This is a genomic window from Brevibacterium sp. LS14 (assembly GCF_012027885.1).
GTDB classification, from domain to species: Bacteria; Actinomycetota; Actinomycetes; order Actinomycetales; family Brevibacteriaceae; genus Brevibacterium; species Brevibacterium casei.
On the sequence record NZ_SJXG01000049.1, the window covers coordinates 112,083 to 169,033 of the forward strand.

General features: G+C 68.0%; 48 protein-coding genes and 1 riboswitch (1 of these 49 only partly in view). Of the genes, 19 read left to right on the forward strand and 29 right to left on the reverse strand.

The window, feature by feature from the left end; genetic code table 11:
• Window positions 1-249 precede the first annotated feature (249 nt).
• The 3 genes from EZE58_RS09955 to panB form a co-directional block, all read right to left on the reverse strand.
• A complete protein-coding gene (locus EZE58_RS09955) occupies window positions 250-1,872 on the reverse strand; it encodes a mechanosensitive ion channel (protein ID WP_144588694.1) in 1,623 nt (540 codons plus the stop codon).
• A gap of 216 nt (window positions 1,873-2,088) precedes the next feature.
• Window positions 2,089-2,916 carry a pantoate--beta-alanine ligase gene (gene panC / locus EZE58_RS09960; protein WP_095376422.1) on the reverse strand — a complete coding sequence of 276 codons (828 nt, stop codon included), beginning with the start codon at window positions 2,914-2,916 and terminating at the stop codon, window positions 2,089-2,091.
• Window positions 2,916-3,842: a 3-methyl-2-oxobutanoate hydroxymethyltransferase gene (panB, locus tag EZE58_RS09965; RefSeq protein ID WP_095376421.1), complete on the reverse strand. Its 927-nt coding sequence runs from the start codon at window positions 3,840-3,842 to the stop codon at window positions 2,916-2,918. Before panB ends, panC begins: the two co-directional genes overlap by 1 nt.
• Window positions 3,843-4,189: 347 nt before the next feature.
• On the opposite strand from panB, the gene nadA reads away from it, so the two are divergent.
• From nadA to EZE58_RS09990, 5 genes are all read left to right on the forward strand, one after another.
• Window positions 4,190-5,473: a quinolinate synthase NadA gene (nadA, locus tag EZE58_RS09970; protein ID WP_167560443.1), complete on the forward strand. Its 1,284-nt coding sequence runs from the start codon at window positions 4,190-4,192 to the stop codon at window positions 5,471-5,473.
• 2 nt (window positions 5,474-5,475) lie between these two features.
• Window positions 5,476-7,140 carry an L-aspartate oxidase gene (gene nadB, locus EZE58_RS09975; protein WP_167560445.1) on the forward strand — a complete coding sequence of 555 codons (1,665 nt, stop codon included), beginning with the start codon at window positions 5,476-5,478 and terminating at the stop codon, window positions 7,138-7,140.
• Complete coding sequence (gene nadC, locus EZE58_RS09980; protein WP_131248029.1) at window positions 7,134-8,117, forward strand: carboxylating nicotinate-nucleotide diphosphorylase; 984 nt, start codon at window positions 7,134-7,136, stop codon at window positions 8,115-8,117. Before nadB ends, nadC begins: the two co-directional genes overlap by 7 nt.
• 1 nt (window position 8,118) lies before the next feature.
• Complete coding sequence (locus tag EZE58_RS09985; protein WP_009376190.1) at window positions 8,119-9,294, forward strand: cysteine desulfurase family protein; 1,176 nt, start codon at window positions 8,119-8,121, stop codon at window positions 9,292-9,294.
• 152 nt (window positions 9,295-9,446) lie between these two features.
• Window positions 9,447-9,659, forward strand: coding sequence for a hypothetical protein (locus tag EZE58_RS09990; RefSeq protein ID WP_009376194.1), 213 nt, complete (start codon window positions 9,447-9,449; stop codon window positions 9,657-9,659).
• A gap of 96 nt (window positions 9,660-9,755) precedes the next feature.
• Here EZE58_RS09990 and EZE58_RS09995 read toward each other — a convergent pair whose 3' ends face one another.
• The 11 genes from EZE58_RS09995 to guaB all read right to left on the reverse strand — a co-directional run bounded on the left by EZE58_RS09995 (window position 9,756) and on the right by guaB (window position 24,122).
• Complete coding sequence (locus EZE58_RS09995; protein WP_009376196.1) at window positions 9,756-10,499, reverse strand: TenA family protein; 744 nt, start codon at window positions 10,497-10,499, stop codon at window positions 9,756-9,758.
• Between the two features lie 98 nt (window positions 10,500-10,597).
• Entirely contained in the window at window positions 10,598-11,464 is an 867-nt protein-coding gene (gene thiD, locus EZE58_RS10000; RefSeq protein WP_009376197.1) for a bifunctional hydroxymethylpyrimidine kinase/phosphomethylpyrimidine kinase, read from the reverse strand.
• A complete protein-coding gene (gene thiE, locus EZE58_RS10005) occupies window positions 11,461-12,168 on the reverse strand; it encodes a thiamine phosphate synthase (RefSeq protein ID WP_063249374.1) in 708 nt (235 codons plus the stop codon). The genes thiD and thiE overlap by 4 nt, the downstream gene beginning before the upstream one ends.
• Window positions 12,165-13,025 carry a hydroxyethylthiazole kinase gene (thiM, locus tag EZE58_RS10010; RefSeq protein WP_063249375.1) on the reverse strand — a complete coding sequence of 287 codons (861 nt, stop codon included), beginning with the start codon at window positions 13,023-13,025 and terminating at the stop codon, window positions 12,165-12,167. The genes thiE and thiM overlap by 4 nt, the downstream gene beginning before the upstream one ends.
• Window positions 13,013-13,116, reverse strand: a riboswitch (TPP riboswitch). Its footprint overlaps the gene before it by 13 nt.
• A gap of 235 nt (window positions 13,117-13,351) precedes the next feature.
• On the reverse strand, window positions 13,352-14,563 hold the full coding sequence (locus EZE58_RS10015) for an ABC transporter permease (RefSeq protein ID WP_063249376.1): 1,212 nt from the start codon (window positions 14,561-14,563) through the stop codon (window positions 13,352-13,354).
• Entirely contained in the window at window positions 14,560-15,381 is an 822-nt protein-coding gene (locus EZE58_RS10020; RefSeq protein ID WP_063249377.1) for an ATP-binding cassette domain-containing protein, read from the reverse strand. Before EZE58_RS10020 ends, EZE58_RS10015 begins: the two co-directional genes overlap by 4 nt.
• Before the next feature lie 20 nt (window positions 15,382-15,401).
• Window positions 15,402-16,520, reverse strand: a complete 1,119-nt coding sequence (locus EZE58_RS10025; protein ID WP_009376209.1) for a substrate-binding domain-containing protein — start codon at window positions 16,518-16,520, stop codon at window positions 15,402-15,404.
• Window positions 16,521-16,638: 118 nt separating this feature from the next.
• The gene (locus EZE58_RS10030) at window positions 16,639-17,706 is read right to left on the reverse strand and encodes a LacI family DNA-binding transcriptional regulator (protein WP_095376412.1); all 1,068 of its coding nucleotides are present in this window, start codon (window positions 17,704-17,706) and stop codon (window positions 16,639-16,641) included.
• Between the two features lie 126 nt (window positions 17,707-17,832).
• Window positions 17,833-20,427, reverse strand: coding sequence for a GNAT family N-acetyltransferase (locus EZE58_RS10035; RefSeq protein ID WP_131248027.1), 2,595 nt, complete (start codon window positions 20,425-20,427; stop codon window positions 17,833-17,835).
• On the reverse strand, window positions 20,424-22,073 hold the full coding sequence (locus tag EZE58_RS10040; RefSeq protein WP_346773177.1) for a SidA/IucD/PvdA family monooxygenase: 1,650 nt from the start codon (window positions 22,071-22,073) through the stop codon (window positions 20,424-20,426). The genes EZE58_RS10035 and EZE58_RS10040 overlap by 4 nt, the downstream gene beginning before the upstream one ends.
• A gap of 522 nt (window positions 22,074-22,595) precedes the next feature.
• On the reverse strand, window positions 22,596-24,122 hold the full coding sequence (gene guaB / locus EZE58_RS10045) for an IMP dehydrogenase (RefSeq protein WP_009376220.1): 1,527 nt from the start codon (window positions 24,120-24,122) through the stop codon (window positions 22,596-22,598).
• 199 nt (window positions 24,123-24,321) lie between these two features.
• Between guaB and EZE58_RS10050 the strand changes: the two genes are divergently transcribed.
• Window positions 24,322-24,723 (forward strand): hypothetical protein, encoded by a 402-nt coding sequence (locus tag EZE58_RS10050; protein WP_009376222.1) that lies wholly within the window; start codon window positions 24,322-24,324, stop codon window positions 24,721-24,723.
• Between the two features lie 78 nt (window positions 24,724-24,801).
• Here EZE58_RS10050 and EZE58_RS10055 read toward each other — a convergent pair whose 3' ends face one another.
• Together EZE58_RS10055 and EZE58_RS10060 are read right to left on the reverse strand one after the other, a co-directional pair.
• Entirely contained in the window at window positions 24,802-25,464 is a 663-nt protein-coding gene (locus tag EZE58_RS10055; RefSeq protein ID WP_009376224.1) for a GntR family transcriptional regulator, read from the reverse strand.
• A gap of 46 nt (window positions 25,465-25,510) precedes the next feature.
• Window positions 25,511-26,677 carry a pseudouridine synthase gene (locus EZE58_RS10060; protein ID WP_131248025.1) on the reverse strand — a complete coding sequence of 389 codons (1,167 nt, stop codon included), beginning with the start codon at window positions 26,675-26,677 and terminating at the stop codon, window positions 25,511-25,513.
• 39 nt (window positions 26,678-26,716) lie between these two features.
• On the opposite strand from EZE58_RS10060, the gene EZE58_RS10065 reads away from it, so the two are divergent.
• Window positions 26,717-27,115: a polyketide cyclase / dehydrase and lipid transport gene (locus EZE58_RS10065; RefSeq protein ID WP_009376229.1), complete on the forward strand. Its 399-nt coding sequence runs from the start codon at window positions 26,717-26,719 to the stop codon at window positions 27,113-27,115.
• Between the two features lie 2 nt (window positions 27,116-27,117).
• Here EZE58_RS10065 and EZE58_RS10070 read toward each other — a convergent pair whose 3' ends face one another.
• From EZE58_RS10070 to EZE58_RS10110, 9 genes are all read right to left on the reverse strand, one after another.
• Complete coding sequence (locus EZE58_RS10070; RefSeq protein ID WP_009376230.1) at window positions 27,118-27,762, reverse strand: TetR/AcrR family transcriptional regulator; 645 nt, start codon at window positions 27,760-27,762, stop codon at window positions 27,118-27,120.
• Window positions 27,763-28,034: 272 nt separating this feature from the next.
• Entirely contained in the window at window positions 28,035-29,627 is a 1,593-nt protein-coding gene (gene groL, locus EZE58_RS10075) for a chaperonin GroEL (RefSeq protein WP_009376235.1), read from the reverse strand.
• Between the two features lie 33 nt (window positions 29,628-29,660).
• Window positions 29,661-29,954 (reverse strand): co-chaperone GroES, encoded by a 294-nt coding sequence (groES, locus tag EZE58_RS10080; protein ID WP_009376237.1) that lies wholly within the window; start codon window positions 29,952-29,954, stop codon window positions 29,661-29,663.
• A gap of 446 nt (window positions 29,955-30,400) precedes the next feature.
• Window positions 30,401-31,627 (reverse strand): resuscitation-promoting factor, encoded by a 1,227-nt coding sequence (locus tag EZE58_RS10085; protein WP_167560447.1) that lies wholly within the window; start codon window positions 31,625-31,627, stop codon window positions 30,401-30,403.
• 240 nt (window positions 31,628-31,867) lie between these two features.
• Complete coding sequence (locus EZE58_RS10090) at window positions 31,868-32,866, reverse strand: TatD family hydrolase (protein ID WP_063249388.1); 999 nt, start codon at window positions 32,864-32,866, stop codon at window positions 31,868-31,870.
• A complete protein-coding gene (gene metG, locus EZE58_RS10095; RefSeq protein ID WP_167560449.1) occupies window positions 32,866-34,581 on the reverse strand; it encodes a methionine--tRNA ligase in 1,716 nt (571 codons plus the stop codon). Before metG ends, EZE58_RS10090 begins: the two co-directional genes overlap by 1 nt.
• 275 nt (window positions 34,582-34,856) lie before the next feature.
• A complete protein-coding gene (gene rsmI, locus EZE58_RS10100) occupies window positions 34,857-35,669 on the reverse strand; it encodes a 16S rRNA (cytidine(1402)-2'-O)-methyltransferase (protein ID WP_040341277.1) in 813 nt (270 codons plus the stop codon).
• A gap of 134 nt (window positions 35,670-35,803) precedes the next feature.
• Window positions 35,804-36,238: a DUF4190 domain-containing protein gene (locus EZE58_RS10105; protein ID WP_167560451.1), complete on the reverse strand. Its 435-nt coding sequence runs from the start codon at window positions 36,236-36,238 to the stop codon at window positions 35,804-35,806.
• Between the two features lie 424 nt (window positions 36,239-36,662).
• On the reverse strand, window positions 36,663-37,331 hold the full coding sequence (locus EZE58_RS10110; protein WP_205772206.1) for a DUF4190 domain-containing protein: 669 nt from the start codon (window positions 37,329-37,331) through the stop codon (window positions 36,663-36,665).
• Window positions 37,332-37,561: 230 nt separating this feature from the next.
• Between EZE58_RS10110 and EZE58_RS10115 the strand changes: the two genes are divergently transcribed.
• The 3 genes from EZE58_RS10115 (at window position 37,562) to EZE58_RS10125 (ending at window position 41,957) form a co-directional block, all read left to right on the forward strand.
• Window positions 37,562-39,643: a phospholipid carrier-dependent glycosyltransferase gene (locus tag EZE58_RS10115; protein WP_009376251.1), complete on the forward strand. Its 2,082-nt coding sequence runs from the start codon at window positions 37,562-37,564 to the stop codon at window positions 39,641-39,643.
• An 83-nt stretch (window positions 39,644-39,726) separates the two neighbouring features.
• On the forward strand, window positions 39,727-40,938 hold the full coding sequence (locus EZE58_RS10120) for an acylneuraminate cytidylyltransferase (protein WP_009376252.1): 1,212 nt from the start codon (window positions 39,727-39,729) through the stop codon (window positions 40,936-40,938).
• A gap of 131 nt (window positions 40,939-41,069) precedes the next feature.
• On the forward strand, window positions 41,070-41,957 hold the full coding sequence (locus tag EZE58_RS10125; RefSeq protein ID WP_009376254.1) for an N-acetylneuraminate synthase family protein: 888 nt from the start codon (window positions 41,070-41,072) through the stop codon (window positions 41,955-41,957).
• Between the two features lie 77 nt (window positions 41,958-42,034).
• Here EZE58_RS10125 and EZE58_RS10130 read toward each other — a convergent pair whose 3' ends face one another.
• Complete coding sequence (locus tag EZE58_RS10130; protein WP_009376255.1) at window positions 42,035-43,663, reverse strand: polysaccharide pyruvyl transferase family protein; 1,629 nt, start codon at window positions 43,661-43,663, stop codon at window positions 42,035-42,037.
• A 225-nt stretch (window positions 43,664-43,888) separates the two neighbouring features.
• On the opposite strand from EZE58_RS10130, the gene EZE58_RS10135 reads away from it, so the two are divergent.
• From EZE58_RS10135 to EZE58_RS10150, 4 genes are read left to right on the forward strand one after another with little or no spacing between them, the layout of a single operon-like run.
• The gene (locus tag EZE58_RS10135) at window positions 43,889-44,863 is read left to right on the forward strand and encodes a glycosyltransferase family 2 protein (RefSeq protein ID WP_009376256.1); all 975 of its coding nucleotides are present in this window, start codon (window positions 43,889-43,891) and stop codon (window positions 44,861-44,863) included.
• On the forward strand, window positions 44,860-46,251 hold the full coding sequence (locus tag EZE58_RS10140; protein WP_009376257.1) for a polysialyltransferase family glycosyltransferase: 1,392 nt from the start codon (window positions 44,860-44,862) through the stop codon (window positions 46,249-46,251). The genes EZE58_RS10135 and EZE58_RS10140 overlap by 4 nt, the downstream gene beginning before the upstream one ends.
• 1 nt (window position 46,252) lies before the next feature.
• Window positions 46,253-47,236, forward strand: coding sequence for a hypothetical protein (locus tag EZE58_RS10145; RefSeq protein WP_009376259.1), 984 nt, complete (start codon window positions 46,253-46,255; stop codon window positions 47,234-47,236).
• Complete coding sequence (locus tag EZE58_RS10150; protein WP_167560455.1) at window positions 47,223-48,569, forward strand: DUF6716 putative glycosyltransferase; 1,347 nt, start codon at window positions 47,223-47,225, stop codon at window positions 48,567-48,569. Before EZE58_RS10145 ends, EZE58_RS10150 begins: the two co-directional genes overlap by 14 nt.
• Window positions 48,570-48,613: 44 nt before the next feature.
• Here EZE58_RS10150 and EZE58_RS10155 read toward each other — a convergent pair whose 3' ends face one another.
• Entirely contained in the window at window positions 48,614-49,126 is a 513-nt protein-coding gene (locus EZE58_RS10155) for a GtrA family protein (RefSeq protein ID WP_167560457.1), read from the reverse strand.
• A 304-nt stretch (window positions 49,127-49,430) separates the two neighbouring features.
• On the opposite strand from EZE58_RS10155, the gene EZE58_RS10160 reads away from it, so the two are divergent.
• On the forward strand, window positions 49,431-51,569 hold the full coding sequence (locus EZE58_RS10160; RefSeq protein ID WP_040341229.1) for a catalase: 2,139 nt from the start codon (window positions 49,431-49,433) through the stop codon (window positions 51,567-51,569).
• 88 nt (window positions 51,570-51,657) lie between these two features.
• On the opposite strand, the gene EZE58_RS10165 is transcribed toward EZE58_RS10160, so the two are convergent.
• The gene (locus EZE58_RS10165) at window positions 51,658-52,935 is read right to left on the reverse strand and encodes a metallophosphoesterase family protein (RefSeq protein ID WP_119296763.1); all 1,278 of its coding nucleotides are present in this window, start codon (window positions 52,933-52,935) and stop codon (window positions 51,658-51,660) included.
• Window positions 52,936-53,290: 355 nt separating this feature from the next.
• Here EZE58_RS10165 and EZE58_RS10170 point away from each other — a divergent pair, with 355 nt between their 5' ends.
• From EZE58_RS10170 to EZE58_RS10180, 3 genes are all read left to right on the forward strand, one after another.
• Entirely contained in the window at window positions 53,291-54,265 is a 975-nt protein-coding gene (locus EZE58_RS10170; protein ID WP_009376266.1) for a methionine ABC transporter ATP-binding protein, read from the forward strand.
• Window positions 54,262-54,936 carry a methionine ABC transporter permease gene (locus EZE58_RS10175; RefSeq protein ID WP_063250668.1) on the forward strand — a complete coding sequence of 225 codons (675 nt, stop codon included), beginning with the start codon at window positions 54,262-54,264 and terminating at the stop codon, window positions 54,934-54,936. The genes EZE58_RS10170 and EZE58_RS10175 overlap by 4 nt, the downstream gene beginning before the upstream one ends.
• A 96-nt stretch (window positions 54,937-55,032) precedes the next feature.
• Window positions 55,033-55,869 carry a MetQ/NlpA family ABC transporter substrate-binding protein gene (locus EZE58_RS10180; RefSeq protein ID WP_063250670.1) on the forward strand — a complete coding sequence of 279 codons (837 nt, stop codon included), beginning with the start codon at window positions 55,033-55,035 and terminating at the stop codon, window positions 55,867-55,869.
• A 112-nt stretch (window positions 55,870-55,981) separates the two neighbouring features.
• On the opposite strand, the gene EZE58_RS10185 is transcribed toward EZE58_RS10180, so the two are convergent.
• Window positions 55,982-56,458 carry a VOC family protein gene (locus EZE58_RS10185; RefSeq protein ID WP_346773178.1) on the reverse strand — a complete coding sequence of 159 codons (477 nt, stop codon included), beginning with the start codon at window positions 56,456-56,458 and terminating at the stop codon, window positions 55,982-55,984.
• Window positions 56,459-56,490: 32 nt separating this feature from the next.
• On the opposite strand from EZE58_RS10185, the gene EZE58_RS10190 reads away from it, so the two are divergent.
• Window positions 56,491-56,951, forward strand: the beginning of a protein-coding gene (locus EZE58_RS10190; RefSeq protein ID WP_167560459.1) for a transcriptional regulator. Its footprint extends 598 nt past the window's final position; only the first 461 of its 1,059 coding nucleotides appear in the window; its start codon is at window positions 56,491-56,493; its stop codon lies off the right edge, out of view.

The window sequence follows — 56,951 nt, forward strand, 5'->3', positions numbered from 1 at the left end:
CCAGAAACCGTTCACCGGCCCAACGACGCGACCCTGCCGCTCACATGCCCGCCGCGTTTGATTCACTTTTCGCCCGATCAGTCGGTTCAGAAACCGACCGGTCTGGCGGAAAGTGACTCGTATCGGCAGGCACGCGACAGCGCCGGTGCCCGAGATCGCTCTCAGGCACCGGCGCCGTTGACAGTGCAGTCGCACAAGTCAGCCGAGGGTTGGCCGCTCCCGGCAGATGGCACCGGGAGCGGCGTCGACTCACCCGCTGTGGTTGGGACCGTCGCTCAGCGGGCCGTCACTGAACGGTCCGTCGCCCACTCCCCCGCCGCCGGGACCCGTGGCGCCGGGGCGACCGCCGAGCGGGTCGGCACCAGGCGTGCTGCCGGGGGTGCCGCTGCCGGGCGTACGGCCGAGACCGGACGCTGCACCGGGCCGGCCCGCGGCACCGGGACGGTCACTTGCGGCGTCACCGGTCGCGGCGTCGACCGCCTCGGCGGCCTCATCCTCGACCTTGTCGAGCAGCCTGGCCGCAGCGTTGCGGCCGCCGAGGCCGAAGGCGAGCGCCGCGGCTGCCGCACCGCCGATGACGACGGCGCCGAAGGCGAGGTTGATGATCGAATCGGCGATGCCCATGTAGCGCAGACCCATGGCGATGAAGAGGGCGATCGCCGAGTAGCGCAGCACCTTGCTCGCGATGCTGTTGGTGATGAACCGCCCGATGATCCCCGCGACGAGGAAGCCCGCTGCGATGATCACCGCACCGAAGAGGACGCTGCCGCCGAGGGCGAGGATCTCATTGAGGATCCGTGTGATCTCCGGGAAGCCGAGCATCCGGGTGGCCATGATCGCGAAGAAGATCATGATCGCGATCTGGACGATCTTCGTGATCACCGAGGACGCGCTCGTGCCCTCGGGGACGATGCCGATCGACTCGATGGCCCGGTCGGTGCCGACACCGCGGAGGATCTCCTCGAGGAGGTTGCCGAGGAACTTCGCGATCGCGAAGCCGATGGCGAGCAGGATCGCCGCGGCGACGATGAGCGGAATGGCGTTGAGGAACATCTCGAGCATCTGCTGCGCAGGGCCGGAGATCGCGGCGATCCCGAGCACCTGGAGTGCGGCGATCGAGACGACGATGATGATGATTCCGAAGACGACGTTGCCGACGAGGTTGGAGATGCGGGCGTTCGCCTCGGCCTCCGGTGACCGTCCCATCGGCTGACCGGGGTGACCCTGACCCTGGTAGCCCTGCTGCGGGTGCCCCTGCGGCGGCTGTCCGGCCTGGCCGTGCTGCATCGGCTGGCCCGGACCCTGCTGACCGGGGTCGGGCTGACCGGGACCTGCAGGACCGCTCTGCTGGGGTCCGCCCTGCTGCACCTGGTCGAAGGCGGCGGTCTGCTGTCCGGGTGCCTCACGACGACGGAAGCCTCCGTCGGAGTCGGCGACGCTGACGGCGCGGTCGCCGATGGAGCGGAACTTCGCGGTGATCTTCGTCAGGTCGACGGCGCCGAGCGCGGTGACGACGAGCTGTTTGGCGATCTTCGCGAAGACGTAGCCGATGAGGAAGATGAAGCCCGCGCCGATGATGTTCGGCAGGAAGCTGAAGATCCCGTTCGCCAGACCCTGCAGCGGCGTGAGCACCTGGTCGAGGGCGAAGAGCTGGAGGACGGCGATGAGGCCGAGGATCCAGATGATGAGCCCGGCGATCTGACCGACGGATCTGCCGACCTGCTGCCCGTTGTGCCCGTCTCTCTGCAGAGCGGGGACCTTCGCCACGAGCTTCGCGATCGCCCATTTGACGATCGAGGCGACGATCCAGGTGACGATGAGAATGACGATTGCAAGGCCCACATTGATGAGGACCGGCCATATGTCCTGCATTTCCGTTGTCTCCTTCGGATGCTGCGACTAACAAGGCGTCTTTGTCACTTGTTATTTCGGAGCCTATTCCACGGGTGCACTCTGGACAAGGGTCATGCGCCTGTCATCTCGAATCATGTCCTGAAATGCGATTAGCGATCGCCGCATTCACGCGATTATTTCAGGGCCTTAACAATACGTTCATGCGGCGATCACGATTGGGCAACGGAAAGATTTTCAGAACTCGAGCGGCCGATTGTCGATGAGCCTCGTCGTCCCCACGGTGGCGGCGATGAGGAGGAGGGCTGAGCCACTGAACTGCTCGCGCACCGGCTGCAGGGTCGCCACCTCGACGAGGGCGAGGTAGTGGACGTCGAGGTCGCCGTCGAGAGCCGCGCGGGCGGCTGCGAGGACGTCCTCGGGCAGTCCTCCGTCGGTCAGCGCGGATTCGCCCGCATCGAGGGAGCGCGGGATCGCCAGCGCCGCGAGCCTCTCGCCCGGGGTGAGATAGTCGTTGCGGCTTGAGACGGCCAGACCGTCCCGGTCGCGGACGACCGGGAGTCCGATGAGCTCGATGTCGAAGTCGAGGTCGGTGATGAGGCGCCGGACGAGGGAGAACTGCTGGATGTCCTTGAGCCCGAAGACCGCGACGTGGGGGCGAGTGAGATGGAAGAGCTTCGTCACGACGGTGAGCACCCCGTCGAAGTGGCCAGGGCGGTCCGCACCCTCGAAGATCGCGCCCATCCGCCCCGAGGACACGGTGACCTCCGGCGCCGCGGGGTACATCTCGATGAGTGCGGGGGCGAAGACGAACTCGGCCCCGGCGTCCTCGCACATCGCGAGATCGGCCTCGATCGGCCGCGGATACCGGGTGAAGTCCTCCCCCGGACCGAACTGGAGCGGATTGACGAAGAGGCTGACGACGAGGTGGTCGGCCGACTCCCGGGCCCGGTCCATGAGCGCCCGGTGCCCCGAGTGCAGCGCCCCCATCGTCGGCACCAACGCGACGGTCCCCTTCTGCCTCTCCCGCCACGCCCGCAGCGCTTCGATCCCGCCGATCTCCATCACTCGAAGCTCCTCTCCGGTTCGGGGAACTCCCCAGCCCCCACCTCGGCGACATAAGTCCGCACAGCATCGCCGAGGACCGTGCGCAGGTCGGCGTAGCGCTTGACGAAGCGGGGAGAGCGACCCGGCCGGAGGCCGGCCATGTCCTGCCACACGAGGACCTGGGCATCGCAGTCGGCCCCGGCGCCGATCCCCACCGTCGGAATCTCCAGCGCCGCGGTGACCTGGGCGGCGAGCGGGGCCGGGACCATCTCCATGACCACGGAGAACGCCCCCGCCGAGGCGACGGCGCGGGCATCGGCGAGCAGCGCCTCTGCCGCATCTCCGCGCCCCTGGACCCGGTACCCGCCGAGGTTGTGCTCGGACTGCGGGGTGAAGCCGATGTGCGCCATGACCGGGATCCCCGCCGAGGTGATCGCCCTGATCCGGGAGGCGACGTGGGCGCCGCCTTCGAGTTTGACCGCGTGGACCTCCGCCTCCTTCATGAACCGGACCGCTGTCGCAACGGCCTGTTCGTCGGAGATCTCGTAGCTGCCGAAGGGCAGGTCGGCGACGACGAGGACGCGGGAGGTCGCCTTCGCCACCGCGCGGGCGAGCGGGATGAGCTCATCGACCGTGACCGGCAGGGTCGTGGCGTGGCCGTAGACGTTGTTCGCCGCCGAATCGCCGACAAGCAGCGCCTCGACTCCGGACTCCTCGAAGAGCGCGGCCGTGTACTGGTCGTAGCTGGTGAGCATCGCCCAGCGCCGGCCCTCGGCCTTCGCGCGGAGGAGATCGAGGGTGCGGACCCGCCGAGGCGGTCTCGACTCCCCGGCTGCCGTCGGGCTGGACGACCCGTCTCCCCCCGGGGACGCGGCCCCGGCCGCTCCGGGCCCGTAGACGGGCGTCGTCTCGTCTGACTCGGTGGTGCCTGCCGCATCGGGCATGGGAATCCTCTAGTGGTTCGGTGGTCTGGGCATGTGCGCCCGTCCTGCCCCGCGGCCTCGCACCGGAGCTGCTCCTCGTCCGAGCGCAGGGACTCCGCGCTCTCGCACGGGAGTCCCCCGGTTCCTGCGCGCGCCTTCCGATCGAGCATGATCGGCGGTCGCCGCGCGGGGTATGCGGGCTGGTCGGGACGGCGCCGGCTCGGATCGCGAGCCTGTCACCAGCGTAGAACATCCGCACTGCGCTTGGAGGGCGGCACCGCGATGCCGGGTGGCCGAGTTGTACTTTACGGACGACCGTGATTAAGCTCAAATGTGCGTAAAAATGCGCCGAGCAGCAAAGGACGACGATGACCACGACAGCTTCGATCGAGCTCACCCTCAAGGACATCTCCGCCGGAAGGACATCGGGGTCGATGTGCTCCTCCTCCCTCGTCGACGCCCCGTGGGACGTCGATGCCTCCCCGGGCTACGGTCCGGGCGCCTCGCTCGCCGACCCGATCCCGGCCGCCGCCCCGCGCCAGGGCGAGATCCCGCAGGAGTACCGTGACGCCTCGGCCGAGGAGCTGCGCGAGCGGATCATCGACGCGAAGGCCGCGCTCAGCGACCGCGTCGTCGTCCTCGGCCACCACTACCAGCGGGTCGAGGTCGTCGAGCACGCCGACTACATCGGGGACTCGTTCATGCTCGCCAAGGCCGCCCAGAACCATCCCGACGCCGAGGCGATCGTCTTCTGCGGCGTCCACTTCATGGCCGAGACCGCCGACCTCCTCTCGACCCCTGAGCAGTCCGTCATCCTCCCCAACCTCGCCGCCGGCTGCTCGATGGCCGACATGGCGACGATCGACCAGGTCGAGGACTGCTGGGAGCAGCTGGCCGAACTCTGGGGCACCGAGCCCGACGAGACCGGGAAGGTGCCCGTCGTCCCCGTCACCTACATGAACTCCTCGGCCGCGATCAAGGGATTCTGCGGCCGCAACGGCGGCATCGTGTGCACCTCGTCCAACGCCGAGGTGGTCCTCGAGTGGGCATTCGAACGCGGGCACCGGGTCCTCTTCTTCCCCGACCAGCACCTCGGCCGCAACACCGCGATCGACATGGGCATCGACCCCGAGGCGATGCCGCTGTGGAATCCGCGCCGACCGCTGGGCAACAACACCGCCGAGGTGCTCGAGGACTCCCGCGTCATCCTCTGGCAGGGCTTCTGCTCCGTCCACAAGCGCTTCACCCCTGCCCAGATCGCCGCCGCCCGGGAAGCCGATCCGGACGTCCGCGTCATCGTCCACCCCGAATGCCCGCGCGAGACCGTCGCCGCCGCCGACGAATCGGGGTCGACGGCCTACATCACGAAGGCGATCAGCGAGGCGAGCGATCCGACGAACTTCGCGATCGGCACCGAGATCAACCTCGTCCAGCGACTCGCCGCCGAGCACCCGCAGCACACGATCACCTGCCTCGACCCCGTCGTGTGCCCGTGCTCGACGATGTACCGCATCCACCCCGGCTACATCGCCTGGGTCCTCGAATCCCTGCTCGACGGCTCGATCGTCAACCAGGTCACCGTCGACGCCGAGGTGGCCGACCCCGCCCGCATCGCGCTCGACCGGATGCTCGCCGCGAAGCCGAGGATCTGAGGATGAGCCGCGTCATCGTCGTCGGGACCGGCATCGCGGGCCTGACCACGGCCCTGCGCCTGGCCGGGACCCACGAGGTGACCGTCGTCACGAAGAGCCGCCTCGGCGAGTCGAACACAGCGCTCGCCCAGGGCGGGATCGCCGGCGTCCTCACCGCAGATGACACCGTCGGCTCCCACATCGACGACACCCTCACCGCGGGCGCCGGGCTCGGCGACGCCGAGGCCGTGCGCGTCCTCTGCACCGAGGGTCCGGACAGGATCCTCGACCTCGCCGAGGCGGGGGTCGTCTTCGACCGGAACCGTGCCGGGGGTGCCGGGTCCCACAGCCCCGCCGAGGTGAGGGTCGATCCTCTCGACCCCGCAGGCTGGGCGCGCGGGATCGAGGGCGCGCACTCGGCGCCCCGGATCTATCACTCCGGTGGGGATGCGACGGGGCGGGCCATCGTCGATGCACTCGTCTCCCGCCTCCTCGCCGAGGCGACGGCAGGCACCGTCGATCTGCGCACGGAGACCCTGCTCGTCGACCTCGTCGTCGACGGTGAGACCGTGACCGGGGTGAGCGTGCTCGGCTGCGGGGGCGTGCCCGAGGTCATCCCCGCCGAGGCGGTCGTGCTCGCCACCGGTGGGGCCGGGCAGGTCTTCGCCCACACGACGAACCCGCCTGGGGCGACCGGGGACGGGCTGGCCGCGGCGATCCGCGCAGGCGCCGCGGTCCGCGACCTCGAGTTCGTCCAGTTCCACCCCACGGCCCTCGTGGGGTCCGGGTTCCTCGTCTCCGAAGCCGTCCGCGGGGCCGGAGCCCTGTTGCTTGACGCACGCGGTCGTCGGTTCATGCCGGACATCGCCCCGCGGGCCGAACTCGCCCCGCGCAACGTCGTCGCCCTCGCCCTGCACCGCGCAATGGCGGAGCAGAACGGACTGCCGTGCCACCTCGACGCCCGGGCGGTGCCCGACGTGTCGGCACGCTTCCCGAGCATCGCCGCGACCCTCGCCGCCCAGGGCCTCTCCCTCGCCGACGACCTCATCCCCGTCACCCCGGCCGCGCACTACGTCATGGGCGGGGTGGCCACCGACCTCGACGGCAGGACCGCTCTGCCCGGTCTCTTCGCCGTCGGCGAGGTCGCGTGCACCGGTGTCCACGGGGCGAACCGGCTGGCGTCGAACTCGCTGCTCGAGGGTGCGGTCTTCGGAGCGCGGGCGGCTGAGGCGATCACGGCAGATCGCCGGCGTACACGATCGCTCGGTTCGCGATCGGCCGCCGCACCCCCGCGCCCCGCACCGGCCCTGCCGCATCCTGCCCCGCTCTCCCGCGCGGAACTCCAGGCTCTCACCTGGGAACATCTCGGCCTCGAACGCACCGAGGAGGGTCTGATGGTGCTCCTCGACCGCCTCGGCGAATCCCACGGAATCGGACGCGCCGCCGACGGCACGGGCGTTCACGGGTTCCCGGTCGATCACCTCGGCGAGGGCGACCACGTCCAGGCGATCGAAACGGCGAATCTCGCGCTCATCGCCCGGGCCATGGCCGTTGCCGCGCTCGCCCGCACGGAGAGCGTCGGAGCTCACGTCCGCACGGACGTGGATGCGCGGCGAACTGCGGCATCATGGTCGGGGGCCGGGCATCCCGTGCTCGACCGCAACCACGAGGAGGCAGCCTCATGCTGACGACGACCACGATCGATGCCGCCCTGCGCCAGGCGCTGGACGAGGACGCCCCGTGGGGTGACATCACCGGCGAGGTCTTCGTGCCGGCGGATGCGCAGGCGACCGCGGAGCTGCGCGCCCGGGAGGACGGGGTGCTCGCAGGCGGCGAGGTCTTCGCGCGTGCCTTCACTCTCACCGAACCCGCCATCGCGGTCGAGGTGCTCGCCGGCGACGGTGAGCGGTTCAGTGCGGGCCAGGTGCTCGCCACCGTCTCGGGGCCGGCCCGCGGGGTGCTGCGGGCGGAGCGGATCGCGCTCAACTTCACTCAGCGGATGAGCGGGATCGCGACCCTGACCCGGGCTTTCGTCTACGCGGTCGACGGGCGGACGCGGATCGCCGACACCCGGAAGACGACTCCGGGTCTGCGTGCGTTCGAGAAGCACGCGGTCGTGTGCGGGGGTGGGAGCAGTCACCGGTTCGGGCTCTCGGATGCGGTCATGGTCAAGGACAACCACCTCGGCGTGCTCACCGGGGCAGGCGGTGATGTCACTGCCGCCTTGCTGGCGGCGCGGGAGAGGCTCGGGCACACGACGATGATCGAGGTCGAGGTCGACCGGCTCGAGCAGATCCCTGCGGTCCTCGACGGAGGCGCCGACATCATCATGCTCGACAACTTCTCCCTGGCCGACCTGCGGCGCGGGGTCGCGCTCATCGGGGACCGAGCGATCATCGAGGCGAGCGGCAACGTCAGCCTTGAGACCGTCGCGGAGATCGCCGACACCGGCGTCGACGTCATCTCCTCCGGGGCGCTCACCCACAGCGTCCGGGCGATCGACCTCGGACTCGATCTCGTGCTGTCGGAGGCGACCGAGCGGTCGCACCCGGCAGGCGGCGCGGTCACGGCTGTCGGTGAACACGTTCACCAGGGCGGTGCCGACGCGTCAGGCGATGCTCACGGCGACACCGCTGCGGCAGAGATCCGACCGGCGGCGGACTGAAATGGGCCCGCTCTACCTCGACACCGCCTCGAGCGCACCCGTGCGTCGGGAGGCGCTCGAAGCGGCCTGGCCGTACCTGAGCGGGGCGTTCGGGAACCCGTCGAGCCACCACGAATTCGGGCGCGCGTCCGCGGAGGCGCTCGAGGATGCGCGGGCCCGGGTGGCGCGGGTGCTCGGGATGCGGAGCACAGACATCGTCTTCACCGGTGGCGGCACGGAGGCGGCGAACCTCGCGGTCACCGGGATGGCGCTCGGCGGGCTTCCCGACGCCACCGCCTCGGCGAGGACGGATCCCGGACGCCGGCACCTCGTCACCTCTCCGCTCGAGCATGAGGCCGTGCTCGCCTCGGCGGACTTCCTTGCCCGACGCCACGGGTTCGATGTCGCGTATGTCGAGGTCGACCCCGACGGGACGATCACTCCGGAGGCCCTGCGGGCGGTCCTGCGGGAGGACACCGCGGTCGTCAGCCTCGGCTATGCGAACAACGAGATCGGCACGGTCGCCGACATCGCGGCACTGAGCGAGGTCGTCCATGCCGCCGGCGCGCACGTCCACACCGATGCCGTGCAGGCCGCGGGATGGCTGCCGCTGGCGGGCCTCAGCGTCGATGCGATCACGCTGGCCGGGCACAAGGTCGGTGCGCCGAAGGGCATCGGAGTCGCGGCGATCCGCGCCCGCATCCCCCTCGAGCCGATCATCCACGGCGGCGGACAGGAGTCGGGGAGGCGGTCGGGGACGGAGAACGTCGCCCTCGCCGTCGCGTTCGCCACCGCGCTTGAGCTCGCGGAGTCCGAACGCGCCGAGGCGGCCGCCCGGGTGGCCGGCATCCGTGACGACTTCATCGCCGAGGTGCTCCGCTCCGTCGACGGGGCACTCCTCACCGGCAGTGCTGAGTCGCGGACCCCGAACCATGCGTCGTTCTGCTTCTCCCGCACGAGCGGGGAGGCCGTGCTCCTCGAACTCGAACGCCTCGGGGTCACGGCCTCGAGCGGATCGGCGTGCGCGGTCGGCTCCGATGGGCCCTCGCATGTGCTCCTCGCTCTCGGCATCGACGCCGAGGTCGCGAAGACGAGCGTGCGCTTCACGTTCCCGTCTGCGATCACCGCCGAGCAGGGCTCGGCTGCTGCAGCGGCGGTCGTCGAGGCGGCGAACCGGCTCAGCCTCGCGTATTCGTAGGCCTCAGCCCGTTCGGGTCGCGCCAGCCCTGCCGCCTCGCCCTCACTGCGACGCGAAGAGGCCACTGATGTGCGATTGGCCCCTTTCCACAGCGCCACTTCGGAGAGACACTGGAATCCAGGGTTCCACTGCGGCTGCGAGGGGGTTTCGTCATGGATCTGCTGATCATCACCATCATCGGTGCCGGCTTTGCGGCGATCGTCTTCGCCCTCGGGCGCCTCACGTGTCCGCGGCACGACCGTGTCCCCCTGTCCCAGGTCGATCGCGTCATCCTCTGGACGACACTGTGCCGGGGCTGGATGGCTCTCGGACAGTTCGCCCCGCTGACCATGATCGTCGACGACCGCCGCGAGGGCCGCGCTTAGCGGAGGTCACCGGGCCACCGCGGAGGAGGTCACTGCGCCGCCGCAGCGGAGGGGTCGCCGTCTGCGCGGAGGCCGCCCTCCGCGCAGTGTCGGCGCTCACCGCACAGGTTCGGCCGCGGGCACCGCGAAGACGCCCGCGTCCCAGTCCTGCAACGCGTGCGCCGAGGCCCAGAAGTGGAGTTCGTAGACGCACGCGCGTTCGAACGCGGCCCGCATCCGCGCCGCCTCATCGGCTGGCGCCCGGTCGAGTTCGCGTTCGAGGATCTCGACGGCCTTCCGCGTCGACTCGTCGAACTCCGGGGCGTCGTAAGTCTGCACCCACGTCCGATACGGGTGGTTCTCGTCCATCTCTCCGGCGCGCTCGATGAGCACCTTGCCCATGTGCGCGTACACCCAGAAGCAGGGCAGCACTCCCGCGACGCCCTCACCGTAGGACCGGGTCGCGGCCGTGGCGACGAGGAACGAGACGTATCCGAGCGTCGTCGGCGACGGACCCACCCGGTCCTCGGCCTCGAGCTGGGAGTGCGCCTGCCCGAGGCGGGCATCGGAGAGCAGTTGGGCGTGCATCTCCTCCTCGACGGTGATCGCCTCCGCCGCCGAGGTGGACCAGAACCGGGACTCGTCCCGGTCCGTCGTCTTCCCGGCGAGGAAGGACATCGCCTTCGCATATCCGCTGAGGTAGATGCTGTCCTGAGTGATGTAGTTCGTGAACGCAAGAGGATCGAGGCTGCCCTCGGCGAGCTGGCTGAGGAACGGCAGCGCCTCGATCGCCTCGATGATCGGGCGGACGTGGTCCCAGAGTTCGGTGGTCTGCGGGCCGGCGGCGAAGGTCGTCGTCATACGTGTCTCCTTGGGTCGAATCGTCGTCGATCGGGTCGGGTCCGGGGCGCCGCGGTGCTGCGATGGTGAAGCGCTCCGGGTACGGTGCTCGGGCGGGGTCAGCGGCGGACGATGTCGACCTGATGGTCGACCGGTCCGTGGGCGCCCGCGGGGTCGAGGCTGACCTTCCAGTCCGCCGCCGAGGCGAGCGCCCGGGCAAGGAAGTCGAGTCCCCGTTCGACTGCCTGCCGCATGTCCTCAGAGGCCAGCGTCTTCCCGCCGTTGGCCCGCCGGAGGACGGCCGCCTCGGCGGTGATCGCAGCCGAGAGCGTGCACCCGGTCCCGTGCGTGTTCGGGGTCGCGATCCGAGGGTGGGCGAACTCGGTGACCTCCCCGTCGGCGGTGACGAGGATGTCGGCGACCTCGCCGTCTGCGGCGTGCCCGCCCTTGAGGAGGACGGCGCGCGTGCCGCGCGCGACGAGCTCCCTGGCCTGGTCGCGCATCTGCTCAGGGGTCGTCGCCTCGGGCACGTCGTCGCCGAGGAGGAGGGCCGCCTCGGGGAGGTTCGGGGTGATGAGGTCGGCGGCCGGGAGCAGGCGCGTGCGCACGGCGTCGACGGCATCGACCTCGAGGAGGCGGTGTCCGGAGGTCGCGACCATGACGGGGTCGACGGTGAAGAACCCGAAGTCGGAGGTCGCTGCCCGGTCGACGACGAGGTCGACGAGCGACCGGGATCCGAGCATGCCCGTCTTCGTCGCGTCGACGGGCATGTCATTCAGCACGCTGTCGAGCTCATCGGTGACGAAGTCCTCGTCGATCGGGTAGACGCGGGACACCCCGTGGGTGTTCTGCGCGACGAGGGCGGTGATCGCCGTCGTCCCGAGCACGCCGAGGGCGGTGAACGTCTTGAGGTCGGCGTGGATTCCCGCCCCGCCGCTCGGGTCGGTGCCGGCGATCGACAGCGCGATCGGTGGTCGCTCGCTCATGCCTGTTCCCCGTCCTTTCGGGTGCCGTCGCCGAAGGCGTCGAGGAGGTCCGCGGCCGCCTGCTCGGGATCCTCGGCGCGGCAGATCGCGGAGACGACGCAGATGCCGACGAGTCCTCGTCCCCGCAGTTCGTGCGCGCGCTCGGCGTCGATGCCGCCGATCGCGACCGCGGGGATCCCCGCCGAGGCGGTGAGTTCGCCAAGGCGGTCGGGACCGATCCCGGCCGGGGCGTCGGTCTTCGTCGTCGTGTCGAAGACCGGTCCGATGCCGACAAGGTCGACGCCGCCGGTCTCCTGGGCCGTGGCGAACTCCTCGGGTTCGGCGGCGGAGAGGCCGACGAGGGGGCCGTCGCCGAGGAGGTCGCGCACCTCGGCGACGGGGGTGTCGGTCTGGCCGACGTGGATGTGGACGTCGCTGCCCTCGTCGAGGAGGCGGCGGGCGACGGCGACCCGGTCGTTGAGGAAGACGGGAACGCGGCGGTCGGTCCCGGCGATCGCCTCGGTGACGGCGGCGATGACCTCACGGGTGAGGACGAGGAATTCGGTGTCGTCGATGTCCTTGTCGCGGACCTGGACGACACCGACTCCCCCGGTCACGGCCGCGCGCACGGTCTCGGCGACGGTTCGTCCCGCCTCCGCGCACTGCGCGGTATCGGTGACGAGGTAGAGGCGGGTGTCGATGCCCGCGAGCCGATCGCCGCTCATACTGTGGTCACCTCGACCCGGGCGCGGCCGATCCGGTCGTCGTCGGTGGTGAAGAGCGCGTCGAGGAAGTGCACCGAGTAGGTGCCCGGTCCGAGCGCCCCGGTGGCGGCGGCCTCTCCGGCGACGGCGAAGTGGGCGTGGGCGGCGACGACTGCGGTGAAGCGCTCGAACGCGGCCGATCCTGCCGGGCCCGCCTGCGAACTCGTCCCCGCCGGCGGGACGGCGGCGAGGTAGGCGGCGGTCACGGCGCCGAGTGAGCAGCCGGTGCCGATGACGAGCGGCATGAATGAGTGTCCCCCGTCGACGCGGGCGATGTGGTCGGCCCCGTCGATGTGGGCGACGATGGCGTCCCGGGCACCGGAAACGGCGACGATGGCGCCGGTCGTGCGGGCGAGCTCGGCGGCGGCCGGGAGCACGGCGTCGACCTCGTCGGTGGACTCGACCCCGCGCCCGCCCGCTCCGGCTCCGGCCAGTGCCGCGATCTCCGAGGCGTTGCCGCGGATCGCGGTCGGGTGGGCGGCCGCGGCGCGGCGGATCCGGGTGGTGCGGTGGTCGGCAGCGCCGATGCTCACGGGGTCGAGCACCCAGGGTTTGGCATCCTCGGTGACGGCGTCGACGGCGGCGTCGGCGGCGAGGAACTGCTGGTTCGTCGCTGTGCCGAAGTTGACGAGCAGACCGCCGGCGAGGTGGGCGAACTGCGCGGCATCGGCGTCGTGGTCGAGCATCGCCGGTGACGCCCCGACGGCGAGGAGCACGTTCGCGCTGAACTGCTGCACGACCGTGTTCGTGATGCATTGGATGAGCGGGTTCGACGCGCGCAGCCGCGCATGCGCCGACGACAGGTCGATGTCGGTCATGACGATCCCTTCGCTAGCATGGCCCAGATCAGGTTCGATGGGTGTTCTCTCAGCCCTGCGCGAGTCGCACCGGGCACCCCATGTCATTTGCCCCCGACTGTATCACCGACACCTAGGGGGCGACGACGGCGCCCGCACGGCCCACCGCCGCGAACCCACCCGACCCCACTTTCAATCCAGCCGCCCGGCCCCGATGATTCACTTTTCGTCCGATCGATCTGGTCTTGAACCGACTGATCGGGCGAAAAGTGACTCAGTTCCGCCTCGGCGACCGACCCAGCTGCCTACCGGCAGCCGTCAGACCTCTGTCGCCCACCCTCCGACGCCTACCCTCTGCCGACGTAGCGCTGGCCGCGGCGGCTGATCGCGTCGATGACGACGGCGGTGAGGAGGACGAGCGCGGTGATGATCTGCTGCGCATCGGAGTTGAAGCCGATGAGGTAGAGGCCGTTGTTGATCGCTCCGACGACGAGCGCCCCGAGCACAGCGGCCCACGCCGATCCGCGCCCGCCGAAGAGCGAGGTGCCGCCGATGACGGCCGCCGCGATGGCGTTGAGGAGGTCCTGCGTGCCGACGAGCGTCGATCCCGCGTTCGTCGTCACCCCGGCCTTGACGAAGCCGAAGAGCGCGGCGAGGACACCGGCGGTCATGAACACGCTGATGCGCACCCAGGTCACCCGGATGCCGGCGCGCCGGGCGGCCTCGACCTTGCCGCCGACGGCGTAGATCGATCGGCCGTACTTCGTCTTCCGCAGCACGAGGTCGATGACGATCGCGATGACGAGCATGAGGAAGAACGGCATCGCCAGCCCGAAGTCCTGGTTGACGAGGATGAGGAAGCCGAAGACGACTGCGGTGAGAAGGACGATGCGGATGATCACCGACGTCCAGCTCGCGCTGTCGAGTCCGGCGTTGTGCCGCCGCAGCTTCGAGTGGATGAGCCCGGCGGCGAAACCGATGACCGCGACCGCGCCGAAGACGTACGCCCACATCGCGGGGAAGTAGTAGCTCGCGAAATCGAAGGCGAACGTGTCGGCCATCGAGAGGTTCTTCTGCGTGCCGAGCGTCGTCAGGGTCAGTCCGGTGAACGCGAGCAGACCGGCGAGGGTGACGACGAAGGCGGGAATGCCGACGACGGCGAAGAACCAGCCCTGGATGGCACCGACGACGAGGCCGAGGAGGAGCATGATCGTCAGGGCGATGAGCGGGGGCACTCCCTGGCGGACGACGAGGACGCCGAGCACGGAGGCGCAGAGTCCGCCGAGCTGGGCGAGCGAGAGGTCGATCTCGCCGAGGAGGAGGATGAGGTTGATCCCGAGGGCGAGGATCGCGAGGTAGGCGACCTGCGTGGAGAGGTTGACGAGGTTGGCAGGGGAGATGAAGTTGCTGTTCGCCGACTGGAAGACGATGACGATGATGACGAGGGCGAGGATGACCGGGAACGAGCCGAGCTGGCCTTCCTTGATCCGCCGGACGAAGGTGCGGACGAACCCCTCCTGCGAGATCCGTTCGTCAGTGATGAACGAGTTCCGGGTCATCGGCGCTCACCCCTGCGTGCCGCCCGCTGGGTGACGACGTTGTCGTTGGCTCCCGTGATGGCGGCGATGAGGACGTCGGTGCGCTCATCACCGGGGAAGTCGCCGGCGTCCTTGCCCAGGCGCAGGACGTGGACGCGGTCACACACGGCTTGGACGTCGGCCATGTTGTGGCTGACGAGGAGGACGCCGAGGTCGCGGTCGCGGAGGCGTTCGATGAGGTTGAGCACCTCGGCGGTCTGGGCGACTCCGAGGGCCGCGGTCGGCTCGTCGAGCATGACGATCGACGGTTCGCCGAGGAGGGACCTAGCGATCGCGACTGTCTGCCGCTGACCACCGGAGAGGGCGGCGATGGGCACCCGGACGCTGGGGATCTTCGCCGAGAGGCTGCGCAGCAGCTCCCACGACTTCGCCTCCATGGCGACTTCGTCGAGGACGCCGGCCCGGGTGTCCTCGTGGCCGAGGAAGAGGTTCGCCACCACGTCGAGGTTCTCGCACAGGGAGAGGTCCTGGAACACCGTGGCGACCCCCGCCTTCTGCGCGTCCTTGGGTGAGGAGAACCTCTGCGGGCGGCCGTCCATGAGGAGCTCGCCGTCGTCGGCGCCATGGACGCCGGCGATGATCTTGATGAGCGTCGACTTGCCGGCACCATTGTCGCCGACGAGCCCGACGACTTCGCCGCGGCCGATGGTGAGATTGATGTCGGTCAGTGCCTGGACGGCACCGAAGCGCTTGGATATTCCGCGCAGTTCGAGCACGGGCTGTGTGGTCGCCGACGCCCGCCCGAACGCGGGCGTCGGCTCGTTCGTCTGTGAAGTCATCGGCGTGCGCTCAGCGTCCCCTACTCGATTCCGGCATCGGCGCAGAGCTTCTCATCGATGCCCGAGCAGATGTCCGAGGCCTTGATCTGGTCGCCGACGATGTCCTTGATCGTGTCCTTCGTGACGACCTTGGCTTCGACGAAGTCGGTCGGCGTGTCCTTGTACGTCGTCGCGGCCTTCGGCTCCTCGCCGTTTGCGAGCGCGACCGCGGCCTTCGCCGCGTACTCGGCCTGCGGCGGGATGGACTTGTAGATCGTCGCGTACTGCTCGCCCTTGAGGATGTTCTGCAGGCCGTCGACTTCGGCGTCCTGGCCGGTGACGACGGGTTCCTGCTTCGCCTTCGTCGTTGCGGCGAGCACCCCACCGGCCGTGCCGTCGTTGGCCGCGTAGATCGCGATCGGCTTCTCTCCTCCGCCTTGCAGCTGGCCTTCGACCCACTGCCGGGCGTCATCGGGGTTCCAGTCGAGGGTGTCGTGACTGGCGGCGATGTCGACGCCGGCGGCCTTGAGGGTCTCCTCGGCACCGGCCTTGAAGTCGGCGGCGTTGGGGTCCTTCGGGTCGCCGTTGACCATCCACACCGGCCCGGACTTCGGGTCGACGCCCTTGGCCTTGAGCCCGTCGAGGAGGGCCTGACCCTGAAGGTTGCCGATCTTCTTGTTGTCGAACGAGGTGTAGTAGTCGGCTCCGTCGAAGAAGCGGTCGTAGGAGACGACGGGGATCTGCTTCGCTTCGGCCTTCGCCAGGGACGACGCGACCGCCGAGGCGTCGACCGGGTCGAGTACGATGACGTCGACTCCTTCGGTCACCGCAGCCTCGAACTGCTGCTGCTGTTGGGAGGCGTCCTGGTTGGCGTTGCGGTATTCGACCGTCGCATCCGGGTTCGCTTCGGCGACGTACTTCTCGAAATTCGGCTTGTCGAGCGACTCGTAGCGGGTGGTCTTCGACTCGGGCAGGAGGAGGGCGATGGTGACGTCACCGTCGGAGCCGGTACCGGATCCGGCCTCGTCGTTGCCCTGGCCCTTCTGGTTGCCGCAGCCGCTGAGGGCGAGCGCGGAGATCGCGACGGCGGCACCGAGGACGGTGAGCCGGCGGTGGGCGCGCCTCGGCGATGCTGATTCGCGGGTGTGGGAACTGCGCATTCTCGAAACCTTTCCTCATTCTGACAACGTTGTCAGGATGGTAGTCATATTTCGCTCACCGATGAGGTTTGTCAACTGTCCGCGCGGAATTCCCTCCGAGGATCCGACAGCCGCCTGCTCAGCGTGCTGCGACCTGGCGCGGTGACTCCTCACCGCTGCCGCGACGGATGAGGCGGACCGGGGTGAGGCCGTTCGCCGAGGTGAGGAGGGGTATCGACCCTGTTCCGGAGCTGCGACGGTGGTCCCCCGTGAGGACCCGCACTGCCTCGGCGGACATCGCGTCGACATCCGGGTCGACGACGGTGACGTCGAGGAGGTCTGCTCCGGGGAAGTCGTCGATGCCGACGACCGCGGGCCATTGGTCGAGTCGCCGGCTCGCGTCGATCGCCCCCATCGTCACCGTCGCAGAAAGCGTGATGAGCGCGGTCGGGGCGGCCCGGGACCCGAGCAGGGCGGCGACGACGTTCTTCGCGCTCGACTGGTCGTGGGCACCCGTCTCGAGGTAGGCCCGCCAGCCGATGTCCCCGCGACCGGCGAGGACCTCGCGGATGCCTGCGAACCTCCGCGCCTGCGATTCGATCAGGGATCGGTCGCCGATGACGCCGATGCTGATGTGGCCGTGACGGACGAGCTGTTCGGCGGCTCGGCGGCCTGCGGCGACGTCGTCGGCGGCGATCGTGGTGATTCCGGGTCCGGCGACGGCGGGATCGAGGGAGACGACCCCGACTTCTCCTGGTTTCGCCGAGGCGGCCTGCCCTGGGACTCGGGCGTAGAGGTCCGCGGACTCCGGCTGCGAGCACACGACGCAGATCCCCGACATGTCCCCGCCGAGGCAGTCGTCGACGAAGCTGCGCTCGATGTCCGGGTCTCCCCCGGTCACGGTGACGACGGGACGCAGCCCGCGGTCGGCGAGGTCGTGTTCGAGGCGGGCGAGGATGCGCACTTGGAGGGGGTCGCCCATGTCGGAGAGCACGACTCCGATGTAGGGCGAGCGACTGCCCTCCCGCAGCCGGCGCGCGGCCGAGTTGAGCCGAAATCCGAGCTCCTCCGCAGCCGTCTCGACCTTGGCGGCGGTGGTGCTGGCGACGTGCTTCTCCCCGTTGAGCACGCGGGAGGCCGTCTTGATGCTCACTCCGGCGCGCTCGGCGACCGTGGCCAGCGTCGGCCGGTCGTGCTGCTTGACCATGTGTGCGCCTTCAGGACAGTCCGGAGCATCGGCCCCGGCAGCCGCCTCGGAGCAGACGACCGTGGGATCGATGATAGCCGGAGGCCGGGAATTCCACCCAGCAGCGGGCAACCGGCGGCCCGCCACTCACCGTCCCACGGGGTTGCGCATCGTTCCCGCATAGATGAGCGAATCGGCCTGGTTGCCGAGGTCGACCATCTGCGTCGTGTTGCGCAGCTGCAGACGGTTGAGGCACGAGTGCTTGAAGCGTCCGGCGCGCAGGTCGATGTCACCCGCGAGCCCACGGGCGGTTACCGGATGCGTGGACTCGTAACGGTCGAGCACCTCGGCGACAAGCGACCAGAACCGACCGGCGGCGAGGATGCCGTCGACGTCGAGGATCCCCGCGAGGTGGCGCAGCACCCCATCGAAGACGTCGGTGAAGATCGACAGCGCCTTCTCCTCCCCCGGCACGATCGCCCGGATCCGCTCGACCTCGGTCGGCAGTCGGCCCTCTCCGAGGTAGGCGACCTCCTCGCCGATGTCCTTCATCAACGCCCCGGTGACGATGTCGTCCTCGAGCACGAGGATGAGGTTCTCCCCGTGCGGCATGAACACGAGATCGTGGGCGAGCAGTCCGTGGACGAGCGGCTGGAGATAGGTCTCGAGATAGGCCCGGATCCAGTCCTCGGCATCCAGTCCCGACCGACGGATGAGTTCCCCGACGACAGGGGCGCCGAGGTGGTCTCGGTGGAGCAGCGCAGCCATCGTCATCGTCCGCTCCCCCTCGCCGAGCAGCGGCAGCGGGTTCTCCCGCCACAGCCCGGCGAGCATCTTCCGGTGCGGATTCGTCTCCCGAGTGCGGTGGTAGGCGTCACCGGTGTAGCCGATCGCGCTGCGCTCCCGCAGCACCCCGAACCCGGAGTCGGCGAAGGTCGGATCACCGTCGACGAGGCGGGCCACCCAGTCGTTGATCGCCGGGGTGTCCCGCATATAGGCAGGTGAGAGCCCGCGGAGGAATCCCATGTTCTGCACGGCGAGGGCGACCTTGGCGTACGGCGCTCCGGCACGGGTGTGGTTGAAGAACGTCCGCAGGGACTGCTGGGCCTGGTGTTCGTCGAGGCCGGGACCGAGAGGGATGAGATCGCCCCGCGCGATGTCGGAGGCGAACGTGATCGCCAGCCGGTGCTCGGCCTGCCACGGGTGGATCGGCATGAGGTGGACCTCGTCGAGGCGACGCCCGGTTGCGGTGAGGCGAGCGCTGAAGAGTTCGCGTTCATCGGCGCTGAGCGCCCAGGCCAGGTGCCCGCTCTCGTCGAGTCCGTCACCGAGCGCCAAGTGCGCATGCTCCCGGCTCACGGCGACCCATTCGAGCCGGTTGCGCCGCCCGATCTCCGGGGCCCAGCGCCGGTAGTCGCGCAGCCCGAAGCCGATGCGGCCGTTGTTCGCGACGAAACCGGGGTGACCCTCGGTCATCGCCGCTTCGATCGTCTGGAAGTCCGCGTCGGCGAGGCCCGCGGCAGTGGGTCTCCTGCCCTCACGCGCCTCGGTGAGTTTGAAGGCCCCGCCTGCCAGGGTCGACGCGATCTCCTCGAGATACGTTGACATGAGGTTCTCCGGCACCCCGAGGACGTCCTGGAGTTCGAGGACGAACTCCTGCGCGTCGAGACCAATGGCCTGCCCGTCCCGACGGCGCACGATCGTCGTCTCGTCGATGACCCAATGCTCGAGGGGCAGCAGCGAGGCGTCGAAGGTGTAGTGGATCGTGCCAGTTCCAGTGTCAGTGCCGGTTCCGGTGGGGATCGTGAGCACCCAGGACGCCGCAGTCCTCTCTGGACCACCGTCCGGACCGCTCTCCTCACTGCTCTCCCCGACGCGGACCGGGGCGATGAGGCGTTCGTGGGCGAACTCGGCGAGCGCTTTGGCCACGAGGTGCCTGTTGACCTCGGCGAACACCTCCGGGCTGAGGTGGGCATAGTCCTCCCCGTCGAGGTGAGCGCTGCCCTCCCCGCCGAGGTGGGTCCCGGCCCGCGCCGCCCCCGAGGCCGCGCCCGCGGAGATCCCGTCGCCCGCGCTTCCCGCTGCCGCACGCACAGGCGAGTCGATGAGCTCAGCGAGTCTGCTCGCCGCGAAGTCCGCCCTTGTGCACGCGCTGACGAGCGCTGTCTTCGTCTCATTGCCCATCGGGATCTCGGCCTCGCCGATGACCTCGAACCCGGCCGCCGCGTTCTTCACATGGATCGCCGCATTGCGAACATCGGGTTCGACGATGACACGGGTGGCACCGCGTCCGCCCTCCACCCGCGGGCGGAGGCAGAAGTCGATGACGTGCGCCATGATCCGATCGGTCAGCCCGTGGACGACGCGCCCGTCCGGTGGCGCGACGAGCAGGTGCATGCCGATGTCGCCCGGGGTCTCGGGGACCACCTCGGTGGGAATGAGGACCGCCGGCAGGTAGGTCTCGACGTAGAAGGTCGGTGCCCCGTCGACGAGCCCGATCCATCCGTTCTCATCGACCGAGGCGCGGATTGCGGCAAGGTAGTTCCGCACTGCCGGTTCGTCGAGGTCGGTCATCTGCCAGAAGTGCGAACGCGGATGGCTCAGCCACGTATGAACGTCCGCGGAGTGCCGGTCGGGGCGCAGGGGAAGGATGATGATCTCCGGCGCCGAGGTGCTCGTGCCCCTGGTCTCGGTCGTGGGGTCGACCGTCGGTGTGTCGGCCGTTGTCGTGTCGGTACTCATGCGTGGGTCATCTCCTTGGATGGTGCGGCTGCGTCGCCGAGATGGGTGTCGTCGGGATGCGTGTCGTTGGGGTGGGCCGTGTCGCCGGGATGGGCTGGGACTTCGGGCTCATCAGGGTGCCCGGGCTGGGCCACAGCGGCCGCAGGGCACTCCGCAGGCGCCTCGGCGCTGGGGACTCCGAAGGTCTGGAAAGCGATCCGACGTTCGATCGGGTAGGGCTCCCGGCCGGTCACCTGCGCGAGCACGACCGAGGCACGCCACGGGCCGAAGCCGAGGTCAGGCGCGGTGACGCCGTGGGTGTGCTCCTCGACGCCGAGGACGTGGAGCGTTCCTGCCTCGTTGAGCGTGTAGTCGCGGTCGGCGGCGAACCGCCCCTGATCGTCGAGGCGGATCTCCTCTCGGATCGGGGTGAGGAAGTCGGGAACGCTCGCTCGGTAGCCGGTCGCCGCGACGATCGCCCCGGTCCGGCGGGTGAAGCGCTCATCGAGGACGGTGTGGCGGAACTCGAGGAGGTACTCCCCCGGGGCGCTGCGGGTGTCAGCTCCGTGCTCGTGCGGGTGCGCGGACGCCCCTGGCCCATCAGGGTGGGCGGCGGCGCCTCGCCCATCGGTGTGCGCGGCGATGAGTTCGGCGTCGGTGACGAGGTTCGTCAGCAGCGATCGGCCGCCGCGGCTGAGCCGGTAGAGCGTGTCGTGGATGTCGTCGATGAGGTCGCCGCTGATGCCCTTGTAGAGGGTGCGCTGTTCACGGCCGATGCGTCCGCGCAGGTCATCGGGCAGGGCGCGGAAGTGGTCGGTGTACTCCGGGGAGGTCATCTCGAGGGTGAGCTTCGTGTACTCCATCGGGAAGAACCGCGGCGAGCGGGTCACCCAGTCGAGGCGGACACCGCGCGCCTCGGCGTCTTCGATGAGGTCGCGGTAGATCTCGGCCGCCGACTGTCCGCTGCCGATGATCGTCACGGATCCGCTCTCAAGCAGCTCCTCGCGGTGATCGAGGTAGTCCGCGGTGTGGATGACCGGTCCGCCCCTGCGAGCAGGTCCCTCGTCACCGCGACGAGTCCCGGCGGTGCTGCTGCCGGTCTCGGTCCGCTCGCCTGTCAGCAGTTCGGCGAGGGCGTCGGGCAGGACCGGCTGGGTGCCGACGCCGAGGACGACGTGGCGAGCGCGGTAGCTCTCGATGTCGACGAACCGCCCGCAAGTGTCGGTCACCTCGGCGGTGATCTCATAGATCCCATCGACATCGGTCACCGAGGTGACGGCCCGGTTCCAGCGCAGACTCCCGAGCTGCGCGGCGACCCACCGGCAGTACTCGTCGAATTCGGCGCGCAGGGGATAGAAGGATTCGCGGATGTAGAACGGGTAGAGCCGGCCGCGGTCCTTGAGGAATTGGAGGAACGAGAAGGGTGAGGTCGGATCGGCCATGGTGACGAGGTCGGCAAGGAACGGGACCTGGACCGTGGCACCTTCGATCATCATGCCCGGATGCCATCGGAACTCCGGTCGCCGGTCGAGGAAGACCGCGTCGACGTCGGGCAGCGGGTCGGACAGGGCGGCAAGCCCGAGGCCGAAGGGCCCGATGCCGATGCCGACGATGTCGTGGACACGGGTGTCAGCGGCGCTGATCTGCTGTCGACCCGGGTCGCTCACCTGGGGGTTCGATCGAGAGATGGACGGCGGTGCGTGCGTGTGAGAATGCTGGGCAGTCATGGGCGTTCGGCAGCCTCCTTCGTATGCGGACCGGGTCAACCCGATTGCATTAGGGAAACCTACCCTAAGTCGACGGAAATGTGCTGAGCAACCACCCGCGCGCGGCGACTACAGAAGTGACCTTGCCGGAATGCCCGTGCGGGAGATCCCCGCAGGCGCGCGGATCGCAGGGACCGCCTGCGCAAGGTCTCCTGCCCTGAGATCCGATCTGTGATTCCCGTCACACCCGCACTCGTGGGCACGTCTGCGGCCGGTCGGAGCCACTCCCGGTCCGCCGCGTCGCCGCCTCGCGCCCGCTTGATTCACTTTTCGCCCGATCGGTCGGTTCGCGACCCGATGGATCGGGCGAAAAGTGAATCAGAACGGCCGCGGCGCCCTGCGTGTGCGGGGTGCCGCGGCCGATCCGGTGTTCCGCGAGGCGTGCTCAGCGAAGCGCGCTGAGCGCAGCGCGCTCAGTGTGCCTCACTTCGAGACGTAGTTCGGGGCCTCGACGGTCATCTGGATGTCGTGCGGGTGGCTCTCCTTGAGCCCGGCCGTGGTGAGGCGGACGAACCTGCCCTTGGCCTTGAGCTCGTCGATCGTGCGCGCGCCGACGTAGAACATCGTCTGGCGCAGACCGCCCGTGAGCTGGTGGGCGACCTGCTTGAGGTGCCCGCGGTAGGCGACGCGGCCTTCGATGCCCTCGGGGATGAGGTCGGTGTCGGTGGCGATGTCGGCCTGGAAGTAGCGGTCCTTCGAGTACGACTTGCCCTTCCGCGGTGCCATCGCGCCGAGCGAACCCATGCCGCGGTAGGCCTTGTACTGCTTGCCGTTGACGAAGATGAGCTCTCCGGGCGACTCGTTGCAGCCGGCGAGCAGCGAGCCGAGCATGACGGTGTCGGCACCGGCGACGAGCGCCTTGCCGATGTCGCCGGAGTACTGGAGGCCGCCGTCGCCGATGACCGGGACGCCGGCGGCACGGGCGGCCTGCGCGGCGAGGTGGATCGCGGTGACCTGCGGGACGCCGACGCCGGCGACGACGCGAGTGGTGCAGATCGAGCCGGGGCCCACACCGACCTTGACGGCGTCGACGCCTGCGTCGATGAGCGCCTGAGCGCCCTCCTTCGTCGCGACGTTGCCGCCGATGATCTGGACGTGGGAGAACGCCGGGTCGGCCTTGATCGTCTTGATCATGTCGGTGACCCCGCGGGCGTGGCCGTTGGCGGTGTCGACGACGAGGACGTCGACGCCCGCCTCGGCGAGGAGACCTGCGCGCTCGTAGGCGTCGCCGTAGAAGCCGACGGCCGCGCCGACTCGCAGGCGGCCTTCGGAGTCCTTCGTCGCCAACGGGTACTCCTCGGTCTTGACGAAGTCCTTGACGGTGATGAGGCCCTTGATGACGTTGTTCTCATCGACGAGCGGCAGCTTCTCGACCTTGTTGTCGGCGAGCAGTTCGAACGCCTTCTCCGGAGAGACGCCGACGGGGGCGGTGACGAGCGGCATCGGAGTCATCGTCTCCGCGACGGTGCGCGTGGGGAATTCGCTGCGCGTGACGAAGCGGAGGTCGCGGTTGGTGACGATGCCGACGAGGACGTCGTTCTCATCGACGACGGGCAGGCCGGAGATCCGGTAGCGGCCGCAGATCTCGTCGAGTTCCTCGAGGGTCTTCTCCGGGGTGATCGTCAGCGGGTCGTTGATCATCCCCGACTCGGAGCGCTTGACGTAGTCGACCTGGTCGGCCTGGTCCTCTTTGGACAGGTTGCGGTGGATGATGCCCAGTCCCCCGATGCGGGCCATGGCGATCGCCATCCGCGATTCGGTGACCGTGTCCATCGCCGCGGAGACGAGCGGGATGTTGAGTTCGATGTCCTTGGTCAGGCGGGTCGTCGTCGAGGCTTCGGAGGGAATGACATCGGTGTCGCCGGGCAGGAGGAGCACGTCATCGTACGTGAGTCCGGTAAGCGCGAACGGATCGTGTGCGGCCTGTGATTCCTGCTCGGAGTTCCCCATGAGTCCAGCCTTTCGACGCGGAAGATCAGTTGATCCATGGTATCGGAGCGGACTGTGAGGCTTCTACGGTTTCAACTACCTCGGGCTGTGAGAATGGACACCTCGCCGAGGCGGTCGATCGCTCGGCAATCCTGTCCCCGTCGTCAGTGCCGTGGGCGAATTACCATGGAGGCCACCCGCTCGAAAGACCTGCACTCGAATGACGTCGAAGTTCTACACGGTCCTGCTCGGCGCCACTGTGCTCTGCGCGTGGGGTTCCCTCGCTGAGATCGTCAAAGCTCTCCTACGACAGCAACCGGTGGCGGGTGCCGTCTGGACGGCATTGGTCATCTCGGCACTCGGTGCAGTGGGAGTCTGGTTGCTCTTCCGGTCAAAAGGTGTCCGCCCCGAGGTGAAGAGCTTCGTCGGCAGCATTCCGCGGGGCGCGGCACTGTTGTGCACCTATGTGTTCGCGTTCGTGCTTCCCGGTTTCTTCGCTCGTGGTGCCGACGTGGTCGACCTGGTGTACACCGCAATCGTCGCAGCCACCGTCGTCTGGTTCGTCCTGTATCTGCTGAGGAAACGGTACTTCACCCCGCCCGACAGTCCCGAGGGCCTCTGACCCTTCATGGAACAGCCGGTCGATCGCGTCGGCACGAACATCGACACAGTCAGTCATCCGCGCGGCCGACCAGCGGTGTCAGCGACCCGCGCCGACCGAACGCGCGAGGTCGAGGGTCGAGGCCTCTGAGTCGTCGAGGTGGATGCGCAGGAGTCCTTCTGCGCCTTGGCGGTCCCCGGACTTAATCTTCTCGAGGATGTCCCGGTGCGGGTTCGCCCAGTGCGAGTGGTACTTCCCCGGTTCGGGCGAGCGGGAGAACGTCGTCGACAGGCGGGCCATGAGATTGAGGTAGAACTCATCGAGCAGGGGCGAGCCGAGGAGTCCGACGATCGCGCGGTGGAACGACGCGGAGTGCTCCTGCGCATCGGCCCAGCCTTCGTTCTCCGGGGCGTTCTCGGCGCGGACGACCGAGGCCTCGACGGCCGCCATCGCCTCGTCGGTGGCGTCCTGGGACTCCTGGACGGCGCGGATCTCGAAGACCCGGCGGGCGCGGTAGAGATCCTTGAGCTCGTCGATGCCGAAGGTGCGGACGAAGAACCCGCGGTTGGGCTCCTGAGTGAGCAGGCCGGCGTGGCGCAGCAGGCTGAGCGATTCGCGCGCGGTGTTGCGGGAGACGTTGAATTCCTTGGCCAGGGCACCGTCGCGGACCGGGGACCCCGCAGGGTACTCGCCGGTGGTGATTCGGGTCCGGACCAAGGCGACGATCGCCTCTGACGTGCATCCGGGTGCGTTCGGGCTCATACCCTCCAGGCTACCGTGTCCACCCGTCGCGCGCGGAACGCCCCCACTACGTCTGCGGCACACCCGGTGTCTCTGCGCCTGCACTGCCCGGGTCGTCGGCCGTCCCCGGCGACGAGGTGAGCGTCGGCCCCGGCCCCGGCATCGGCGAGGTTCCCCGACCGCCGTCGTCGTCAGCGCTGCCGTCGAGGGCGAGCCCCGTCGCGAAGCGCCGTAGTCGCCCATCGAGCGGGTCCGTGAAGTCGATCGTCGCAGCGAGCAGTTGGAGGGCAGTGCTGAAGTCGTAGGGATCGGGGCTGAGATCGCGCGGATAGACGGGATCGCCGAGGAGCGGCAGCCCGAGCGCGTTCATATGCACCCGCAGCTGGTGGGTCTTGCCCGTGAGCGGCTCGAGCCGGTATTCGCTCACTCCCACACGCCCCGCCACCTCGCCGAGGTGGTCGATCCGACTGATCGCATTGGCCTCCCCCGGGACTTCGAGGACCTGGCGACCGCCGGGCGGCTTGTGCAGGCGCGAGCGCCGGGTGAGCGGGAAGTCGAGGTCGTACGGTGGGCTCGAGGCGAGCGCCCGGTAGGTCTTGGTCACCTGCCGGTCCTGGAAGAGGCGCTGGTAGCGACCGCGGGTCTCCGGCCGCCGCGAGAGGATGAGGAGGCCGGCGGTGATCCGGTCGAGGCGGTGGATGGCGACGAGGTCGGGTTCGCCGCGGTCGACGCGCAGTCGGGTGACGACGCTTTCGCGGACGAACCGGCCGTTCGGGGTGCTTGCGAGGAAGTGGGGTTTGTCGACGACGAGGAGATCGTCATCCTCCCAGACGATGCTCACCTCGAAGGGGATGCGCTCCTCGGCGGGAACCGGCCGGTGGAAGAAGTAGAAGCCGCCGGGGATGACGGGATCATCCCAGTGCACTGGGGTGCCGAGGCTGTCGCACATCTGCCCGGGCAGCAACGGGCCGAGTGCCTCGGGGGCGGAAAGTGGCTCGCCGAGCCTCCCCTTGCCTGCCACGTCAGCATCGACGATCTCTGCCGCCTCGGCGGGGGTCTGGGCGACGAGGGCGCGCCGGTCGGACTCCGCGGCGGAGGGGAACTCCTCGCTCAGCCAGCGGCCGATCGTCGCCGGCACCGGGAGGTGGGCCTTCGCATGCGTGGCCGATCCGCCGGGAGCGCGGAGCACGGTCGCCGAGATCCCCTCTCTCGGCGGTAACGGACTGCGCGGCATGCCCTTCATTCTACGAGGACCGTGTGGTCTACTGGGCTCATGGAAGCTCACCCGCGCGACGTCGCCTGCACGATCTCCCGGCCCCTCGCCGAGGTGGCCGCCTTCGCCGGGGAACCTGCGAACCTTCCCCGGTGGGCGGCCGGACTGAGCACCGGCATCCGCAACGATGACGGCCGGTGGATCGCCGACTCCCCCATGGGCCCGGTCGAGGTCCGCTTCGTCGGCGACGTCGGCTCCGGTGTCCTCGACCACGATGTCGTCTTCCCCGACGGCACGGTCAATCGCAATCGCCTGCGGGTGCGCGTCTGCGGATCCGGCTGCGAGGTCGTCTTCACCGTCGCCCAGCACCCGGGCATGAGCGCCGCTGACGTCGACCGCGATGCCGCGGCCGTGGCCGCGGATCTCGAGCGATTGAGATCGGTGCTCGAACAGCGGTGACGTCAGCTGCCTGCGGGGACGCGGGTGAGAGGGGCATTGTCGCGGGGCAGGGCGGTCAGAGCAGCCCGTGAGTAGGACGCGATCGTTGCGATGTGCCACTGCACCTCGGCGGGGTTCGGTCGCGCCCGGTCCGGGTCGAGGAGATCGACGAGGTTCTCCGAGATCGCGCCGATGAGGGAGCGGGCGAAAATCTCGGCGGGATAGTCGCCTCCCAGGGTGCGCCGGAGTCCGGCGGCGATGACGGCGACGTACCCGCGGCGCAGGGCTCGGCGTTCGCGCTGCACGGCATCGGGGACGTCCTCGAGGAGGAGGGCATGGGCGAGTCCGCGGCCGGCGACGGCGCGGGAGACGAAGACGTCGACGACGGCGTCGACGATCTGTGCCGGGCTCGAACAGGACCCGACGGCGTCGGAGACGACCTCGAGTTCACGGCCGGCCGCACTCGCGAAGACGGCGAGGAGGAGGGCGACGCGGTTGCCGTAGAGGGTGTGGATGTGCCGCGGGGTGCAGTCGGCGGCGCGGGCGATCGCACCGATGCTCGCAGCGCCGAAGCCGCGTTCGGCGACGACGAAGCGGGCGGCGTGCTCGATGCGCGCGCGTCGCTGTGCGGCACCGGCGCGGAAGATCGCGGTCTGTCGGTAGTCCACTCGCCCTCGCCTCTGATGAGATCGTTCACGTTTCAACAGTTCACGAGTATGGCACTCATCACAGGCGGTGGCAACGACAGGCGGCGAACTCACAGCTGGGGCAGGGGACGAGTCCATGGGGCGGGGCCGGACGACGATGTCAGGGGGCCGGGCCGGAGTCGGTCGGCCGCCTCGGCGAGGGACATCCCGGACACACCGATGGCCCGGAACAGGCGTTCCGGGCCATCCGATGAGGGATCAGGCTGAGGGCTCAGCCTGAGCGGGGACGGAGGTCAGTCCTCGTCCTCGTCGTCCTTCTTCTCCACGACCAGGGTCTCGGTGGTGAGCACCAGGGCCGCGATCGACGCCGCATTGCGCAGAGCCGAACGGGTGACCTTGACCGGGTCGATGATGCCTGCGGAGATGAGGTCGCCGTAGGAGTCGGTGGCGGCGTTGTATCCCTGGCCGGACTCGAGGTCCTGGACCTTGGACACGACGACGTAGCCGTCCTGACCGGCGTTCTCGGCGATCCAGCGCAGCGGCTGGACGATTCCGCGCTTGACGATCTCCACGCCCGTGGCACCGTCGTAGTCGAGGCCGAAGTCCTTGCCGTCGAGGACCTTGGCGGCGTGGATGAGAGCCGAACCGCCGCCGGCGACGACGCCCTCCTCGATGGCAGCACGGGTCGCGGACACAGCGTCTTCGACGCGGTGCTTGCGCTCCTTGAGCTCCACCTCGGTGGCGGCGCCGACCTTGATGACGGCGACACCGCCGGAGAGCTTGGCCAAGCGCTCCTGCAGCTTCTCGCGGTCCCAGTCGGAGTCGGTGTTCTCGATCTCGGAGCGGATCTGGGCCACACGCCCGGCCACAGCGTCATCGGCACCGGCACCATCGACGATGGTGGTGGTGTCCTTGGTGACGGTGATCGTGCGGGCATTGCCGAGCTCGTCCAGGGTGACCTGGTCGAGCTTCATGCCCATGTCCGGGGTGACGACCTGGCCGCCGGTGAGGACGGCGAGGTCCTCGAGGATGGCCTTGCGGCGGTCACCGAATCCGGGAGCCTTGACCGCGCAGACGTTGAGGATGCCGCGCAGCTTGTTGACCACCAGCGTCGACAGTGCCTCGCCCTCGATGTCCTCGGCGATGATGAACAGCGGCTTGCCGGCCTGCTGGACCTTCTCGAGGACAGGCAGGAGCTCCTGGATGTTGGAGATCTTGCCCTGGTTGATGAGGATGAGCGCATCGCCCAGGATGGCTTCCTGACGGTCGGCGTCGGTGACGAAGTGCGGGGACAGGTAGCCCTTGTCGAACTGCATGCCCTCGGTGATCTCCAGCTCCACATCGGAGGCCTGGGACTCGTCGATGGTGATGACGCCGTCCTTGCCGACCTTCTCGAAGGCATCGGCGATGAGTGCGCCGATCTCCTCGGACTGGGCGGACAGACCGGCCACGTGGGCGATCTCCTCGGAGCCGGCGACATCGCGGGAGATGGAGCCGAGCTCGTCGGAGACGGCCTCGACGGCGGTCTCGATGCCGCGCTTGAGGGCACCGGGAGCGGCGCCCGCGGCGACGTTGCGCAGACCCTCGTTGACGAAGGCCTGGGCGAGGACGGTCGCAGTGGTGGTTCCGTCACCGGCGATGTCGTTGGTCTTGGTGGCGACTTCCTTGGCCAGCTGTGCGCCGAGGTTCTCGTAGGGATCGTCGAGCTCGACCTCACGCGCGATGGTCACGCCATCGTTGGTGATCGTGGGTGCGCCCCACTTCTTGTCGAGAACGACGTTGCGGCCGCGGGGTCCGAGCGTCACCTTGACGGTGTCAGCGAGAGTGTTGACACCCTTTTCGAGTGAACGACGGGCCTCGTCGTTGAATTCCAGATTCTTAGGCATTCGTCCTCCTGTCTTGAGAGTCGTTCAGGGGATTCAGCCGATGACGGCGAGCACGTCGCGGGCCGAGAGGACGAGGTACTCCTCGCCGGCGTACTTGACCTCGGTGCCGCCGTACTTCGAGTAGATGACCTTGTCGCCGACAGCGACGTCGACGGGAACGCGGTTGCCGTTGTCAGCAACGCGGCCGGGGCCCACTGCGACGACTTCGCCTTCCTGCGGCTTCTCCTTGGCAGTGTCGGGGATGACCAGACCGCTGGCAGTGGTCTGCTCGGCTTCGACCTGACGGATGACGATCCGATCTTCGAGTGGCTTGATGGAGACCGACATATCGGGCTCTCTCCCTTCGCTGGGTTCGATACTGGTGAAGTCAGACGGCGGCGTGCGCCTGAGGAACCTCTCGTCGTCGCGGGTGCCGAGGAGTTCGACCGTCCGATGAAACTGGCACTCACTGAGTGTCAGTGCTAATGCGACTCTATGACTCCTTTAGCACTCGGTCAACTCGAGTGCCAAGATTTCGCGGGGCTCTCGGGGAAAGCTCAGCCTCGGGGTGCGCGGACCGCCACCTCGGCGGCCCGCACCCCCGCCTCGGCGGCCAGGGCACGCCACCGCAGGGCCACGGCCCGAGCACCGCCACCTCGGCGGGACGCACCCGCCCGTGAATGCGCGAGAGGGACCCCGGACGGATCCGGAGTCCCTCATCGCTCAGCTCATCTCAGCCGTGACCGCGGACGGTCGGCTGGTGCCGGCGCTCGGTCAGCGCCGCAGCGCTGCGCTCAGGCGCAGGCCCACTGTCCCCAGCCGGCCTTGGCCTGGAGCTTCTTCGCACGGTCGAACTGCTCGCGCGGGCTGGCGTCGATCGGGTTGCCCGAACCGCCCACGCTGCGCCACGTGGCGAGCTTGAACTGGAAGAGGCCGAAGTGGGCGTTGTTCTGCTTGTTCACGGCGCGCGGGTTGAAGTTCGACTCGCACTTGGCGACCTGGTACCACTTGGAGCCGGGTCCGCCGAGCATCGCCTTGATCTCCTCGGTCGTCATCGAACCGCCGCCACCGGAGCTCGAGCCGCCGTCGTCGGAGCCTCCGCCGGAGCCGCTTCCGCTGTCATCGGATCCCGAGCCGGAGCCCGAGCCCGAGTCGTTCGAGGAGGGCTTCTCCTTCTTCTTCGTGCCCTCGACGACGACCTTGGCCTTCGGTTCGGAGAGGACCTTCTCGCCCTTCTTCTCCTTCTCGACCTCTTCGCCGTTGACGATCTTGACCTGGTACTCGACTTCCTTCTGCCCGGCCTTGCCCTTCTCCTCGACCTTCGTCTCACCGACGAAGAGGGAGTCCGACTTCTTCTTCTCGACCTTGGGCTCGATGTCCTGCTTCTCCTTGACGGTCTTGTTCTCCACCCGGTTGACGGTGAGGACCTGACCGTCGGTGACGGATGCGCTCATCGGCACGGAGAGGTAGTCGTCCTTGTCGAGCTTGATGTCGGCTTCCTTGAGGGCGGCGCCGGCGGTGTCGACGGGCGCGGTGACCTTGTGGTCCTTACCGTCGGCGACGACGGTGAGCGCCTTCGCGGTGGTGACGTCGATGCTCGTCTCGCCGTCGACCTTGAGCTTGTCGGTGGCTTCGGCGCTGAGCTCGGCATCCTTGGCTTCGACGCCGAGGTCGGCGAGAGCCTGCCCGACGGTGTTCGCGTTCGTCCACTCGTCGGTCTTCTTGCCGTCGACGGTGAGCGCGACGTCCTTGGCGGTGTTGACCGTGACCGTCATATCGTGGTCGATCTTCGTGTTCACACCCGGCTTGACCTCATCGCGCTTCTCGAGCTCGATGTTCTGGCTGTCGAGGATCTCACCGACGGTTCCCCCGAAGGTGCGGATCTCTTCGGCCTTGCCGTTCACCTCGAGGGTGACGGGCTTGTTCATGGTGAGCACGGCACCGGTGCCACCGACGAGTCCGGTGATGACGACCGCCTGTGCGGCGATCTGCACCTTGCGGTTCTTGAGAAAATCAATCACAGAAATATCCCCGAGCAGAGTTGATCAGCTGTTTGCGACTCATCCACTGTAACCGATTCGTTACATCGCTTGCAAAAGATTACGAAACCGTAACAGGAATCTCTCAGACTCCCGGATTTCCGGGGTTCACAGCAGTCGGCATCCGTCCAGGTCAGACGTCATCCACGGCACGACCGACGACCGTGATGTGACGTCCATAACGACCGTGATCTTGGCCCTCACCCTCGCCGAGGCGGGGGCTCAGTCCCAGCTGCCGAGCGCGGTCTCCGCGTTCGCCCACACCGCCTCGGCGAGGTCACCGGCGTCCATCCCCCGCACCTCGGCGAGCATCCTGGCCGTGATCGGGGTGAGGTAGGGGCCGCCGGGCTTGCCGCGGTAGGGATGAGGGGTGAGGAAGGGGGCGTCGGTCTCCGTGAGGAGGAGCTCGAGCGGGGCGCTCGCGGCGGCCCGGCGCAGCTCATCGGCGTTCTTGAACGTGATGTTGCCGGCAAAGGACATGAAGTAGCCGTGCTCGGCGCATTCGCGGGCCATCGCCTCGTCGCCGGAGAAGCAGTGGAAGATCGTCACCTCGGGCGCCCCCTCCTCGCGGAGGATGCGCAGGACGTCGGCATGGGCCTCACGATCGTGGATCTGCAGGGCCCGGCCGGTCCGCTTGGCGATCTCGATATGCGCCCGGAACGACCGCTGCTGCTGCCCGATGCCGTCCTCACCGGTGCGGAAGTAGTCGAGGCCGGTCTCCCCGACCACGCGCATCCGGTCCTCACTCGTCACAAGCGCCTCGATCTCGGTGAGCGCATCGTCGAGGAGGCCGCGCTCTGCCAGCCGCGGGGCCTCGTTCGGGTGGAGCGCCGCTCCCCCGAGCATCCACGTCCGCCCGGTGACAGGCGGTGTCGGCACCCGGGCGGCGACGGCCGGGTCGACGTTCGCCGCGGCGGCCAGGGCCGCATTCCCCTGCCCGGCGTACTGGGAGGCGACGAGCGCGGTCGTCCAGCGGGCAGCGGGCAGGTCGCAGCCGATCTGGACGATCCGGCGCACTCCGGCCGCCTCGGCGGTGTCGAAGAAGAAGTCGAGATCGGGGAACTCCTCGTCCTCGGACGGGGTGACCTCCGGGGAGGGTTCGCCGGCACCGAGCGGCAGGCGCACGCCCGTGCCGATGTCGAGGTGGGTGTGGGTGTCGACGATCGGGTGGGGCAGCGGTTCGGGCACCGGCGGGTACGTTCCGGCAGCGCGCGAGGCCATTACTCCGTCTCCTCCACGAACTTCGGGAACACCGGTTCGGGCTTGGGCAGCGGGGTGCCGGGCACGAGTGGGAAGTCGATGGCCGCGAACGAGCGGGGGTCGACGTCGGCGGCCGACACCCCGCCCTCGGCGGTCTCAGCGGCGGCCGGGGCGATGCCGGCACCGGCGAATCCCGCTCCGGCGGCGACGCCGACGGCGGCACTCGCGGTCACGGTGTCCATCACCTCGGCACCGGTGCCGGTCTCGATCGCGGTGGGCAGGACTTTCGCGCCCGCCTCGGCGGATCCTTCGGCGACGCCGAGGAGGTCGAGGATCCTCCCTGCGGATTCGGGCATGACGGGCTGGATGAGGATCGAGACGATGCGCACGACCTCGATCGTCACCCAGAGGACGGTGGCCATGCGCTCGGGGTCGGTCTTCTTCAGCTTCCAGGGCTCCTGCGCGGAGAAGTAGCGGTTGGCCTCGGTGAGCACCTTCCAGCACGCGTCGACGTAGAGGTGGAGGCTCTGGGTGTCGACGTGCCGGCGGGCGGTCTCGAGGGTGCCGCGGGCGAGGGAGAGCAGGGACTCGTCCGCCTCGGTGAGGTCGCCGGGCTGCGGCACCTGTCCGTCGCAGTTCTTCGCGATCATCGACAGCGAGCGCTGGGCGAGGTTGCCGTACTCGTTGGCGAGGTCGGCGTTCATGCGGGTGATGATCGAGTCCTTCGTGTACGAGCCGTCCTGGCCGTAGGAGAACTCGCGGAAGAGGAAGAAGCGGACGGTGTCGAGACCGAATGCGTCGACGAGGTCGATGGGGTCGACGACGTTGCCGACGGACTTCGACATCTTCTCCCCGGCGTTGAAGAGGAAGCCGTGGGCGTGGACGCGACGGGGCAGCTCGATGCCGGCGGACATGAGGAACGCGGGCCAGTAGACACTGTGGAAGCGGATGATGTCCTTGCCGATGATGTGGACGTCGGCGGGCCACCACTTGGCAAACGCCTCGGAGTCGTCGGGGAAGCCGGCGGCGGTGAGGTAGTTCGTCAGGGCGTCGATCCACACATACATGACGTGCTTGTCGTTGCCGGGCACGGGCACGCCCCAGTCGAAGGTCGTGCGCGATATCGAGAGGTCCTTGAGGCCGGAGGCGACGAACGAGGCGACCTCGTTGCGGCGGGAGTCGGGGCCGAGGAACTCGGGGTGATCGCGGTAGAGCTCGAGGAGGGGCTCCTGGTACTTCGAGAGGCGGAAGAAGTAGGACTCCTCCTCCGTCCAGGTCACCTCGGTGCGGGTCTCCAACGACCGCCGCACGCCGTCGACGACTTCGGTCTCGTCCTCGGTGTAGAACGCCTCGTCGCGCACCGAGTACCAGCCCGAGTACGAGTCGAGGTAGATGTCGCCGGCCTCTTCGAGTCGACGCCAGATCTCCTGCGAGGCGGCGTAGTGGTCGGGGTCGGTGGTCCGGATGAACCGGTCGAAGGTCGAGCCGAGCGCGAGCTGCGTGTCGCGGAAGTTCTTCGCGTTGTCGTCAGCGAGCTGCTTGGGCGTGATCCCCAGCCTGTTCGCCGCCTGAAGCATCTTCAGGCCGTGCTCGTCGGTGCCGGTGGCGAAGAACACGTCGTGGTTGTCGAGGCGCTTGAACCGCGCGATCGTGTCGGCGGCGATGTACTCGTACGCGTGCCCGATGTGGATGGCCCCATTGGGGTAGGCGATGGCTGTTGTCACGTAGTAACCCATAGGCAACTCAGTCTAGATGACGCGCGACGCCCCGCTTGCCGCGGTTCGGCTCGTGGGCGCGGGCGACGTGGGGACGCGCGTGGTGGCGGTGTGCCGGGGCCCGCGCCTCCGAGCCGAAAGCCCTCAACCCGAAGTGAGTCGCATTCTGCCCGATCGGTCGGTTCGACACCCGACCCCACGGGCGGAGAGTGATTCAGCACAGACCCGAGACCCCGAGCCGATCGCACCGACCCGAGCACGGGTCGACTCCCAGCCGCCCGCACTCGAGTCACCGCTTACTCGCGGTGGAGCCAGGCCTCGTAGATCTCGCGCTTGGACAGACCGAAGCGCTTCGCGATCTGCCCGGCCGCCTCCTTCGCCCTCACCCCCGAGGCGACGAGGGTCTCCATCTCGCCGAGGTGGTCCTCCGGAGCCGTCTCCACCTCGGTGGCGCCGGCGAGGACGAGTGTGAGCTCGCCGCGCAGCCCGTCTGCGGCGAGCTCGCGCAGCGTCCCGACGGTTCCGCGCAGTGTCTCCTCGAACGTCTTCGTCAGCTCCCGGCTGATGCTCATCGGGCGGTCGGGACCGATGACGGAGAGCAGGTCGTCCATCGTCTCGGCGATGCGGTGGGGGCTCTCGAAGAAGACCATCGTGCGCTTCTCGCTCGCGAGCTCCTCGAACAGAGCAGTCCGCGCCCCCGACTTGCGAGGGATGAACCCCTCGAAGCTGAAGCGATCACTCGGCAGACCCGAGACCGCAAGCGCCATGAGGACCGCGGACGGCCCGGGGGTCGCGGTGATCGGCAGCCCCGCCTCGGCGCACGCTTTGACCACCCGATACCCGGGGTCGGAGACGGCGGGCATGCCGGCGTCGCTGAGGAGGACGACGGTCTGACCTGCGCGGATGAGGTCGACGATCTCCGGTGCCCGCCCCGCCTCGTTGTGGTCGAAGACGCTGATGACGCGTTTCGTGTGGCTCAGCCCCAGCCGCTGGGACAGCGAGAGGAATCGACGGGTGTCCTCGGCGGCGATGACGTCGGCGGTCTCGATCGCCTGCCGCATCCGCGGTCCCGCATCGCCGAGGTTGCCGATCGGAGTCCCGACGAGGATGAGTCGCCCTCCGGTCGGGTCGAAGTCGGGGGCGTCGCGGTCGCCCGCAGGCCCGTGATCGTCGCTTTCACCCAGCGGACCGAGAGCTGTGTCCGTGTCGTCCGCGTGAGGCGCACCCGAGGTGGGAGAGGGGCTCAACTGTAGGACGTGGTTCCGGCGAAGAGCCCGAAGCCGAGGACGGCGACGAAGAAGAAGATGTAGACGACCCAGAAGAGGATCCACAGTGCGGTGCCGATGTAGCCGACCCAGAGCGCCGCGATCGCCATCCCGTCGCCGCGTTCTCCGCGTTCCCGGATCTGCTTGCGGGCGATGTGTCCCATGACGATGCCGGCGATTCCGGCAAGGAAGATGCTCGAGACGACGCCGAAGATCGAGGCGACGAGCGCGATGATCGAGAGAGTGTTCGTCGGCGGCAGAGCCTGATAGGCGACTCCCGCGCTGCCGTAGCTCGACGCGGGACTGTAATTCGCCGGCTGGTAGCTGTTCGATCCGTAGTTGTCAGTGGCTTGCCCGGACTGGGGCTGCTGGTAGTACATGTCTGGGTTGTTCCAGTTGTTCTGGCTGCTCATGGCTTCTCTCCTCGGGGTCACCACCAACGGTACAGAGACAATCATCTCGGCAAAAGGCGAGCGTGTTGCAATCCTGCATCGTCGTCGCAGTCCACACAGGCGAACACAACACAGTCCACACAGGCGAACACAGCACAGTTCACCGTGACGAACACGGGCGGGAGCGCGCGCCGGTTCCGGTTGACGGCTGACGCACACGTGCACGCCAACCAGATCAGAATGCCGTCCAGGTCGGAGTGCAGACCGGACCAGGGCACCGGCAGCGCCGAAACGCACGTGTCACTGATTCACCGCGGCTCTGTTTCACGGCACCACAGCTCGTCACAAGTCCAGCTCACCACAGGGAGTCACTGGTCCTGGGCGCCGTTCGTCGTCCCGACATCCTCGCCGGTCCGCCCACCGGTTCAGGACGTCATGCGCCAGATCATGAGGTCGTCGACAGCAGCGCGAGAATGCCGACGCCGACGACCGCGGCAACGATGATGGCGAGGAGGCCGAGCCCTATGCTGATGTATCCCATGATGAGGCCTGCCATCGCCTGCCCTCGGCCGTCTTCGCCGGAGCGTTTGATCTGGCCCAGGGAGACGTGGCCGAAGATCACCGCGAGGAATGGGGCGATCCAGAGGAACATGAGGATGAAACTGAAGAACCACCCGATGAACGGGATCATCGACAGCAGTCCGCAGACGAACCCGCCCGCCAATCCGATGATGCCCATCCACATCGCCCAACCGGCGAGGCCGTTCGACTTGCGGTAGACGACCGTCGGCGTTCCGTACGTGCCGTAGGTGACCGGCTGGCTGTAGGACGCCGGCTGAACCGAATACGGCTGCCCGCCCGATGGTCCCACCGAATCGAGGTACTGACCGTAGTCGGTGTACTGCCCACCGCCGTACCCGGCCTGCGACGGGTCGCCATACCCGCTCTGACCGTATCCGGCCTGGCCGGAGCCGTACCCGGCCTGGCCGGAGCCGTATCCGGCCTGGCCGGAGCCGTAGGGCGACGGGGAGGCCCCAGCCCCCGAGCCGAACTGCTGCGATCCCACCTGCGGAGGATCGCTCGGGCGGTAGTCCGGGTTGTTCGACACTCTCATCACCGTCTTCGCTCGTGTGCTGGGGCGCTCGCACCCGTACCGGTGCGATAGCCGTAGTCTCCACCCTAACCGCCCCGGCTCTCCCGCGGTACCGTCAGCCCGGCCACTCCGCTCCGCGTGCACGGAGCCTGCCCGCCCGCAGAGGTCTTGCTCCGCTCCTGGCACTCCTCGGACACGACGCGTCCAAGGCTGGGCGGCTTCCGAGTGTCCGCACCCTAGACTTGGCCGTGATGACAGCACCCGCAGATCCCCCGACGCCGAGGCGACCGACCGATCCCCGATCCGGTTCGACTTCCCCGTCCGCCCCGCACCCGACCGCCGAGGCGACAGCGTCGACCCCGGGCCCCACAACAGCGTCGACCTCGAACTCCACGGCCGCGACGAGCCCGAGCTCCACAAACTCTGCCCCAGCCGCAGCCACCGCCACGAAGGACCGTCAGCCCGCGTCGGGCCGGATCGCCAAGGAGGAGCGGGCCCGCCGCCGCGAGCAGATCCTCGCCGGCGCCGCCGCGCTGCGCCGGAAGTCCTTCACCGCCGGCATGTGGGCGACACGGGCACCGCTGTGGATGTGGCCGGCGCTGATCGTCATCACCGTCATCAGCGGCATCCTGCGCCTCTTCCGGCTCGAATTCCCCGGCCGCCTCATCTTCGACGAGACGTACTACGTCAAAGACTCGTACTCGATGATCACCTACGGATACGAGCGCTCCTGGCCGGAGAACGCCGACGCCTCCTTCAACGCCGGCGACCCGAGCGTCATCGGATCGGCGCCGGCGTACGTCGTCCATCCGCCGCTGGGCAAATGGGTGATCGGACTCGGCATCGATCTCTTCGGCGCCGACGATTCCTTCGGCTGGCGATTCTCCGTCGCCGTCGTCGGCACGCTCACGGTCTTCCTTATGGGGCTTGTCGCCTGGAAGCTCTTCCGCTCCGCGTTCTTCGCGTGTGCGGCGGCGGTCCTCCTCTCGATCGACGGCGAGCATTTCGTCCATTCCCGCACGAGCCTGCTCGACATCGTGCTCATGGCCTTCATCCTCCTCGCCTTCTGGTTCATCCTCCTCGACCGGGAGCAGGTGACGAAACGCCTGGCCCGCTGGGCTGCCGACACCACGGACGGGGTCCCCGTGGCCGCCCGCGGCCGCCGGTCCGCCGATGCCGAGCGCGCGGACCTCATCAACTTCGGCCCCCGCCTCGGCGTGCGTCCCTGGCTCATCGCCGCCGGCATCGCGCTGGGCATGGCGACGGGCGTGAAATGGTCGGGTCTCTACGCGCTCGCGGCCTTCGGCATCCTCGTCGTCGCGTGGGACGTCCACTCGCGCTACCGGGCCGGCGTCGTCCATCCGTGGCTCGGTGCCCTCATCCGCGACAGCATCCCGTCGTTCCTCAAGCTCGTGCCCACGGCGCTCATCACCTATATCGCGACGTGGACCGGGTGGATCCTCTCCGACGACGCATGGAATCGGCAGTGGGCGGCCGAGACCCCCGGCTGGTGGCAGGCCCTGCCCTCGTGGCTCGACTGGCTGCCCTCGCTCGCGCAGTACCACTACACCGCGTACTCCTTCCACGTCGGCCTCGACGCCGAGCACCCCTACATGTCGAACCCGTGGGGCTGGATCGTCCAATGGCGGCCGACCTCGTTCTACTACGAATCGCTCAGCCGCGGCGACCTCGGCTGCGCGGCGGCGAAGTGCTCCTCGGCGATCACCTCGGTGGGCAACCCCGTGATCTGGGGACTCGCCCCTGTCGCGCTCCTCGTCGTCCTCGCCGCGTGGATCGTGCGCCGCGACGTCCGCGCCGGGGTCATCCTCTCCGGACTCGCTGCGACCTGGCTGCCGTGGTTCGCCTACCAGGACCGGACGATCTTCACCTTCTACACGATCGTCATGGTCCCCTTCGTCGTCCTCGCGCTCGTCTACTGCCTCACCCTCCTCTGGGGCCGTCGCACCCCGAACCCGCCCTTCGCCCCGCAGATCCGTACGTCGACCATGCCCGTCCCCTCCCCCGCCGAGGCGGGTCCCTCCACCGAGCCGAGCCCGACGTCCGCCGCCCCTGCCCCCGGTCCCGCCGAGGCGGCCGCCGCCGTCTCCGACGCACCGACCACGCCACCGACCGACGGCCAGCCTGCGCCGCCGACGCACCGCGGGCGCCTGGGCTCGCGCCCCCCGTGGCCGCTGCTCGGCCGCCGACTCGCCGTCGGCGCAGTCCTCGCCGCAGCCGTCCTCGCCTTCGCGTACTTCTGGCCGATCTACACCGGCGAGGTCATCCCCTTCGAGGCATGGAACAACCGGATGTGGAACGTCACCTGGCGCTGATCTGAACCGGACATGACCTCGTCGTCTGTCCGACACCGATCGTTCACCTCCCGGACACGACCCGTCGTTAGCGTCGGGGCATTGTGACTGACGAAGCGATACTGAACCACCCAGCACCCACCTCGGCGAATCCCTCTTCGGATACCGGCCCCGGACCAGGGGTCGTCGCCATCATTCCCGCCCGTGGAGGATCCAAGGGGATCCCGCTGAAGAACCTCCAGAAGGTCGCCGGCGTCTCCCTCCTCGCCCGTGCGATCAACGCGGCGAAGGCCACGCCGAGCATCGACCGGGTCGTCGTCTCGACCGACCATGAGGGCATCGCCGCCGAGGCGGTCCGGGCCGGCGCCGAGGTGTCGCACCGTCCCGCAGAGATCGCCGGGGACACGGCGACGAGCGAATCGGCGATCATCCACACCCTCGGCGACCTCGGTGAGGACTACGGGGTGACGGTCTTCCTCCAGTGCACCTCGCCGTTCATCGACTCGGCGTCGATCGACAACGCCGTGTGCCGAGTCCGCGACGACGAGGACGACGTCGTCTTCTCAGCTGTCGAAGACCACTCGTTCCTCTGGCGCCTCGGCGACGACGGGGAGGCGGTCTCCGTCGGCCATGACAAGGCGTTCCGTCCGCGCCGGCAGGACCGCCCCAAGCACTACAACGAGACCGGAGCGTTCTACGTCATGCGCACCGCGGGACTGCTCGAATCCGGTCACCGCTTCTTCGGCCGGGTCGGCATCGAAGAGGTCCCGCCCGAGCATGCGAGAGAGATCGACGACATGTCCGACCTCACCCTCGTCCGCGCGATCGCCTCGACGCAGGAGACCGCGCAGGTCATCGACGTCGATGCGCTGGTGACCGATTTCGACGGGGTCCACACCGACGACGGTGCCTACGTCGACGAGGACGGCAATGAGCACGTCCGCGTCCACAGGGGCGACGGAATGGGGGTCTCACGCTTGGCGAAAGCAGGTTTCCCTGTCATGATTCTCTCAAAGGAACGCAACCCCGTGGTCACCCGCAGGGCGGAGAAACTTCATATTGGCGTAACCCAGGGTGTCGACAATAAGTCGGAGGTCCTGCAGTCGTGGATCGACGAGCAGGGCCTGGACGCAGCACGCGTGGCCTATGTCGGCAACGACATCAACGACCTCGAAGCCTTCGACGTCGTCGGCTGGCCCATCGCCGTCGCGGACGCCCACCCCAAGGTGCTCGCGGCAGCCCGAGTGGTCCTCGACCGACCGGGCGGGCGGGGTGCGGTCCGGGAGGTCTGCGACCTCATCCCGGTCCGCGCCTGAGGCCGCCGTTCGGCTCGGCGCAGAGCCGAAGCCGCCCGGGCCCCGTCACCCCACCGACAACTTCACACGGAACAGCACCACCCACCCCAGCGCGGAGGCATCGCACCGCGTTCGAAACGAAAGCAGGACTCATGACTGATCACATCGCCCCCGTGGCCATCGGCGACCAGCTCGTCGGCCCGGACCAGCCCGTCTACATGATCGGCGAGATCGGCATCAACCACAACGGCGACGTCGAGATCGCCAAGCAGCTCATGGATGCCGCTGCCACCGCAGGCGCTCAGGCCGTGAAGTTCCAGAAGCGCAACCCCGATGTCGCCGTCCCCGAACACCAGAAGTCGAAGATGCGTCAGACCCCGTGGGGCGAGATGACCTACCTCGACTACAAGTTCCGCGTCGAGTTCGAGAAGGACGAGTACCAGGAGATCGACCGGTACGCGAAGGAACTCGGACTGCAGTGGTTCGCCTCGCCGTGGGACACCGACTCCGTCGACTTCCTCGAGAACGAGTTCGACGCCCTCACCTACAAGGTCGCCTCGGCGTCGCTGACCGACTTCGAGCTGCTGCGTGCGATCGCCGCGACGGGCAAGCCCGTGCTCTGCTCCTCGGGCATGTCCGACTGGGCGACGCTCGACGCCGCCGTCGAGGTCTTCGACAAGGACAGGCTCGTCCTCATGCACGCGACCTCGACCTACCCGCTGCCCCCGGAAGAGGTCAACCTCCGCGCGATCCCGGCGATGGTCGAGCGCTACGGCGTGCCCGTCGGCTACTCCGGCCACGAGCTCGGGCTCGAGATCTCGTTCGCCGCGGTCGCCCTCGGCGCCGTCACCGTCGAACGCCACATCACCCTCGATTCGACGATGTGGGGCTCGGACCAGTCGGCGTCGATGGAGCCGCGCGAATTCTCCTCCCTCGTCAAGGGCGTCCGCGTCCTTGAGAAGGCCATGGGCGACGGCGTCAAGCGCGTCATGCCCGGCGAGGAGTCGAAGATCGAATCTCTGCGCAAGGTCACTGCCTGAGCTGAGGCACTGAGCTGAGGCACCGCACTCACGGAACTGCCCCGAAGCCGCCCGGCTCCGGGGCAATTCTGCGTCCGTCACCGGGTGCGACGCAGGCGCCGCACGCGCCGCCTCAGTCCCTTCGCCGCCTTGGCCATGGCCGAACGCGCCTCGGCCTGTGCCGTCCTTCCGGCCAGCGAGCGCAGGTCGTTCTCGGCACGCTCGGCACGCGCACGCAACCCGTCCCGCTCATGGGCGAGTTCCCTCGTCGCCGCCGTCGCCTCGTCGACGGCCGACTGCGCGGTCTCGAGCGCCGCCTGTGCCATGTCACGTTCGGAAGTGACCCGCTCGAGCGTTGCGCGGTCGGCACCCGCCTCTCGGCGCACCCGGGCCAGCGCCCGCGTCTGTGCGACGCCTGCCTCCTCCGATTCGGCGACCGCCGCGAGGTGGAACTCCTCTGCGCGCACGTGGTCTGCGCTCCGGGTCCGGACCGCTCGCCGCGGTCGACCGGACTCCCCCAGAGCGTCCCCGATGGCCCGATGATTGTCCCGGGTCAGCTCCCAGAACCGCTCCCTCGTCGCCGCGAGGTCCTCCTGCAGGTCGACACCGTAGGAATAGGCGTCCATCACCGCCGCAACGATCCGGTCCGCGAGAACGCGGGCGCGTCGGCCGACGCTGCCGTCGCTCGTGTCCGCACCGCACGCGCCCGTGCCTCGCGCGACGTCAGCGCCCAGCCCTCCCGCCTCGGCGGCCCTTTCCTCGGGACCGCCCGCGACCATTCCTTCGGGTCCGACCGGGACGACGAACTCGGGATGGCCGATGTCGTGGGCGAAGTACCCGAGCTTCGCGTGGAGATCGAGCGAGAGAGGGATCGAACCGACCCCGAAGGGGATCATCTGCGCATGACCCCGGCCGCCGAGGACGTAGGGAACGGAGGAGAAGAGTGTGAACCCTGAGAAGAAGCCGATGTCCGCACCCCACAGGCGGATCTCCTCGACCTCGGGCACCTCCGCGCGGAGACGGCGTGACACCTCGGCGTCGTCAGGATGGAAGGGCACACTGAGGACTCTCCAACCGTCCGCGACGAGCGCGCGGGCGCTGTCGACGACGGCCCGGTGGATCACTTCGGCGTCGTAGCCGGCCGCCTGCTGTCGGCCGTGGACGAGCATCTGGATCGCGATGAGTTTCTCTCGGGGATCCGGTCGGCTCCCCTGCAGCGGTTCGTAGAGCAGACCACCCAGGGTCGTCGGACACGGCTGGAAGTCGATCGGCACCGCTGAGGGACCGAGAAGCGCCGACATCGACGCGATGCTCCCCGAGTTCCGCAGACCGAAGAACACCGACTGCTCACGGACCTGCTCGACGTGGGTGCGGAGAAGATCGTCGAACTCCGGTTGACCGGGGAACCGATTGTCACCCACGGCGTAGACGATGAGGGGAACCTCGATCCCAGCCAGCGTCTCGGCGGAGATCTTCCACTGCCACCCGGAGAGCCGATTGGGATTCGTGTCCTGGAGGAACAGTCCCCCGCCGCCGATGACGACGGCATCGGCGCGGGCGTTGATCCGGTCGACCAGGCCGCCGTCGACCTCCCGCCGCAGGGCCGCCGCCGAGGTGAACGCCGCCTCACCGTCGAAGGCGCGGAAGGCGTCGCGGACGACGGGGAAGAGCGCTTTGTCCCCGTAGTTGCCCCAAGTCGGGATGTCGAAGTGGAAGAGATCCGCCATAGAGCGACTGTAGTGGACCCGACCGAACGGCAGATGAATGCGCCAGGCCGCTGTCTGCCACCGAACCGTCGACCCAGACAACTGGAATGCGAACTTCGGGTGAATAGCACGCACAGTCTGGTTCACCGCTCAGTCACCGCGAGTTACCCGACCCTGTCTACCATCGTCTGAGCACATGCACGCGTCGTGCTCCCCCGCGGCCGTGCTCAGCAGCGAAAGGACCCCATGACCACTCCCCTGACCAGCGTCATCATTGCGGCGAAGAACGCCGAACAGACCATAGGGAGCAGTCTCAAGAGCTTGACCATGCAGGGGTTCGCCCCCGATGAGCTGGAAGTCATCGTCGTCAACGACGGCTCGGAGGACCACACGGCCGACGTCATCGCCGAATACGAGAACAGACTCAACCTGGTGCCCATCGAGAATCCCGCGTCGCTCGGAGTCTCGGCATCCCGCAACCTAGCCCTCGAAGCATCGACGGGTCAGACGATCACCTACCTCGACGGTGACGACTGGTATGCGCCGGGACACCTGCGGAAGATGACTGACGCAATCACCGGGCTGGGTGTCGACTTCGTCAAGATCGACTACGTGCTCGTCGAAGGCACGAAGCGCAGCCTCAGTCAGGCGCCCTGTGCCGTCCGGAACCGCGCGCTCAACCCGCGCGACTACATCATGCCGGCGAACATGCCGACGATGGTCGACTATCCGGCCTGCTGGACGGGCATCTTCACCCGCAGCATGGCCGATCGCGGCCTGCTCACCTTCGACCCCGCGCTGCGGACCTGCGAGGACAGGCCGTGGACCTGGCGGCAGCACCTCGAGTCCGATTCGTTCGCCGTCATCAACTCGGCAGGTCTGTGCTACCGCAAGGGGATGTCGACCTCGCTGACCTCGATCTACGACGAAAGGCAGCTGGACTTCATTCCGGCGTTCCGGACCGTCTTCGCGATGCTGGAGAACGACCCGGAGATCGACGAATTCGAGACCAAAGCGGTGAGGAACTTCCTCTCGATCCTCTACCACCAGCTTGTCAGGCGATCGGACCAGATGACGACCGAGGTCAAGCAGAAGCTCCTCGCCGGGGCCACGACGAACGTGAAGATGATCAAGCCCGAGTTGGTCGAGAGGGTGGTCGAAAGATTCGGCGACGACCGGGTTCCGGTCATCGCCCCGGTACTCAGGAGGGCACAGGCATGACACAGCTCATCCAGATCTCAACGCTGTATCAGCTCGCGAACGTTGCTGCGAACATCGATGCGGGCCACTTCGGGCCAGCTGACGAACGCCGCATCCTGGTCGTCGCCAACAACGCCTACGCGCCCGAGATCACACCCTCGGCGACAGATCTTCTCGGCTCCGCGACCCTGCTCAGCCGCTTCGACTCGGTGGTCGACTGGAACGCGGCCATCTGGCCGAGCCACCCCAAGCAGTTCGGGGTCTCGCCCACTCGCGCACCGATCATGCGTGCGCTGCTCGAGCGGCTGTGGTCGTTGTCGCCCGACGAGGACATCTCACTCGTCGTCGAATCGCTGCCCGGTCATCCTGCACACGCACTCACTCAGGTCTTCGCCGACGCACTCATCTCTGTGCACTCCGATGGCCTCATGAGCTATGGACCCATCCGCAACCCACTCGGACGCCCGCTGTGGCAGCGCCTCGAGAACGCCCACTACACCGATCTGCTGCCGGGGGTCATGCCACGCCAGCTCGCCGAACATGCGCCGAATCGCATTGCCCTGACCGTCGACGAGCTGCGACCGGTCATCGAGGAGATGGCTCGTGAATCCGACGAAGCGCTCGAGGCCTCAGGCCTGTCGGAGCCGATCGACGACAGCGCCCTCGTTCTCGGCCAGTATCTCGCAGAGATCGACCTCATCACCGAAGAGGAGGAGATCCAGCTTCACCTCGACATGCTCGACGAGGTGAAGACACGCGGTGTGAGCACGGTGATCTTCAAGCCGCACCCGACCTCGGCCCGAACGGTCGTCGAACCGCTGAGGCGTCGCGCCGAGTCCCTCGGCCTGCGCTTCGTCCTCGCCGATGTTCCCGTCCTCGCCGAGGTGGTGGCCTCGAGGACGCAGCCCCGTCTCGTCGTCTCGTGCTTCTCGACCGGACTGGTGACCACGCAGGCACTGTTCGGAACCGAGACTGCGGCCGTCGGTACGGAACTGCTCCTCGAGCGCATCGCCCCGTATCAGAACAGCAACCGCATCCCGCTGACGATCGTCGACGCTCTCAACCGCGGCGGCTACTCCCTCACCGACCGTCCGAACGGCCGCGGTCTTCGGGACTTCAACGCCCTCATCGACGCCGTCACCTACTGCATGCAGTCGAACATCATGGCGCATCTGCGGGAGCCGGCGATCAGTTTCCTCACGCGTGCTCTCGGGACCGACGACATGGTCTACTTCAAGCGCAAACGCCTCACCCGACTCGACCTGCCGGGCAGTCTCGAAGCGTCGAGCCGCGGGCGGGTCCTGAGGACGGGGAAGCGCTTTCTGCGCAAGAACGCGAAATCGGCGCTGTCGAAGCTCGACAAGCGCGGAATCAAGATCGACGTCGCCAAACTGACCGGACGCCGCTGAGATGCCGCAAACGGCCATCGCCTTCGTCGAATCGCCGTTGCAGTTCCTCTCTGCCCTCGAAGCCCACGACCCCGAGGGCGACCTCCTCATCCGGGCGCGGGCGAACGCGAAGGGGATGTCCTCGTTCCTCGACGCCTTCGACCCGGAGTGGCTCCCCGCGAACGTCCGCCTCGAACGCCAGGGGGCGAAGCCGGGGATCCTCCGGTCCCTCAACCCCTCGGTCATCTACCTCGGCGACCCGTGCTCCGGACAGATCCACAAGGCTCTGTCCGTGGCCTACCTCGAGCGGAAGATGCCGCACATCGTCCTCCTCGACGACGGGTTGGCGACCTATTCGACGATCGAGACGCTCGCTGCCAAGCGCGGGCCGCTCGTCCGTCCCAGGCAGAAGCTCAAGGCCCACCGGGCTGTCATGGCCGCCTACATCGCCGACCGTCTGCGCGGCCTGGCGGGTTCCGGACGGCTGCGGTGGCACACCGCGCTGCCGGTGCCGAAGGGACTGCGCACCAAGTTCCTCCGCGCCGGGGGCGAGATCACCCGGCATCGCTTCGAGCATCTGCAGTCGCTGCCGACCGGGGGCGGTCACTCTCGTGACACACCGGTGATCGGCTCCGCTCTCGTCGCCGACGGGCTCATCAGCGAAGCCGACTACCGCAGATGGCTCGACGGTCTCACCGCCGCCGGCCCGATCACCTACTACCCGCACCGGCGTGAGACCGATGAGTTCCTCGAGCGCCTCGGTTCCGACGATCGGGTGCGCATCAAGCACGTGGGGCTGCCGATCGAGCTGCGGCTGATCAACCTTCCCCCGGGATCCGTCATCCGCAGCCTGCCGAGCACGGCCGCGGTCTCGCTGTCGGTGCTCAATCCCGATGTGCGCATCGACGTCACCGAGATTCCGGCGGAATGGTGGACCGGCGCCTCACCCGATAGTCTGCGGAAGTCCCTCAACGCGCGAACGGTCACCGGTGATGTCGATTCCTGATTCCCCCGTCCCCCCACTGGAGCCGGACACGGCCTCACTGCCAGTCGCCGACACCGTAGTGCCCTCGCCCGCCGACAGCCCGTCGGGGGCAGCGCATGCCCACGGCACCGACGAGCAGACGATCCCGTCCGGACACGAACCGATCAGCATCGTCTCCGTCTCCGACAGCGAGTCCTACCTCAAATGGGCGACCCAGCTGCTGAGCACACTGCCCGATGTCGAGGCACACGTCTACCTCGTCGACAATCCGATCCTGCCGACCGACGAGCAGATCGCCAACGCCGTCGCCGACACCGCATGGGAAGGTCACACCATCCCTGTCGTGTCCCGCAGCGAACTCGGAGCAGTGATCTCCCAGCATCGACCGGACATCGTCCTCGGTGCCGCGACGGGCCCGATCGTCGCCCAGCTCTTCCTCACCGCGAGCGCCCTCGAACGACGACCCGCACTCATCTCCGGGCTGCCGGGGATGGGTCTGCCGGCCAGCGGCAAGGGAATGAACTACCGGCGGCTCATGGACGCCTTCCTTGCGCACTCGTTCACCGAGGTGAGCGAATACCGGGCAGTGAGTGCGATGCGACGAGTCCCCGCCGAGATCCTCCTCGGCAGGCTTCCGATGCTCCGCTCGGAATCGCTTCCCGAACCGCCGGCCCCACATTCGCTGTCCGCAACCCCGCGAACGCTCGTCTTCGCCCCACAGGCGAAGGTTCCGGCGAGCGCCGCGCAACGGGAGGCGATCATCGCCGCTCTCGCGGAGTTCGCCGAGCGTCATCCCGAGTCGCGGGCCATCGTCAAGATGCGGTCGCGTCCCGGTGAGCATGAGACCCATCACGAACAGCATTCCTACTTCGACATCATTGCCGACTTCAAGAAGCGCGCAGTTCCCGGGGCCGAGCGGCTCGAGATCGGCTACGGCCCGCTCACGGCGTTCCTCACTCCCGGTGCGGCCCTGGTCACCGTGTCGTCGACAGCCGCTCTCGAGTCGATCGACCGGGGGATCCCGACGCTGCTCATCTCCGACTTCGGGTTCGATCGGGGACTGCTCAACGAGGTCTACGCCGGTTCGGGCGCCGAGGGGACCCTCGCCGACGTTGCGGCCGGGCGGATCGGCTTCCCGGATCGGGTGTGGCTGGCGGAGAACTACTTCCACACCGACGACGGAAGTCTGCGCCGCAGCCTCGGCCTGCTCGCCGTCCGCTCTCGACAGGGGCAGCTGCCCGACAGGCGGAGGTCGGTGTGGAAGCAGAAGCGCATGCTCATGCGTGCCGAGGTCCGGACATTCACACCGACGCCGTTCATCCGGGTGTACCGGAGGATCCGCTACGGCCGCTGAGCGAGCACATCAGCCGACGAATATCGGGCACAGGCCGTGCGATCTCAGGCCCGGTCGTCGGTGGCGGTTCGGGATTCGTCCAACTCGACGACCACCTCGGCGGGCGGGGTGGCATCCTTGAACACCCACGTCCGGTAGGCATAGAAGCGGAAGGCCGTCGCCAGGGCGATGCCGATGACGTTCGTCGAGATGTTGTAGGTGAGCTGATCGCGCATGCCGAGCAGATACCACGTCACCCCGAGCGGGGCGACGGTGATGACCATGCCGCCGAGGTTGACGACAATGAAGAGGATGATGCCGCGGAGATTCGAACCCGTCGTCCGGTCGCCGTAGGTCCACAGCTTGTTGCCGATCCAGACGACGATCATCGCCACGATCGTCGAGACGATCTTCGCCTTGATCGGGCTGCCGTCGAGGAGCGCGGGGATCGGCCCCAGGCCATACGTGAGGACGTTCGAGAGTCCCACGTCGACGACGAAGCCGACACCGCCGACAGTGAGGAACTTGAAGGCTTCCACCGCGAGGCGTCGCAGCCGGGCCGATACAGACTCTTTCATGACAGCACTACTCTAGGGCGCGAGCTTCCGGACTCGCTGAGCGTCCTCAGGTGTGTCTCGACGTTGTGCCCGCGCAGTGCCGAACCCGATGACGATGAAGAGAACCGCCCGCCAGATACTCGACACAACCCGCCTATCCGATGGCCGCCTCGCGGTCGTGCACTCTCGCGACTCGAGGCCCGGGGCTCCCGCATCTCTATCGACAAGCGACAATTTGCGCACAAGGGGGCTTGTGCTCCCGGCGATGCGGACCTACTCTCAGAAATGGAACCTCGCTCACACAGGAGAAGAAGGAGACGGCGAAATGGCAGACGATCGCCCGGGCGTACCTGGAAATCCGACCCCAGCTGAGCCCACACCCGAAGAACCCACGACCCCGCATCCGCCGCTGCCGCCCAAACCCGATCAGAGCGGTCCTCGGCCGACGACGCCGACAGGGGTGCCCAGCAAGGACAGTCAGGCGGACCAGGCTCAGCAAGGTGACTGGCTGACTAGCGCGCAAGGGGCACGGCTGGTCGACACCGATCATTCGCTCAAGGCCGGCCCCCGCGGACCGGTCCTGCTTCAGGATCACCACCTGCGCGAGAAGATCACTCACTTCGACCACGAGAGGATTCCCGAACGAGTCGTCCATGCCAGGGGCGCGGCGGCGCATGGAACGTTCGTCTCCTATGGCACCGCGAGCAACGTGACAAAGGCGGAGTTCCTTCGCAAGGGCGTCGAGACTCCGGTGTTCACGCGTTTCTCCTCTGTGGTCGGCTCCCGTGGTTCAGCCGATGCCGTGCGAGACACCCGAGGCTTCTCCACGAAGTTCTACACCTCTGACGGCGTCTTCGATCTCGTCGGCAACAACATCCCGGTCTTCTTCATCCAGGACGCCGTCAAGTTCCCTGATGTCGTCCACGCTGCGAAGCCTCAACCCGACCGTGAGATCCCGCAGGCGCAGAGCGCTCATGACACGTTCTGGGACTTCGTCTCGCTGCACACGGAGGCGACCCACCACACGATGTGGCAGATGTCCGATCGCGGCATCCCACGGTCCTTCCGCACCATGGAAGGCTTCGGAATCCACACATTCCGAGTCGAGAACTCAGACGGGGACACGTCGCTCGTCAAGTTCCATTGGAAGCCGACCGCCGGGGTGCATTCGCTCGTCTGGGAGGAGGCTCAGATGGTCAACGGCATCGACCCGGATTTCCACCGTCGAGACCTTGCCGACGCGATCGAAGCAGGGGCCTTCCCCGAGTGGGAGCTCGGCATCCAAGTGTTCCCCGACACCCCCGAGGAGACCTTCGAGGGGATCGATCTCCTCGATCCGACGAAACTCGTACCCGAAGAGCTCGTCGCCGTCCAACCGATCGGCAAGCTCACTCTCAACCGCAACCCGAGCAACTACTTCGCCGAAACGGAGCAGGTGGCGTTCCATCCTGGACATCTCGTACCCGGGATCGATGTGACGAACGACCCACTCCTCCAAGGAAGGCTGTTCTCGTATCTCGATACGCAGATCTCTCGCCTCGGCGGACCGAACTTCAGCCAGATCCCGATCAACCGCCCCCACTGTCCGGTCAACGACCTCTTCCGTGACGGGATGCACCAGACCGCCGTGCACACCGGGGTCGCCCCGTACAAGCCCAACACCTTGGACGGCGGAAACCCCTTCACTGCCGACCCAGATGACGACCATACGTTCGTCGAGATCGCCCAAGAGCTGCCGAAGTCGGTCAAGGAACGCCGCTCCCCGGTCTCGTTCGACGACCACTTCACGCAGGCCCGCATGTTCTGGCTCAGTCTCACACCCGTGGAACAGTCGCACCTCGTCGACGCCTTCACCTTCGAGCTCGGAAAATGCTGGGACGAGACGATCAGGCAGCGCGAGGTCGACGTACTGGCGGCAGTCGACGCCGAACTCGCCCAACGGGTCGCTTCGGGTCTCGGGCTGAGTCCGGGAAGGCCGAACACACCCCCTGCCGACGACGTAGCCGCCAGTCCCGCACTCTCCCAGATCGGTGAGAAGTGGCCGGTCGACGGCCGCAGAGTCGGAATCGTCACCGGGCCGAAGACTGACCCGAAGCACGTCGTCACGGCTCGCGACTTCCTGGTCGAGGCGGGGATGGTGCCGATCACCATCGCTCCTGTCGGCGGTCGGGTCGGAGATGTCCCCGTCGAGCGGACCTACCTCACCGCTGCCTCAAGTGAGCTTGATGCGCTGCTGCTCCTCGACGGCGTCGACGCCGACCCGGTGGTGGGTCTGCTGCTTTCCGAAGCGTGGCGGCACCTCAAGTTCATCGCAGTCGCCGGTGGTGCAGACGCCCTTCTCGAGGAGTATGGGGTCCCTGCTTCCGACCCCGGCATCTTCACCGGCGCTCAGGTCAAGAGCCTTCTGACGAAGCTGAGAACCGGATTGGAAGAGCATCGAGCCTGGTCACGGGCTGACAGCTGATCCGCTGCGGTCCTGAGTACGGCCCTCGCTGGAACCCGTGTGACACGGGTGACAGCGAGGGCCGTACTCAGCGTCCCGGACGCTCAGCTCACTTCACGTACTCGGGGAACTCCGCAGGTGTGCCGCGCTGGGCGGCTGGGCTGATGTCGATGCCGTAGTCGCGGGCGAACCTGACCTCGGACCCGGTGTAGACGCCATCGACGCCCTCTTCGAGGGTGAAGACGCGGGCACCGCGCAGTTGGTTCCGCTTCTCCCCCGGCAGCCCGTAGGGTCCGAAGCCCGTCGAGGGCGAGTAGCCGAGTTCGATGCCGAAGTAGTTACCCGAATAGGTGTTGATGTGGTCGTGACCGACGAACAGGCCTTGCACATCGCCTCTCGCGAGCATCGCGTTGAACATTCCGGAGTTGAACGGCCCCGGGCACTCGTTCTCGTTCCGCTCGCCGACGATCGAGTGCTTCTTCTTCGCCGCCGGGTGGGCGGACTCGCCGCGGAAGTCGATGCTCGAGTACCACATCATCCGGTGCTCGTGGAGCGCGATGTGCTGGAAGACGAGGCCAGGGACGAGACGACCGGCGCGCTCTTCGAGGGCTCGTGACGCCCGGGCGTACCATTCGATCTGGTCGAAGCGCAGCCAGTCCCAGTTCGGGTAGCCCTCGAGGCTCTGGCCGGCGATCTCCTTAGGGGCGTAGCGGCCGGAGTCGAGGAGCCAGATGGCGAAGGCGTCATCGTCGCCGGTCGACGAGGAGACCGTGACCACCTGATTCGAAGTGCCGGTGACGTCGGCTCCGGTGGTGTTGAGGTTGTAGCGGTACTGGCTGATGAAGTCGATCATGTCCGCTTCGTCGAAGCCCGTCTTGCCCGTGCTGTCCTCGTCGTGGTTGCCGAACGTGAGCGCCCAGGGAATCTGCCGCTGCTCCATCGGCAGGACGACGTTGTTGATGGCCTGTTTGACCTCGGTGACCGTCTTCGGACCGCCGTCGATGACGTCGCCGTTGATGACGACGAAGTCCGGCTTGGCATCGTCGAGGACCGCATTCTGCAGTTCAGTCGTGCGCAGATCCGTCGTGTGGGAGTCCTGAGTGTCGTTGAACTGAACGATGGTGAACGCGCCCGACGCGGGGAACGCGAGCTCCCCGCGCACGATCCCGTCCTCGGACCGACCCTTGTCCTTCTTGGCCTTCTTCGGCTTCTTGTCCTTCCACGGCTTCGCCGCCGCGGGCACCGCGCCGATTCCGGCCAGTCCGGCGCCGAGCGCCGTCACGCCTGCGGCTTGGAGCATGCCGCGCCGGTTCCATGCCGCCGAGCCCTTCGAGCGCTCGCTGTCTGCTCGGTGATCCTCGGTGCCGTTGGGGGTGTCGTCGTTCATTCTCCGCCTCTCTGTCGCGTTCGGCTGCGACGCGGTGCTGCGCACAGCCACGACGATCGAGACTATGGACGGACAATGTCGTCAGATTGAACCCAGAGGTAACTTCTGCGGACGAAACCACGACCCCAGAAGTTCACTCAGGGCGCGCGACCGCCTTCGACACCCCTCGCCGCTGAGGTCTTCGTCACGTTCGGCCCGCTATGCGTCCTTTTGTGTCATGGGCGCCACAGCCTCATCACACACCTTGGCATGCTGAATCGTCCGCACATGTGCCCCTACCCGGTGCCTGTGCGCCCTGACGAGGGAGCAGGCCACCGCCTGCGACCCACCCCAGAGAATCCAGGAGGAGGGACCCGTGATCGAACTGCGCGGTCTGCGGAAGGTGTTCGGCCACACCGTCGCGCTCGAAGAGATCGACCTGAGCGTGCCCGCGGGAGAGATCCACGGCATCGTCGGTCGCTCCGGCGCCGGCAAGTCGACGCTCATCCGCTGTCTCACCGGCCTCGAACGTCCGACCTCGGGCACGGTGTCGATCGACGGCACGGATCTCACCGAGCAGACGGGTGCCGGTCTGCGCCAGGCAAGGCGCAACATCGGCATGGTGTTCCAGCACGTCAACCTCCTCGATTCGCGCACCGCGCTCGACAATGTCGCCCACCCGCTGCAGATCGCCGGTGTCGGCAAGGCCGAACGTCAGGCGAAAGCCCGGGAGCTCCTCGAGTTCGTCGGCCTCGGCGACCGCCTCGACAACCATCCCGCGCAGCTCTCCGGCGGTCAGCGGCAGCGCGTCGGCATCGCCCGTGCTCTCGCCGCCGAACCGAAGGTCCTCCTCTGCGACGAGCCGACCTCGGCCCTCGATGCCTCGACGACCGAACAGATCCTCGGCCTCATCCGCTCCCTGCGCGACCGTCTGGGCATCACCGTCCTCATCATCACCCACGAGATGTCCGTCGTCCGCGAGATCTGCGACTCCGTGACCCTGCTCGCCGATGGTCGGGTCGCGAAGACCGGGAAGCTCGCCGAGGTGATCGCCGAACCGGGTTCGTCCCTGGCCAAGGACCTCGTCCCCCTCCCTCCCGTCAGCCTCGGCGACGGTGAGTCCGGGATCGTCGAGGTCGCTCTGGCGGGCACGACGCTGCCGCGGGTGCTCACGTGCGCCGGCAGCGTCGACATCGGTGCCGATGCGATCCTCGCCGGTGCCGTCGAGACCGTCGAGGACCGTCAGGTCGGTCGCATCCGCTTCTCCGTCTCCGGTCCCGTCCAGGCGGGGGAGCTCATCGCCGCCTTCGACTCTGAGGGCATCCACGCCGAGGAGGTGGCAGCGAAGTGAACGATCCCATGTGGTTCGACAACCCCGCGATCACCGACCAGATGTGGCCGGCGACGATCGAGACCCTGCTCATGACCCTGTGGTCGACGGGACTCGCCGTCCTCCTCGGGCTGCCCCTGGGGATCTGGCTGTTCACGACGTCGAAGGGCGGGCTCAACTCGCACCCCGTGCTCTACCGGGTGCTCTCCCTCATCGTCGACATCACCCGCTCGATTCCCTTCATCATCCTCATCATCGCCCTCATCCCGTTCACCCGGTTCATGGTCGGCACGGCGCTGGGGTGGCAGGCCACCGTCGTCGCGCTCACGGTCGGGGCGATCCCCTTCTACGCCCGCCTCGTCGAGAACGCCCTGCGCGAAGTCTCCGAGGGCAAGGTCGAAGCGGCGCTGATGATGGGGGCCTCGAACGGCCAGGTGATCCGGCAGGTCTACGTCCCCGAAGCCCTGCCCGGACTCATCGGAGCGGCTACAGTCACCGCGGTCACCCTCGTGTCGTACACGGCGATGGCCGGAGCGGTCGGCGGCGGCGGGCTGGGAGCGCTCGCGATCTCCTACGGCTACCAGCGCTACCAGTCGGACACGATGCTCGCCTGCGTCATCGTCCTCGTCCTCATCGTCGCCCTCATCCAGTTCACCGGCGATCGGATCTCCCGCCTCGTCGACCACCGCTGAGGCGGCCCGATCCACACCCTCCCGTGGTCACACCGCGGACCCGACAGACCTTCACCGACGATCGACACAATCGAAACGACACAATCAAGGAGAGTCATGAAGACCACGCTCATCGCAGTCGCCGCGGCAGCGACCCTGGCCCTGACCGGCTGCGGCCTCGTCGGCGGCGGCACCGACACCGTCGGGCAGAAGGACGGCGACGTCACCAAGCTCACAGTCGGCGCCACCCCGGTGCCGCAGGGCGACATCCTCCGCTTCGTCGACGAGAACCTCGCCGCCGATGCCGGACTCGACATCGACGTCAAGGAGTACACGGACTACACCCTGCCGAACAAGGCGCTCTCCGACGGCGACATCGACGCGAACTACTTCCAGCACAAGCCGTACCTCGACTCCGAGATCGACGGCCAGGGCTACGAGATCACCGGCTTCGAACCGATCAACCTCGAGCCCTTCGCTCTGTTCTCGAACAAGGTCAAGGACGTCAAGGACCTGCCCGAGGGCGCGAAGATCGGCATCAACAACGATCCCGCCAACCAGGGTCGAGCGCTGAAGATGCTCGAAGAGGCCGATCTCATCACCCTGAACGACGGCGTCGACGCGGTGAGCGCGAAGCTCTCCGACGTGCGTGACAACCCGAAGAACATCGAGTTCGTCGAGGCCGACGCCGCCCAGCTCGCGCGCACCCTGCAGGACGTCGACGCCTCGGTGATCAACGGCAACAATGCGCTCGAGGCCGGCCTCAGCCCCGCCAAGGACGGCATCCTCATCGAATCGGCCGAGAACAACCCGTACGGCAACTTCCTCGCCGTGCGTACGGAGAACAAGGACGATGAGAACATCAAGAAACTCAACGACCTGCTCCACACCCCCGAGGTGAAGAAGTTCATCGAGGAGAAGTGGTCCGACGGTTCGGTGCTCCCGAGCTTCTGATCGGCTGAGCAACGCAGTCTCGCTGAGATCACAGAGAGCGCCCGTCCGAGGGTGGATCCCGCATGGATTCCGCCGTCAGGCCGGGCGCTCTCGCACGTACGGTCTCGAGCCCTCAGTGCCGTCTTGCCCAATGGGGGCTGCGCATGAGCCCGAGGACGTTGCCGAAGGGGTCGACCACCGAAGCGGTGACGAACTCCTCCCCGCGCGGGGTCACCGGTGAGTGCACCGAGGCACCCCGTGAGACGAGGTCGCCGAGCGTCGCATCGACGTCGTCGACGTGCCAGTACGTCACCGAGCTGCTGCCCGGTGCCGTGCCCTCCGGCGCGAAGGCCCGGCTCATGATGCCGAGTTCGTCCTCGTCGGGTCCGATGCGGAACTCGATGTAGGCCGGTTCGCCCTCGGGCGGCTGCCGGAAGTACGGGGATATCCCGAGGACATCGGAGTACCAGTCGGCCGCCGCGGCGACGTCGTCGGCGGTGAGGACCATCGTCGTCAGACCAGTCAGAGTGCTCATGTCGTTCTCCTTGATCGGCGTCGTGTCGACGCGGGTGTGGGGGTCATCGTCGACGATTCCACGCAAAGTGCTCATCTTCTGACTACTTTTCCTGGAATACTCGGACCATGCGCGCGGACAGACTTCTCGCTCTCCTCCTCTTCCTGCAGAGCCGGGAACAGGTCACCGCCGCCGAGGTGGCCGCCGAACTCGAGGTCTCCCTCGCCACCGCCCGACGCGACCTCGAAGCGCTGTCGGCTGCCGGAGTGCCGGTCCACGTCTGGCCCGGGCGCGGAGGGGGTTGGGGGCTGCTCGGGGGTGCGCGCACGAACCTCACCGGGCTCGGCGGGCCTGAAGCGCGGTCGCTCTTCTGGATGCTGGGCACCGCCGGGCTCTCCGACCCGGACACGCGTCTCGCGACGCGCAAGCTCATCCGCGCGCTTCCCGAGAGCCTGCGCTCCGAGGCGGAGGTCCTCGCCACGACCATCCACTACGACCACACCCCGTGGAGTCGGACGCCGATGAGCGACGACGCCGTCCGGGACAGACTCGAGGCGCTGCGCGCCGCTCTCATCGGCGACCGCCTCAT

What these genes read in the sequence shown, in the direction of transcription:
- EZE58_RS09955 (WP_144588694.1), bottom strand. Translation starts at nt 1,872, where the DNA reads ATGCAGGACATATGGCCGGTCCTCATCAATGTGGGCCTTGCAATCGTC.
- panC (WP_095376422.1), bottom strand. Translation starts at nt 2,916, where the DNA reads ATGGAGATCGGCGGGATCGAAGCGCTGCGGGCGTGGCGGGAGAGGCAG.
- panB (WP_095376421.1), bottom strand. Translation starts at nt 3,842, where the DNA reads ATGCCCGATGCGGCAGGCACCACCGAGTCAGACGAGACGACGCCCGTC.
- nadA (WP_167560443.1), top strand. Translation starts at nt 4,190, where the DNA reads ATGACCACGACAGCTTCGATCGAGCTCACCCTCAAGGACATCTCCGCC.
- nadB (WP_167560445.1), top strand. Translation starts at nt 5,476, where the DNA reads ATGAGCCGCGTCATCGTCGTCGGGACCGGCATCGCGGGCCTGACCACG.
- nadC (WP_131248029.1), top strand. Translation starts at nt 7,134, where the DNA reads ATGCTGACGACGACCACGATCGATGCCGCCCTGCGCCAGGCGCTGGAC.
- EZE58_RS09985 (WP_009376190.1), top strand. Translation starts at nt 8,119, where the DNA reads ATGGGCCCGCTCTACCTCGACACCGCCTCGAGCGCACCCGTGCGTCGG.
- EZE58_RS09990 (WP_009376194.1), top strand. Translation starts at nt 9,447, where the DNA reads ATGGATCTGCTGATCATCACCATCATCGGTGCCGGCTTTGCGGCGATC.
- EZE58_RS09995 (WP_009376196.1), bottom strand. Translation starts at nt 10,499, where the DNA reads ATGACGACGACCTTCGCCGCCGGCCCGCAGACCACCGAACTCTGGGAC.
- thiD (WP_009376197.1), bottom strand. Translation starts at nt 11,464, where the DNA reads ATGAGCGAGCGACCACCGATCGCGCTGTCGATCGCCGGCACCGACCCG.
- thiE (WP_063249374.1), bottom strand. Translation starts at nt 12,168, where the DNA reads ATGAGCGGCGATCGGCTCGCGGGCATCGACACCCGCCTCTACCTCGTC.
- thiM (WP_063249375.1), bottom strand. Translation starts at nt 13,025, where the DNA reads ATGACCGACATCGACCTGTCGTCGGCGCATGCGCGGCTGCGCGCGTCG.
- EZE58_RS10015 (WP_063249376.1), bottom strand. Translation starts at nt 14,563, where the DNA reads ATGACCCGGAACTCGTTCATCACTGACGAACGGATCTCGCAGGAGGGG.
- EZE58_RS10020 (WP_063249377.1), bottom strand. Translation starts at nt 15,381, where the DNA reads ATGACTTCACAGACGAACGAGCCGACGCCCGCGTTCGGGCGGGCGTCG.
- EZE58_RS10025 (WP_009376209.1), bottom strand. Translation starts at nt 16,520, where the DNA reads ATGCGCAGTTCCCACACCCGCGAATCAGCATCGCCGAGGCGCGCCCAC.
- EZE58_RS10030 (WP_095376412.1), bottom strand. Translation starts at nt 17,706, where the DNA reads ATGGTCAAGCAGCACGACCGGCCGACGCTGGCCACGGTCGCCGAGCGC.
- EZE58_RS10035 (WP_131248027.1), bottom strand. Translation starts at nt 20,427, where the DNA reads ATGAGTACCGACACGACAACGGCCGACACACCGACGGTCGACCCCACG.
- guaB (WP_009376220.1), bottom strand. Translation starts at nt 24,122, where the DNA reads ATGGGGAACTCCGAGCAGGAATCACAGGCCGCACACGATCCGTTCGCG.
- EZE58_RS10050 (WP_009376222.1), top strand. Translation starts at nt 24,322, where the DNA reads ATGACGTCGAAGTTCTACACGGTCCTGCTCGGCGCCACTGTGCTCTGC.
- EZE58_RS10055 (WP_009376224.1), bottom strand. Translation starts at nt 25,464, where the DNA reads ATGAGCCCGAACGCACCCGGATGCACGTCAGAGGCGATCGTCGCCTTG.
- EZE58_RS10060 (WP_131248025.1), bottom strand. Translation starts at nt 26,677, where the DNA reads ATGCCGCGCAGTCCGTTACCGCCGAGAGAGGGGATCTCGGCGACCGTG.
- EZE58_RS10065 (WP_009376229.1), top strand. Translation starts at nt 26,717, where the DNA reads ATGGAAGCTCACCCGCGCGACGTCGCCTGCACGATCTCCCGGCCCCTC.
- groL (WP_009376235.1), bottom strand. Translation starts at nt 29,627, where the DNA reads ATGCCTAAGAATCTGGAATTCAACGACGAGGCCCGTCGTTCACTCGAA.
- groES (WP_009376237.1), bottom strand. Translation starts at nt 29,954, where the DNA reads ATGTCGGTCTCCATCAAGCCACTCGAAGATCGGATCGTCATCCGTCAG.
- EZE58_RS10090 (WP_063249388.1), bottom strand. Translation starts at nt 32,866, where the DNA reads ATGGCCTCGCGCGCTGCCGGAACGTACCCGCCGGTGCCCGAACCGCTG.
- metG (WP_167560449.1), bottom strand. Translation starts at nt 34,581, where the DNA reads ATGGGTTACTACGTGACAACAGCCATCGCCTACCCCAATGGGGCCATC.
- EZE58_RS10105 (WP_167560451.1), bottom strand. Translation starts at nt 36,238, where the DNA reads ATGAGCAGCCAGAACAACTGGAACAACCCAGACATGTACTACCAGCAG.
- EZE58_RS10110 (WP_205772206.1), bottom strand. Translation starts at nt 37,331, where the DNA reads ATGAGAGTGTCGAACAACCCGGACTACCGCCCGAGCGATCCTCCGCAG.
- EZE58_RS10115 (WP_009376251.1), top strand. Translation starts at nt 37,562, where the DNA reads ATGACAGCACCCGCAGATCCCCCGACGCCGAGGCGACCGACCGATCCC.
- EZE58_RS10125 (WP_009376254.1), top strand. Translation starts at nt 41,070, where the DNA reads ATGACTGATCACATCGCCCCCGTGGCCATCGGCGACCAGCTCGTCGGC.
- EZE58_RS10130 (WP_009376255.1), bottom strand. Translation starts at nt 43,663, where the DNA reads ATGGCGGATCTCTTCCACTTCGACATCCCGACTTGGGGCAACTACGGG.
- EZE58_RS10135 (WP_009376256.1), top strand. Translation starts at nt 43,889, where the DNA reads ATGACCACTCCCCTGACCAGCGTCATCATTGCGGCGAAGAACGCCGAA.
- EZE58_RS10140 (WP_009376257.1), top strand. Translation starts at nt 44,860, where the DNA reads ATGACACAGCTCATCCAGATCTCAACGCTGTATCAGCTCGCGAACGTT.
- EZE58_RS10145 (WP_009376259.1), top strand. Translation starts at nt 46,253, where the DNA reads ATGCCGCAAACGGCCATCGCCTTCGTCGAATCGCCGTTGCAGTTCCTC.
- EZE58_RS10150 (WP_167560455.1), top strand. Translation starts at nt 47,223, where the DNA reads ATGTCGATTCCTGATTCCCCCGTCCCCCCACTGGAGCCGGACACGGCC.
- EZE58_RS10155 (WP_167560457.1), bottom strand. Translation starts at nt 49,126, where the DNA reads ATGAAAGAGTCTGTATCGGCCCGGCTGCGACGCCTCGCGGTGGAAGCC.
- EZE58_RS10160 (WP_040341229.1), top strand. Translation starts at nt 49,431, where the DNA reads ATGGCAGACGATCGCCCGGGCGTACCTGGAAATCCGACCCCAGCTGAG.
- EZE58_RS10165 (WP_119296763.1), bottom strand. Translation starts at nt 52,935, where the DNA reads ATGAACGACGACACCCCCAACGGCACCGAGGATCACCGAGCAGACAGC.
- EZE58_RS10180 (WP_063250670.1), top strand. Translation starts at nt 55,033, where the DNA reads ATGAAGACCACGCTCATCGCAGTCGCCGCGGCAGCGACCCTGGCCCTG.
- EZE58_RS10185 (WP_346773178.1), bottom strand. Translation starts at nt 56,458, where the DNA reads ATGAGCACTTTGCGTGGAATCGTCGACGATGACCCCCACACCCGCGTC.